At 50.6% G+C, this 57671-nt stretch carries 53 protein-coding genes and 1 riboswitch (2 of these 54 cut by a window edge); of the genes, 34 read left to right on the top strand and 19 right to left on the bottom strand.

The genetic code is table 11. The annotated features are described in order from the left end of the window. Positions 1–873: the 5' portion of an extracellular solute-binding protein gene (locus KD147_RS08235; RefSeq protein ID WP_105254590.1), read on the bottom strand. Its footprint begins 168 nt before the window's first position; the window shows 873 of its 1041 coding nt (coding positions 1–873); the start codon lies at positions 871–873; its stop codon lies beyond the left edge, outside the window. Further along, the gene (locus KD147_RS08230; RefSeq protein ID WP_105254591.1) at positions 874–1686 is read right to left on the bottom strand and encodes a hypothetical protein; all 813 of its coding nucleotides are present in this window, start codon (positions 1684–1686) and stop codon (positions 874–876) included. A gap of 214 nt (positions 1687–1900) precedes the next feature. On the opposite strand from KD147_RS08230, the gene ybaK reads away from it, so the two are divergent. From ybaK to KD147_RS08200, 6 genes are all read left to right on the top strand, one after another. Further along, the gene (gene ybaK, locus KD147_RS08225; protein ID WP_105189056.1) at positions 1901–2362 is read left to right on the top strand and encodes a Cys-tRNA(Pro) deacylase; all 462 of its coding nucleotides are present in this window, start codon (positions 1901–1903) and stop codon (positions 2360–2362) included. A gap of 311 nt (positions 2363–2673) precedes the next feature. Further along, positions 2674–4935, top strand: a complete 2262-nt coding sequence (locus tag KD147_RS08220; protein ID WP_105254593.1) for an acyl-CoA dehydrogenase — start codon at positions 2674–2676, stop codon at positions 4933–4935. 111 nt (positions 4936–5046) lie between these two features. Then, the gene (locus KD147_RS08215) at positions 5047–5439 is read left to right on the top strand and encodes a thiol-disulfide oxidoreductase DCC family protein (protein ID WP_105189054.1); all 393 of its coding nucleotides are present in this window, start codon (positions 5047–5049) and stop codon (positions 5437–5439) included. Further along, a complete protein-coding gene (locus tag KD147_RS08210; protein WP_105254595.1) occupies positions 5417–6130 on the top strand; it encodes an SDR family NAD(P)-dependent oxidoreductase in 714 nt (237 codons plus the stop codon). Before KD147_RS08215 ends, KD147_RS08210 begins: the two co-directional genes overlap by 23 nt. Before the next feature lie 21 nt (positions 6131–6151). Further along, positions 6152–6787 (top strand): flavin reductase family protein, encoded by a 636-nt coding sequence (locus tag KD147_RS08205; RefSeq protein ID WP_212547487.1) that lies wholly within the window; start codon positions 6152–6154, stop codon positions 6785–6787. Between the two features lie 81 nt (positions 6788–6868). Continuing rightward, positions 6869–7270, top strand: a complete 402-nt coding sequence (locus tag KD147_RS08200; protein ID WP_233998372.1) for a cytochrome b562 — start codon at positions 6869–6871, stop codon at positions 7268–7270. 26 nt (positions 7271–7296) lie between these two features. Here KD147_RS08200 and KD147_RS08195 read toward each other — a convergent pair whose 3' ends face one another. The 3 genes from KD147_RS08195 to KD147_RS08185 all read right to left on the bottom strand — a co-directional run bounded on the left by KD147_RS08195 (position 7297) and on the right by KD147_RS08185 (position 9874). After that, positions 7297–7968: a glycine-rich domain-containing protein gene (locus KD147_RS08195; RefSeq protein WP_199774866.1), complete on the bottom strand. Its 672-nt coding sequence runs from the start codon at positions 7966–7968 to the stop codon at positions 7297–7299. A 79-nt stretch (positions 7969–8047) separates the two neighbouring features. Further along, positions 8048–9133 carry an ABC transporter substrate-binding protein gene (locus KD147_RS08190; RefSeq protein ID WP_212547486.1) on the bottom strand — a complete coding sequence of 362 codons (1086 nt, stop codon included), beginning with the start codon at positions 9131–9133 and terminating at the stop codon, positions 8048–8050. Positions 9134–9220: 87 nt separating this feature from the next. Continuing rightward, entirely contained in the window at positions 9221–9874 is a 654-nt protein-coding gene (locus KD147_RS08185) for a DUF6058 family natural product biosynthesis protein (RefSeq protein WP_212547485.1), read from the bottom strand. Between the two features lie 167 nt (positions 9875–10041). Here KD147_RS08185 and dapA point away from each other — a divergent pair, with 167 nt between their 5' ends. The 23 genes from dapA to KD147_RS08070 all read left to right on the top strand — a co-directional run bounded on the left by dapA (position 10042) and on the right by KD147_RS08070 (position 30865). Then, on the top strand, positions 10042–10959 hold the full coding sequence (gene dapA, locus KD147_RS08180) for a 4-hydroxy-tetrahydrodipicolinate synthase (RefSeq protein ID WP_212547484.1): 918 nt from the start codon (positions 10042–10044) through the stop codon (positions 10957–10959). A 115-nt stretch (positions 10960–11074) separates the two neighbouring features. After that, complete coding sequence (locus tag KD147_RS08175) at positions 11075–11785, top strand: beta-ketoacyl synthase chain length factor (protein ID WP_212547483.1); 711 nt, start codon at positions 11075–11077, stop codon at positions 11783–11785. Then, positions 11778–12563, top strand: a complete 786-nt coding sequence (locus KD147_RS08170) for a lysophospholipid acyltransferase family protein (RefSeq protein ID WP_105189046.1) — start codon at positions 11778–11780, stop codon at positions 12561–12563. Before KD147_RS08175 ends, KD147_RS08170 begins: the two co-directional genes overlap by 8 nt. After that, entirely contained in the window at positions 12560–12823 is a 264-nt protein-coding gene (locus KD147_RS08165) for a phosphopantetheine-binding protein (RefSeq protein WP_105189045.1), read from the top strand. The genes KD147_RS08170 and KD147_RS08165 overlap by 4 nt, the downstream gene beginning before the upstream one ends. Before the next feature lie 14 nt (positions 12824–12837). Further along, positions 12838–13083: an acyl carrier protein gene (locus KD147_RS08160; protein WP_105189044.1), complete on the top strand. Its 246-nt coding sequence runs from the start codon at positions 12838–12840 to the stop codon at positions 13081–13083. Next, a complete protein-coding gene (locus KD147_RS08155) occupies positions 13083–13655 on the top strand; it encodes a COG4648 family protein (protein ID WP_105189043.1) in 573 nt (190 codons plus the stop codon). Before KD147_RS08160 ends, KD147_RS08155 begins: the two co-directional genes overlap by 1 nt. Beyond that, complete coding sequence (locus KD147_RS08150) at positions 13648–14985, top strand: AMP-binding protein (protein WP_212547482.1); 1338 nt, start codon at positions 13648–13650, stop codon at positions 14983–14985. Before KD147_RS08155 ends, KD147_RS08150 begins: the two co-directional genes overlap by 8 nt. Further along, positions 14978–15331 (top strand): ApeI family dehydratase, encoded by a 354-nt coding sequence (locus KD147_RS08145; RefSeq protein ID WP_105189041.1) that lies wholly within the window; start codon positions 14978–14980, stop codon positions 15329–15331. The genes KD147_RS08150 and KD147_RS08145 overlap by 8 nt, the downstream gene beginning before the upstream one ends. Before the next feature lie 2 nt (positions 15332–15333). Beyond that, positions 15334–16074: a glycosyltransferase family 2 protein gene (locus KD147_RS08140; protein ID WP_212547481.1), complete on the top strand. Its 741-nt coding sequence runs from the start codon at positions 15334–15336 to the stop codon at positions 16072–16074. Between the two features lie 10 nt (positions 16075–16084). Further along, the gene (locus KD147_RS08135; protein WP_105254722.1) at positions 16085–17032 is read left to right on the top strand and encodes a lysophospholipid acyltransferase family protein; all 948 of its coding nucleotides are present in this window, start codon (positions 16085–16087) and stop codon (positions 17030–17032) included. A 3-nt stretch (positions 17033–17035) separates the two neighbouring features. Then, positions 17036–18580 carry an HAL/PAL/TAL family ammonia-lyase gene (locus tag KD147_RS08130; protein WP_212547480.1) on the top strand — a complete coding sequence of 515 codons (1545 nt, stop codon included), beginning with the start codon at positions 17036–17038 and terminating at the stop codon, positions 18578–18580. After that, positions 18573–18998, top strand: coding sequence for an acyl-CoA thioesterase (locus KD147_RS08125; protein ID WP_212547479.1), 426 nt, complete (start codon positions 18573–18575; stop codon positions 18996–18998). The genes KD147_RS08130 and KD147_RS08125 overlap by 8 nt, the downstream gene beginning before the upstream one ends. After that, entirely contained in the window at positions 18998–19555 is a 558-nt protein-coding gene (locus KD147_RS08120; protein ID WP_212547478.1) for a LolA family protein, read from the top strand. Before KD147_RS08125 ends, KD147_RS08120 begins: the two co-directional genes overlap by 1 nt. A 2-nt stretch (positions 19556–19557) precedes the next feature. Continuing rightward, complete coding sequence (locus KD147_RS08115; protein WP_212547477.1) at positions 19558–21831, top strand: MMPL family transporter; 2274 nt, start codon at positions 19558–19560, stop codon at positions 21829–21831. Continuing rightward, complete coding sequence (locus tag KD147_RS08110) at positions 21818–23068, top strand: NAD(P)/FAD-dependent oxidoreductase (protein WP_212547476.1); 1251 nt, start codon at positions 21818–21820, stop codon at positions 23066–23068. The genes KD147_RS08115 and KD147_RS08110 overlap by 14 nt, the downstream gene beginning before the upstream one ends. After that, positions 23068–23637: a DUF3261 domain-containing protein gene (locus KD147_RS08105; protein WP_212547475.1), complete on the top strand. Its 570-nt coding sequence runs from the start codon at positions 23068–23070 to the stop codon at positions 23635–23637. The genes KD147_RS08110 and KD147_RS08105 overlap by 1 nt, the downstream gene beginning before the upstream one ends. Then, positions 23634–24875 carry a beta-ketoacyl-ACP synthase gene (locus KD147_RS08100; RefSeq protein ID WP_212547474.1) on the top strand — a complete coding sequence of 414 codons (1242 nt, stop codon included), beginning with the start codon at positions 23634–23636 and terminating at the stop codon, positions 24873–24875. The genes KD147_RS08105 and KD147_RS08100 overlap by 4 nt, the downstream gene beginning before the upstream one ends. After that, entirely contained in the window at positions 24868–25323 is a 456-nt protein-coding gene (locus KD147_RS08095; RefSeq protein WP_212547473.1) for a hotdog family protein, read from the top strand. Before KD147_RS08100 ends, KD147_RS08095 begins: the two co-directional genes overlap by 8 nt. After that, the gene (fabG, locus tag KD147_RS08090) at positions 25320–26045 is read left to right on the top strand and encodes a 3-oxoacyl-ACP reductase FabG (protein WP_105189031.1); all 726 of its coding nucleotides are present in this window, start codon (positions 25320–25322) and stop codon (positions 26043–26045) included. Before KD147_RS08095 ends, fabG begins: the two co-directional genes overlap by 4 nt. Next, positions 26045–27262, top strand: coding sequence for a beta-ketoacyl-ACP synthase (locus KD147_RS08085; protein WP_105189030.1), 1218 nt, complete (start codon positions 26045–26047; stop codon positions 27260–27262). The genes fabG and KD147_RS08085 overlap by 1 nt, the downstream gene beginning before the upstream one ends. Before the next feature lie 3 nt (positions 27263–27265). Beyond that, on the top strand, positions 27266–28075 hold the full coding sequence (locus KD147_RS08080; RefSeq protein WP_212547472.1) for a MipA/OmpV family protein: 810 nt from the start codon (positions 27266–27268) through the stop codon (positions 28073–28075). A 2-nt stretch (positions 28076–28077) separates the two neighbouring features. Beyond that, on the top strand, positions 28078–28506 hold the full coding sequence (locus tag KD147_RS08075; protein WP_212547471.1) for an excinuclease ABC subunit A: 429 nt from the start codon (positions 28078–28080) through the stop codon (positions 28504–28506). Positions 28507–28630: 124 nt separating this feature from the next. Next, a complete protein-coding gene (locus KD147_RS08070) occupies positions 28631–30865 on the top strand; it encodes a carbohydrate binding family 9 domain-containing protein (protein ID WP_212547470.1) in 2235 nt (744 codons plus the stop codon). Here the strand turns inward: KD147_RS08070 and KD147_RS08065 are convergent. The 4 genes from KD147_RS08065 to KD147_RS08050 all read right to left on the bottom strand — a co-directional run bounded on the left by KD147_RS08065 (position 30843) and on the right by KD147_RS08050 (position 35267). Then, a complete protein-coding gene (locus KD147_RS08065) occupies positions 30843–32222 on the bottom strand; it encodes a DUF2254 domain-containing protein (RefSeq protein ID WP_212547469.1) in 1380 nt (459 codons plus the stop codon). The genes KD147_RS08070 and KD147_RS08065 overlap by 23 nt on opposite strands. A gap of 34 nt (positions 32223–32256) precedes the next feature. Further along, positions 32257–33216 (bottom strand): Solitary outer membrane autotransporter beta-barrel domain, encoded by a 960-nt coding sequence (locus tag KD147_RS08060; protein ID WP_212547468.1) that lies wholly within the window; start codon positions 33214–33216, stop codon positions 32257–32259. Positions 33217–33285: 69 nt separating this feature from the next. Further along, entirely contained in the window at positions 33286–34884 is a 1599-nt protein-coding gene (locus tag KD147_RS08055) for an AbgT family transporter (RefSeq protein WP_105254618.1), read from the bottom strand. Positions 34885–35009: 125 nt separating this feature from the next. Then, a complete protein-coding gene (locus KD147_RS08050) occupies positions 35010–35267 on the bottom strand; it encodes a DUF3081 family protein (protein ID WP_105189024.1) in 258 nt (85 codons plus the stop codon). A gap of 97 nt (positions 35268–35364) precedes the next feature. Between KD147_RS08050 and KD147_RS08045 the strand changes: the two genes are divergently transcribed. Both KD147_RS08045 and KD147_RS08040 read left to right on the top strand, forming a co-directional pair. After that, the gene (locus KD147_RS08045; RefSeq protein WP_212547467.1) at positions 35365–36330 is read left to right on the top strand and encodes a ribonuclease Z; all 966 of its coding nucleotides are present in this window, start codon (positions 35365–35367) and stop codon (positions 36328–36330) included. 546 nt (positions 36331–36876) lie between these two features. After that, a riboswitch (cyclic di-GMP riboswitch) is annotated at positions 36877–36963 on the top strand. Between the two features lie 88 nt (positions 36964–37051). Further along, a complete protein-coding gene (locus tag KD147_RS08040) occupies positions 37052–40123 on the top strand; it encodes an NEW3 domain-containing protein (protein WP_349304680.1) in 3072 nt (1023 codons plus the stop codon). 87 nt (positions 40124–40210) lie between these two features. On the opposite strand, the gene KD147_RS08035 is transcribed toward KD147_RS08040, so the two are convergent. The 7 genes from KD147_RS08035 to KD147_RS08005 form a co-directional block, all read right to left on the bottom strand. Then, complete coding sequence (locus KD147_RS08035; RefSeq protein ID WP_212547466.1) at positions 40211–42583, bottom strand: hypothetical protein; 2373 nt, start codon at positions 42581–42583, stop codon at positions 40211–40213. 794 nt (positions 42584–43377) lie between these two features. After that, entirely contained in the window at positions 43378–44187 is an 810-nt protein-coding gene (locus tag KD147_RS08030; protein ID WP_212547465.1) for a thioredoxin domain-containing protein, read from the bottom strand. A gap of 33 nt (positions 44188–44220) precedes the next feature. Continuing rightward, entirely contained in the window at positions 44221–45591 is a 1371-nt protein-coding gene (locus KD147_RS08025) for a sigma-54 dependent transcriptional regulator (RefSeq protein ID WP_349304679.1), read from the bottom strand. Positions 45592–45894: 303 nt separating this feature from the next. Then, a complete protein-coding gene (locus tag KD147_RS08020; RefSeq protein WP_212547464.1) occupies positions 45895–46698 on the bottom strand; it encodes a DUF1338 domain-containing protein in 804 nt (267 codons plus the stop codon). A gap of 39 nt (positions 46699–46737) precedes the next feature. Continuing rightward, entirely contained in the window at positions 46738–48198 is a 1461-nt protein-coding gene (astD, locus tag KD147_RS08015) for a succinylglutamate-semialdehyde dehydrogenase (protein ID WP_212547463.1), read from the bottom strand. A gap of 9 nt (positions 48199–48207) precedes the next feature. Continuing rightward, complete coding sequence (gene astA / locus KD147_RS08010) at positions 48208–49242, bottom strand: arginine N-succinyltransferase (RefSeq protein WP_105254625.1); 1035 nt, start codon at positions 49240–49242, stop codon at positions 48208–48210. 24 nt (positions 49243–49266) lie between these two features. Beyond that, positions 49267–50475 (bottom strand): aspartate aminotransferase family protein, encoded by a 1209-nt coding sequence (locus KD147_RS08005; RefSeq protein ID WP_212547462.1) that lies wholly within the window; start codon positions 50473–50475, stop codon positions 49267–49269. A 159-nt stretch (positions 50476–50634) separates the two neighbouring features. On the opposite strand from KD147_RS08005, the gene KD147_RS08000 reads away from it, so the two are divergent. The 3 genes from KD147_RS08000 (at position 50635) to KD147_RS07990 (ending at position 54116) form a co-directional block, all read left to right on the top strand. Further along, positions 50635–51063, top strand: a complete 429-nt coding sequence (locus KD147_RS08000) for an Lrp/AsnC family transcriptional regulator (protein WP_105254627.1) — start codon at positions 50635–50637, stop codon at positions 51061–51063. A 156-nt stretch (positions 51064–51219) separates the two neighbouring features. Beyond that, a complete protein-coding gene (locus tag KD147_RS07995) occupies positions 51220–53535 on the top strand; it encodes a S8 family serine peptidase (protein WP_212547461.1) in 2316 nt (771 codons plus the stop codon). A gap of 8 nt (positions 53536–53543) precedes the next feature. Beyond that, the gene (locus tag KD147_RS07990; RefSeq protein ID WP_158678908.1) at positions 53544–54116 is read left to right on the top strand and encodes a serine protease external chaperone; all 573 of its coding nucleotides are present in this window, start codon (positions 53544–53546) and stop codon (positions 54114–54116) included. A 24-nt stretch (positions 54117–54140) separates the two neighbouring features. On the opposite strand, the gene KD147_RS07985 is transcribed toward KD147_RS07990, so the two are convergent. The 3 genes from KD147_RS07985 to KD147_RS07975 all read right to left on the bottom strand — a co-directional run. Next, on the bottom strand, positions 54141–55025 hold the full coding sequence (locus KD147_RS07985; protein ID WP_105254629.1) for a mechanosensitive ion channel family protein: 885 nt from the start codon (positions 55023–55025) through the stop codon (positions 54141–54143). Positions 55026–55076: 51 nt separating this feature from the next. Further along, positions 55077–55988 carry a hypothetical protein gene (locus KD147_RS07980; RefSeq protein ID WP_105254630.1) on the bottom strand — a complete coding sequence of 304 codons (912 nt, stop codon included), beginning with the start codon at positions 55986–55988 and terminating at the stop codon, positions 55077–55079. A gap of 124 nt (positions 55989–56112) precedes the next feature. After that, positions 56113–57671, bottom strand: the 3' portion of a protein-coding gene (locus tag KD147_RS07975) for a M3 family metallopeptidase (protein ID WP_212547460.1). It continues 595 nt past the right edge of the window; 1559 of the gene's 2154 nt are visible here — the last part of the coding sequence; its start codon lies off the right edge, out of view — the gene reads right to left on this strand; the stop codon is at positions 56113–56115.

Genomic DNA, 57671 nt, shown 5'->3' with positions numbered 1-57671 from the left:
TACTTCGGCGCTTAATAGATAACGCATAAAGTTGGTCGCCAGCGGGTCTTTATTCAGCGCGAGAATGCCTGAGGCATTAACCAAACAGCCTGCATCATTTTGGGTAAAGGCCAGATCTAATTTGGCATCGGGCTTGCCCGCTTTAAGGCGTAAGCTGTAGTAATGATTGGCAAAGCCGATGTCTACTTCGCCGCGCTCGACGGCCATCACCACTCCCAACTCACCGGCATAGGACTTGGCTTTCTTTTTGACTTTTTTCAGCCAGTTGGCCGTTTTATCATCGCCTTCGAGCAAACGCATGGCGGTGACAAAAGACTGGAACGAGGCATAGGCCGGAGCCCAGCCTATACTCAGGTCGCTGTCGGCAATGGCCATGATGCTTTGCGGGATCTGTTCCTTGGTCAAACGCTCGGTGTTATAGGGCAAAGTGCGTACCCTACCTGTGACCGGCGCCCAGCCCTCGTAGCGAAACTGAGGTTGCAGTTGTGCCGATAAGTCAGCAGGCAGTGGCTGCGCCAGACCGGCGTCGGTCACCAAGCCAATGGCGCCGGAGTCCACCGCCCAAAATAAATCGGCGCGGCGCACGCCCATTTTCGCTTCTGCGACTATGGTGTTGGCCAGGGCAGCCGTAGGGCCGCGGCGAATACCCAGTTCTAAATTCGGGTTCTTATCTTGAATCGCTTGCAGGACATTTTCATACAGACCGCCTTCGCCACGACCAAGATACAAGGTCAACTTACCTTCGAGGGCGGGCAGGGAGTCCACCGACACCGGGTTGGCAGCGGTTGCTGCAAATGCCCGTGATAGAGACAGCGGCAAGGTACTGGCCACTCCAAAGGCAGCCAATCCTTGAATAAAGGTTCTACGTTTCACTTAAAACACGTCCTTGCGGGCTTTTTCGGCCTTTTCAATGAGCTTTTTAGCGCGATCTAGTTTGCCCTGCATGGCAACGACCACAGCACGCACGTCATCGACGCTCTTGTTATCGGCGATCGCCTTTGGCAGAGTTACATTGAAGTCTTTTTCTAGCTCTTCAACCAGGTTGGCATCTTGCTCAATTAAGGTGCCTTCAACGCCTTCAAACAGGTGCAAGTAGGTGTCATGAACGATCTGCGTGGCTTCATCGCCAAGGCGTTCAGCATACTTAGCAACGACGCGGTCGAGCTTGTGCTTGATCTCGTCCATGGTGGCGCTTTGCGTCATGGTTTCTGTGGCCGTGGCCTTAACGCTCTGGAGCAGGCCTTTTTGCTGGAATTGCGCCGCCAGTTTAACTGCCCCCAAGCCTTGCCATAAGGCCGCATTGAGCGCTTCTTGCTGTTTGCGTGCTTCGGCCGCTGGCGCTTTATTGTCTATGGCCATCTTGATGCCGTAAAGCCCTTGCCAGATAGAGGCATAAACGGGCACATAGTTAGTTTCAATGGCGCTGTGAAATTTAACCGATTCCCAGTATTCGACCAGATCATCGCTGTTTACCGCCTTGTTGCCCTTGGCCTCGTAATCACTGACCATGGTATCAACCTTGCCAATCATCCATTGTACTTCTTCGGAGTAATCTTTTAGGTTTTCTTGTAAGTGATTCACGTGTTCGCCGATAGGACCGTTGGCAAAGGCCGGCTGAAAGCTAAATGCAGAGGCGAATAACAGGCTCACGCCCAAGGTTTGGACTGATTTAAACAATGAATTCATAGCGAGGGGATCCAAGGCTAATTGTAAATGATAGTTATTATCATATCCGTACAACTTGCTTAAATCAATACATTAAAGTGTCGCATTAGGTTACTTTCGTGCCGATGAGCTTAAGGCGAAGTGCATCGCTTAATAACCCGGCTGGAGCATGGACAAACGCCTAGGGCTAACAGTATGCTGACTAATGTCAAATACTCACAACAAGGGAATGGTCATGACGCCAGCAGTAACCTTTCTAACCAAGCACAAGGTGGCATTTGAACTTATCAGTTTTGAGCATGATAGCGGTGTCGAGAATTATGGTCAGGAAGTCATAGATAAATTGGCACTGGACGCTGCCCGGGTATTTAAAACCTTGGTGCTGGAAACCGCAGAGCAGGGGTTCGTGGTCGCCATTACCCCTGTGCATCAACAGGTGAATACCAAATCCCTGGCCAAACTGGCGGGCAGTAAAAAAGCGGCCATGGCCGCGGGGGCCGATGTGGAGCGGGTAACCGGCTATGTGCTCGGTGGCGTGAGTCCGTTTGCACAGAAAAAAAGACTCCCCGTGTATGTGCATCAAAGCGCTTTGGCGCAGGATACCATCTATGTCAGTGCCGGCAAGCGCGGCGTTGAACTGGCCCTGGCGCCGCAAGATTTAATTACTCTTCTTCAGGCTCGCTGCGGTGAATTTTAGCCCTGCCAGCAATTTCTCACCTCCTGTACCTTTTTAGGCGCTACTCTCGTAATTCTCCCAAGCACTCTTTTCTATACGCACTTGTACCACTTTTATGAAGAGCAAACTCGCCGTTGCTCGATTGTTTGTTTGCGAGTAAAAATTTATTTTTGCGTACACCTGTACGCTCAATAGCAGGGAATTCAACCGTCTTAGCGCCATTACGCAAATAAGTTATAAATTTTGTGTTAAAAAAACTGGTTGGACCAATTGATCTATTCAGATATTTATGCCGTAATAAGGGGTATGTTAACTGGTCAGATGAGTTGGTTATGAGCTTACGTACAAAATTAAAAAAAATCCTTCCTAGTATTTCGATTACAGAGCAGGAGGCGCTGGACGCCGGTGATGTGTGGTTAGAAGGTTCTATCTACCGTGGCAAGCCTGATTTCGCGGCGCTGCGCGATGTGCCCGCGGCAACCTTGAGCCAAGAAGAGCAAGCTTTCCTTGATGGCCCTGTGGCCGAGCTGTTGGAAATGATCGATGAGTCCGAAATTCAATCGGGCACGCATCTGCCAGCGCATATTCTAGAGTTTCTGAAAAAAGAGCGCTTCTTCTCGCTGATTATTCCGAAGAAGTTCGGCGGTCTTGAGTTTAGCCCCTATGCTAACTCGACCATAGTGGCCACCATCTCTACCAAGTCATCGGCGGTTGCCGTGACCGTGATGGTGCCAAACTCCTTGGGCCCGGGTGAGCTTTTGCTGCACTATGGTACCGAAGAGCAACAGAATCATTACCTACCACGTTTAGCTAATGGCCGCGATATTCCTTGTTTCGCCTTGACCAGCCCGGAAGCGGGTTCGGACGCCGGCGGTATTCCGGATATCGGCGTGGTCAAAGAAGGCGAATACCAGGGCGAGAAGGTACTTGGCCTGGAGGTTACCTGGGACAAGCGTTATATCACCCTGGCGCCTATTGCCACCGTATTGGGTCTGGCCTTTAAGGTGCAGGACCCGGATCACCTGCTGGGTGATAAAGAAGACCTGGGCATTACCTGTGCGCTTATTCCTAATACCCACCCGGGTGTGGAGCTGGGTAATCGCCACGACCCCATGGGCGTGCGTTTTTACAATGGGACGACGCGCGGTGAAAAAGTCTTCATTCCTATGGACTTTATCATCGGTGGACAAAAGAACATCGGCCGCGGTTGGCAGATGTTGGTGAGCTGTTTAGGTGCCGGCCGTGGTATTTCATTGCCTGCGTTAGGCGTGTCGGTATCTCAGGTGGCATTTAAAGGCTCTGCTGAATACGCCGCGGTGCGTGAACAGTTTGGTCTGGCCATCGGTCAGTTCGAAGGTATTCAGGAAAAGCTGGCCGATATCGCCGGTAAAACCTACTTACAAGAAGCCATGCGCGTACTCACCACAGAAGGTCTGGGCATGGGTCTAAAACCTTCTGTAGTAACCGCCATCGCCAAGTACCATATGACCGAAATCGGCCGTGACGTGCTGAACTCGGCCATGGATATTCAAGCCGGTAAAGCCATTCAGCGCGGCCCGCAAAACACCCTGGCCAGCGGCTTTGTTGCCCAGCCCATCGCCATTACGGTAGAAGGGGCGAATATCCTGACGCGTAACCTGATGATCTTTGGGCAAGGCGTGATGCGCTGTCACCCTTACTTGCAGAGCATGGTGGAGTCCATCCACTCGCAAGAAAAAGATGCCGATGCCACCTTTAATCGTATTTTGCGTAAAACTGTGGGTTACAGCACCGCCAATGCGCTGCGTGCTTTCAAACATGGTTTACTGCCGTTTACCGCGCCGAGCGCATCGTCTTTGCCTGAAGTACGCCAGTATGAAAAGGCGGTTCACAAGTTGTCGTCACGGCTAGCCGTGTATGCGGATTTCTCCTTGTTGGTTCTGGGTGGAAAGTTAAAGCAGGCGGAAATGCTGTCGGCGCGCCTGGGCGATGTAATGAGCTATATGTATGCGGCCATGGCCTCGATTAAATATTATGAGCAAAAGGTCAGCAGCGCAGATCGCGCGCAAGCGGCGCCATACTTCCACTATGCGACGCGCTGGGCATTGCACCAGGCAGAGCAGGCACTGCATGCCTTCTTGGATAACTTCCCGGCATCGGGCACCCGTAAGTTTATGCGCTTCTTAACCTGGCAGTACGGCTACAAAATGCCAACCATTGGCGACGATCTGGTTCGCGAACTGGCCCATCAGGCGCAACTGGATACGGCCATTAAAGCCCAGCTGACACATCTGGTGAAGCCGACGCCGGGCGATGGTCACGATATCAATGAGCAGGCCTATAAAGCCAAGCTGGCAAACCTTGAGAGCCTGGCCAAGGTACGCAAGGCCATTAAGTCGAAGCAGATTCGCTCTGGCGTGCGCTTTGCCGAGACGCTGGATAATGCCCTGGCGGCCAGTGTGATCGATGCCAACGAGTATGCGTCTTTGGTTGATTATAACCGCAAGCGTGAGCTGGCTATTCGCGTCGATGAATTCGATTTCGATATGAACCTGCTGCGCCCGGACGGCACCCGTGCCGACGGCCAGGACGTGAGCCTGCGCAGCGCCAGCTAATTATTCCTTGTCACATTTGCATTACCACCAAGCCCTTACCTTTGCGTAAGGGCTTTTTTATTGGGTGATCTTAAGGCGACCTCTGCTCGTAATGCCAGACGGAGGGAATGTATGCTTACTTTGTTTTATGACGGCAATTGTCCTTTGTGCACCGCCGAGATAAGAAAACTTAAAGGGTATGATCAGTGTGGAGCCCTAGCCTTGGTCGATATCAATAGTGACGAAGACTTGTCTCGCTACCCCATGATCGACTATCACGCCGCCAACGCGACCTTGCACGCCATTGATGAAAATGGACGGGTGTTACTTGGTTTGGATGCCAATGTCGCCGTGTGGCGGGCAGTTGGCAAGTACCCATGGTTAAGGGTGTTGCGCTGGCCGCTGATCCGTATTGTCGCAGACTGCTGTTATCGCATTTTTGCTAATAATCGCCACAGAATAGCGGGTTGGCTATCGGCTCGATCATGTAAAGAGCAATGCCATGTGGGTGAACGCCATGACTAAGGCCTTGATCATTGGCGCTTCGAGTGCGATTGCCCGAGCCCTAATCGATGAGTTGGAGTCACAGGGCACCCAGGTACACAGCGTGAGCAGATCCAGGCTTGAGCGCGAGCGCCATAGCTGTTTGGCTTACAGTGAGCAGGCGATTGCTAACTGGTGTCTTGATGCCCAGCAACAGGGATTGGCCTTTGAGTACATTTACATTTGCAACGGCGTGTTGCATAGCGAGGAGGTGCAGCCGGAAAAATCCCTAAGTGCATTTTCGCAGTCGGCTTTTTTCGAGGTGATGCAATGCAACACAGTGGTGCCTATGTGGTGGCTGTCGAACCTAACCAAACTCTTGACGCCTAACGCGCAAAGCGTGGTCACCATTTTGAGTGCGCGCGTGGGCAGCATCACAGATAACCGCTTGGGTGGCTGGTACAGCTACCGCGCTTCAAAGGCGGCCTTAAATATGCTTACCAAAACCACCGCTATTGAAATGAGGCGTACACACAAGCACAGCAAATTTTTGTTGTTTCATCCCGGCACCACGGACAGTGACCTGTCTAAGCCGTTTCAAAAAAATGTGCCTGCGGGCAAGTTGTTTACCCCTCACTTTGTCGCCCGGCGTTTGCGGGAACTGAGTACAGATTACGCCTTTCTCCCGTCCTGTGGCTTTTATGATTGGAATCGGCAAGCTATTGAGTTTTAAAGTTTATAGAGAATCTAATGTATGCAATTTAGTAAAGACGATCTCGACGCCATGCCCTCACGCTATAGAGCGCACTTCGTAAATAGCCTGTCGGGGTACAAAAGTGCAAATCTGGTGGGCACCACAGATGGCCAGGGTAATCATAACCTAGCCATTGTCAGCTCGGTGGTGCACCTAGGAGCGCATCCCCCCTTGGTCGCCATGATCATGCGCCCGGATGTGGTGGAGCGACATACCCTGAGTAATATAAGGTCTACGGGTTGGTATACCCTTAACCAGGTGAATAGTCACTTTTGGCAGGCGGCCCATCAAACATCGGCCAAGTACGGGGTTGATGAAAGTGAGTTTGATGCGGTGGGTTTGGAGCCACAATTTATCGGTGAATGTCCCGCTCCTTTTGTCAACCAAAGTCTGTTGAAATACTCGGTGAAATTGGTTGCCGAGCAGGTCATCGAACAAAACGGTACCTTGTTACTGATAGGTGCTATTGAGCAGGGGGAGGTGAGTGATGAAGCCCTGTGTGGTGATGGTCATATCGATCTTAACAGCATAGATACCGTGGCCGTAACTGGGTTAGACGGGTACCATGTTGGCAGCCGTCTTGGGCGCCTCAGTTATGCACAACCTCATGTATGGCCAAGCCCTATTGATGACTAGTGTAAAGGGGATTGACAGTGCTCTTGTGTCGGCAGTGTGCTCAGGTACAATGTCGGCAGTTTGAATTAAGAGGTTTCTCCCATGCGTTTAGTATTCACCCTATTTCTTAGCGCTTTTATCGGTATGGTGTCCGTGCAGGCATCTGCTCAGCAGAGCATAGATCTTGAAGCTGTGATGAAAAAAATGGGTCACAGTTACAAGCAGGCGGTTAAAGCCGAAGACCAAGGACAAATGCTTATGGCCTTGGATGAGCTTCAGACCTTGGTAGAGCAGGCTAAGCAGGCTCGCTTTAACAAAGAGCCGGAACAGTCGCTGCAGGGCTTAGACAAGGTACTGGAGCAAATTTCACTGGCGCGCACCCTGGCGAAAAACAATGAGTTGGCCGAAGCCAGTGTGGCCCTCAAAAGCATTGACTCACTGCGTAAAGAGTACCACGAACTGCATGAGCCTCCGGGTTTGTGGCAATTATTGTTTGGTCAATAATATCTAGTTTCCCATTGGTTGCGGTGTTAGTCGCCGCCGCCACAGCCTCCACCGCAGCTTGAGTCACCCCCGAGACTATCGCTCGAGCTCGACGTCGAACCACTGTCACCTGCACATCCCGATGAACAACCTATATGGGCGGCACAATAGCCATCACCATACAGGGGCGACTTTTTATTCTTGCAATCTAAGGCGTAGACAAAGCCATCTTTAATTTTAAGCTGGCTATCAATAGCGAACAGTAGGGGCAACTGCGTGGGTGCCGCTGCGGGCAGGTTGCTTTTGGCGCAGGCCAGACGCCAAGCGCGCCTGATACCATCCTGGGCCACCACCTTGGTTCTCATGGCCTCGCTTGGGGTATGGTGCAAAAAGCGCCCGAGTGCCTTTTTACAAAACTGCTGGTAGTTGCGGGTAAAGAGGATAAATTCATGCCAGGCCACGTCGACCACTTGCGAGGGCATGGCTACCATTTTATTGCGGGCCTGATTACAGATATAAAAGTAATCTCGTAAACCCTGAAGCACTAAGTCTAGATCCTGCTCAGTTAGGTGAGGGTAGGTGTTTTTCACCTTGGCCGCAATCGCGGGTGCAAACTGGTATTGCTCTATATAGACACGCTGTGCTTGCTTTTTGCGGCGATGGTATAAATAGACGCTCAGACCTAAAACGATCAGTGCCGTGATGGATGTCATTATCATTTGCTGTCCCTGCCCATAGGTAATTCTTTTTATTATTCAGCTAACTACGGGTTGCCCTTGGAAGCAAGTTGTTTTTTGGCTAACAACCTTTTTGTAAACACAGGGCAAGGTTTTGCAAGGTAAAGGGCCAGGTGTCTTCATGCTCTTTGCTAAAGCGTTTAAAGTTGATATCGTCCAGGGTGCGCTCTTGTATGGCCTTAATCAGGATGTGATATTGCTCAACATCGGGTTCGAAAATAGCAAGGTTACTATCGGAGATAAAATTACTGCCTTGTCTATGACTGTCGTGCAGCATGATCAGGGCCGCAGCACCTAATAACACATGGCCGCCAACGGACACATCTAAGTGTTCATCGGTGCCCATCTTATCCCAATTTATACCGCCAACCACAGGGAGCACGGGGGCGTTGACGTTTTTTGCAGCTCTGAGGGCGCCACCGGCAATGGGGTCGTTGGCTGCCCAGATTATATTAATGTTTTTGATATGACTGAGTACGCGAATGCTTTTACGATAGCCTTCTTTTTCGGACCAATTGGCTACCTCGTGATACACCAGGTTTACCTCAGGGTGCTGGCGTAAGAAGAGTTCCAAACCCCGTTGGCGACTGAGCGCCGAGTCGGTACGGCGATCGCCATACAAGGCCAGCATGTTCAGTTGCGTATCTTCGCCAAAGCGTGCGGTGGCGCGATCAAATAAGCCGCGCGCCAACTTATAACCCGCCTCGAAATGATTGGGAATGATGTAACCGAGCAGCCAATCTGGCTTGGTAGTGAGTATGTGCTCTTCCGGGGCGTTATAGATAAATAAAATCGGCTTGTCTAATTTGGCATCCGCTTTAATAAGCTTGGTGATGGCTTTTTTTTCATCGACCACTATTACATAGTCGGCGTCGCTTCTGAGCGCGTCATTAAGTTGCGACTTCATTAAAATATGATTGCGATTGGCATAGGTGACCGACAATTGTATATCCAGATCTTCCGCCACCGCTTCCATCGCCAACGTCACGTTACGCCAAAACAGCCCGGTTGCATTATCGAACTGGTGACCGGGATTCACAAAGCGCACCTTGAGTGGTTGCGCTTCGGACTCGGCATGCACCGTCTTGCCGATTAGCAGCGAGCTGAGGGTAAAAAAAACGAGAAAAAGGCGGAAAATCGTCATCATTTCAACATATAACTGATACAGACCCTAGTGTATGTGGCGCGCGCGCATCAGTAAAGGAAGGGCTGATAAATTCCGCTTTGTTTTAGCTTAGCGCTTTAACGATAAATCATATTTTTGCACTAGGGCATCTAGGTATTTGGCGCGCAGCGAATGTTGGTATTCATGGCTGGGCGGCTCAATAACAGCCTTGGAAAATTGCTTCATTAACGGATGCAATTGTTGCCTTTGTTCGGCACTGAGGGCGGTGATCGTCATTCCCTCGGTGAGCGTGTCTATACTGTAGCGCAGCGCATCCATATGAATAATTTCCTCAATTTGCCCTTGCCGCGTTTGGGTACCGAATTGGCCGCTTAAAAATTTCTGCCACAGGTGGGTGAGGCGTTCGTCAATATCTTCCAGGTAGTCGTCAACCAGGTAAAGTCCTTCGCTTTGCAAATAATTCAGGGCCTGCATCGCGCGCTGGGCAAAAAGATTAAAGGCAACACTGGCCGAGTCAATATTTGCCTTACTTATTTGTCGTCCCCAATCCTGCATGGCGATAGGATAGTATTGCCAAAATACCTGACAGTCATAGATCCCCTGCACCGAGTGACACTGAATACTGTTTTCCAGGCTATAACTGGCATGTGGAAAAATGCACAGGTGTTGCCAGTGCTCCAATTGTTCACGGTCGATGCCCAGGTGTTGGCAAAGCTGATCTTCCCGGTAGAAAAACTGTTCCAAATAATCCAAAAGATGCATAGATAAATTAGTAACTGTATATTTATACAGTTATCTTGATTCAAAGCTGATTAAGTTGCAAGCCCTAAAATGGAGAAAATTTATCAGGCAATTGGGTCGACCCCCTCGGCATAGGCGTTTGAATATGATTAAATTAGTAAAAATAGCTAGTAAGAGAAGCCAATAGTATGGGAACTATGGAGCAATTAAGACAAGCACGGGTGATCACGGCGATAAAAACCCCGTACAACGACGATGGCGAAATTTGCCTAAAGACCTTTGATGCTTTGGTGGAGCGCCAGATTGCCGCAGGTGTTGATGGTATAGTCGTCGGTGGTACCACGGGTGAAGGGCAACTGATGAATTGGGAAGAGCATTTAATGCTGATTGCCCATAGCGTCGCCGCCTTTGCCGAGCGCATCTTGATCATCGGCAACACCGGCAGTAACAATACTCGAGAAGCCATCAAAGCCACCAAGTACGGCTTTGCTACCGGCATGCACGCATCGTTGCAGATCAATCCCTACTATGGCCGCACCTCCGAGCAGGGGCTAGAGGCGCATTTTAAAGGCGTACTGGATATTGGACCGGCGTTTATCTATAACGTCCCAGGACGTACAGGCCAGGACTTAACTCCTGAATTTATCGGCTCATTGGCCCAGCACGACAACTTTATCGGTATGAAGGAGTGTCAGGGTAACGAGCGTATTGCCGCTTATGAGCGCCAAGGCATCGCCTGTTGGTCCGGTAATGACGATGAAGCCCATGACGCGGTGCATCAGCACGGCGCCCATGGTGTGATCTCGGTGGCCACTAACCTGATCCCCGAGCTGTTTTGTGAGCTGCTTAAATCACCCCAGCCGGAACTCAATGCCGAGCTAACGCCGCTGATGAATTGGCTGTTCTGCGAACCTAACCCTATTGCCATTAACACCGCCCTGGCGATGACCGGTGCGGTGAAACCGGTACTGCGTTTGCCTTATGTGCCATTAACACAAAAACAACAAGAGCAGGGTGTTGAACTCATGTCCAAGTTGGACAAAAAACACCTAGTTGGCGAGCAAACAGCGGCTATCATCGCTGAAAATGCGTTTAAATTGTACTAATTGTAGGCTCGTTAACATTTAGTGACTTAACAGCCGGTTAATTGTACCGGCTTTTTTGCTATTTTTTTTACAATCCATTACTATTTGCGCCTTATAGATAAACGGACTTTTGGTGATGAAGTGTGCTGTCGAAAAGTTGGCCGTGTATGTGGCACAGCCAGCCTCAACAGAAAATATTGAGCTTAACGAAATCTTAGATGCGTTAGCGTCAGAGTTTATTGCGCTTGATGTCAGTTGGGTCAAGCCGATTCAGCGCCGCCGTTTAAGTCATTTTGCCAAGATGATCCTCAGTTGTGCCCACCAGGTAAATCCCGAGGCGCAGCCGATGCCGATCATTTTCTCCTCCCGCCATGGCGATTTGCATAAAACGTCGGACTTGTTGGCCCAATTACAAGCGCGAGAACCCTTATCACCCACTCAGTTTGGCTTATCCGTTCACAATGCCGTAGCCGGACTGCTATCAATTCTGACCAATAACAAGGCACCCATTGTCGCCCTGGCCGGCGGTAGTGACAGCATTAACAGCGCCCTGTGCGAGGCCTATATGCAGTTGCAAGACCCGGAGGTAGAGCGGGTGATGGTGATCCATGCCGACCGCGCTTTGCCCGAGCTGTATCAGGAGTTTGCCTATGAGCCACAATTGGACCACTGCGTAGCACTGGTAATGAGCAAGGTCCCCGAGGCCATCAAGGGAGGCACTAGCTTTCGCCTTGAGCAAAGTAATGATGCAGCGAAATTGACTCAGCTGCCGGCACTGTATTTGGCCCAGGCTTTGCTTCAGCAACACAGCACTGAGCTTTGTGGATGGCGATTGCACTATGATTAGCAAGCTGAACTACTGTTGGCGGGTACTTGGCACTGGTTTTTGTTTTGCCCTCTTTGGTCTCGGTGGTATGATCTTAAGCCTGACTATCTTGCCTTTGCAGCGGCTGATATACCGTCAAACCGAGGTGCGTCAGCGTAAGGCTCGAAAACTGGTGCACTACACCTTTCGCTTTTTTGTTGCCGTGATGGATACCTTAGGAGTGATAGGTTTTCATGTACATAACCGCGACGCCTTTAAAAATCTGCGTGGGCAACTGATCCTTGCCAATCATCCAAGCTTAATTGATGTGGTGGTGCTGATTGCCGCTGTGCCCAGAGCAGATTGTGTGGTTAAGGCGCATCTGTTTAAAAACCCTTTTATGCGCGGCGTGATCCAAAGTACCGGTTATATCAGCAATGATGATCCCGAAGGCTTGCTGGTGGATTGTTGTCGCTCTTTGGCTGCGGGCAATAATTTGATTATTTTCCCCGAGGGAACCCGCTCGGATCGGGGCTCACTGCAAAAGTTTAAACGCGGGGCTGCCAATATCGCCTTGCGCTGTGGTTTGCCAGCGGCCTCGGTGATCACCTCGGTGCTGATCACCATGAAGCCGTCCACCCTAACCAAGGGCACGCCCTGGTATAAGGTGGCGCCGAAAAAAGCGCATTTTTCAATGCATATTGCCGCCGAGCAACCGCAGCCCTGGCAGGGCCATGACCATGAACCCATGAGCATGCAATCGCGGGGCTTGACCAAACACTTAGAAACTTATTTTCATAATCAAGTAGCGAATTTATGAGTGATTTAAAACTAGAACTAAAACAACTGATTATTACCAGCTTGGATCTGGAAGACATCGAAGTCGCAGACATAGACGACAGTGAGCCCTTGTTCATTGACGGCCTTGGCCTAGATAGTATCGATGCGCTGGAATTGGGTCTGGCCATTAAAAAGGCATTCGATGTGAAAATCGATGCCAACTCAGAACAAACGAAAGCCCATTTTGCATCTATCAATGCATTGGCTGAGTTTATTGAACAATCGCGCAACAACGCTTAATAGTGGAATAGAAGATGAAAACTGCTGCTGAAATTTATGACGTATTACGTGGCATTTTAGAGAACGACTTTGAAATTGACGCCGACGACATCAGTATGGATGCCAACCTATACGAAGAGCTGGATTTAGACAGTATCGACGCCGTTGATTTGGTTGTGAAACTAAGAGAAATCACCGGTAAGAAAATCGAGCCTGAGGCCTTTAAACAGGTGCGTACCGTATCCGACGTAGTAAAAGAAGTCGAACAACTCGTTAATTAATGATGCTTAAAGGCATAGTGAATGCGCTGATCTCCCTGTGCCTCTTGGCCTATCCGGTATTGGTATACCTGGGGTTAAGCCAGGGGTATGAGCAACAGGTGGCCTGGCTATTGGCCCTGTTGTTAGGAGGGCGAGCGCTGCTGGCGCTGCGTCACAAGGCGATCGGCAACTGGTTATTACCTATCTCTGCCGTCGGCTTACTGCTGGTGTTGATGGCGCTGATGCGTGGCTCATCCCTGTGGTTGCAACTCTACCCGGTGATGGTAAACCTGATCATGGCCATCACCTTTACCCTGAGTTTGCTGCAAAAGCAGAGCATGGTGGAGCGTTTTGCCCGTTTGCAAGAGCCGCAACTCAGTGCGCAAGGCGTCCGTTATACCCGCAAGGTCACCATGATCTGGAGCGCCTTTTTTGTGCTCAACGGGCTCGCCGCGTCTTACACGGTCTGGCTTGGTGATGTGGCTTTGTGGACCTGGTATAACGGCTTTATCGCCTATGTGCTTATCGGTATCTTGGCCGCCAGCGAGTGGACATATCGCCTGTGGTTAAAAAGGCAGGGCAAGCTTGTATAAATTAAAACATCTCCTTGGCGAACACATGGCCAGTCGCAGTGGCTGTGCGTTTGGTCGCGAGCAATTTCTTGCTTTAGTCGAGGACTTATATCGCCGTTATGCGTCCCTTGAAGCCGGCTCCTCGGTGTTGCTGCATCACAGCGATAGCATAGAATTTGCTGCACGCCTGCTGGCCTTAGCGCAATTGCCGGTGGATATCGTCTTGCCTCCTAACGGGCAACCTCAGACCCTTTTTGACCTGCAACAGATCACCACCTTGTATGCCGGCGAGTTAGGCGCTAATTGCCCGCCGGGATTCACCCTGGTGGATAGGTTAAGTCCCAAGACGTCATCGGCCAGCGATTTACATTGGCCCAGCAGTGCACAGGGCGCAGGCAGATTAGTGTTCTTTACCTCAGGTTCCAGCGGTCCCGCCAAGGCAATTTATAAACGCTGGGATGCCATTAACTGCGAACTAGAGACTCTAGAGCAGACTTTTAACGGTACTGAGCAGCAGTCGCTGTCATTTATTGCCATGGTCTCGCACCAGCATATTTATGGGCTCTTATTTAAACTGCTGTGGCCGCTGCGTTATGGGCATTTTTTTGAAGCCAGCAGTTACCAATACCCGGAGCACTTAGTTAAACGACTTGGTGCTCATCAGCGTTGGCTGGTGGTGGCCTCGCCAGCACAGTTATCCCGGCTTGTGGATGACAATGTCTTGGTGGCAAAGCGCACCCAGATAGAGCGAATTTTTTCCTCCGGCGGACCCTTGGCGGACTCCGATGCCATTACCTTGGCCGAGCAGCTCCACCAGGGGATCGTGCAAGTTTACGGCAGCACCGAAACCGGCGGCATAGGCTATCGCAGTGTGCTTTCAACGGCAGCAACGCCCTGGCAGCCTTTTACTGGGGTAAGCCTAAGCGAAGAGCTGGGCCGATTAGTACTACAGTCTCCCTTGATTGATGAAGCAACCCGGCTTTTGGATGACAAGGGCCAGGTATTGAGTGACGGGCAGTTTTTATTACTTGGGCGCGCCGACAGAACCGTGAAGGTAGCGGAAAAGCGAGTCGATCTGGTTGGTATGGAAGCGCGCTTGCGCCAGCACCCCATGGTGCGCGCCTGTGCGCTGCTGCAACTGCCATCGGGACGTTTGGGGGCCTTGGTGGCGCTCAGCAAGGCAAGTGAGTTGCAGACTCCCAGCAGGGAAGTCACGGTGCAGTTAAAGGCCTGGCTGGGGCAGGAGTTTGAAGCCGTGTGTGTGCCTCGTAAATGGCGTTATTTTGAGCAGCTGCCGTACAACAGCCAGGGCAAGCTGATTTATTCGCAATTGGAGCAATATTTTGTCTGATCTAGTGATAACCGAACCGCAGATCCGTGCCATTGAGCAAACGGACGATCAGGTTTCGCTGACCTTGTATTTACAGCCGGAGCTGGATTATTTTCGTGGCCATTTCCCCGGTGCACCTATTCTGGCTGGCGTCGTGCAGCTTGATTGGGCAGTGCAGTATGCCCGTCAACACTTCGGTATGGAAGGCGACATAGCCGATATCGAAGTGCTGAAATTTCAGGTGGTGATGACTCCCGAGCTGGAAGTGACCCTGCAGTTGGTAAAGAAAAATAACGACAAGGTGCTCTTTAGCTATCACTCTGAAAAAGGCCAGCATGCCAGTGGCCGCCTGGTGTTTGCGAGTTAACCATGAACCTCTGTATCGTCATCCCCAACTACAACCATACCCATGCCATCGACCAGGTGTTGGCCCAATTGTGTGGCGCCGGTTACAACATAGTCATGGTCGATGATGGCAGTCACGGCGAAGCGCAAAGCTATTTCGATGAGCTGGCACCCCGTTACCCGCAGCTGACGCTGCTGCGTCATCAGGTTAACCAAGGCAAGGGCGGGGCGGTGCAAACCGGTCTGCGCTGGGCATATGAAAACGGTTACAGCCATGCCTTGCAGGTTGATGCCGATGGCCAACACTGCATCGCGGACATCGACCGTCTGGTGGAATGCGCTCGCAACAACCCCGAGGCCATTATCAGTGGTCGCCCCGTGTATGACGACTCGGTGCCCAAGCACAGATATTTGAGTCGCTATATCACCCATGTATGGGTGTGGATAGAAACCCTGAGCCTGTCGATTAAAGACTCCATGTGCGGCTTTCGCGTTTACCCCTTGGCGCCTTGTATGGCGCTCTTTGAACGTTGTGAGCTGGGTAAACGCATGGACTTTGATATCGAAATCATGGTGCGCATGTATTGGCGCGGCACCCCCTCACGCTTTGTCGACACCCAAGTGATTTACCCCGAAGACGGGGTGTCGCATTTTCAGCCCCTGGCCGATAACGTCAAAATAAGCTGGCTGCACACCCGGTTGTTTTTCGGCATGTTAGTGCGCCTGCCTAAATTACTGTGGCATAAGTTCAGTGGCCAAAGGTAAGCGGCGCGATATGAGCGAGCAACATTGGTCAAAAACCAAAGAGCGCGGCAGCTATCTTGGCATGCAGTTTTTACTCGGCGTGTATAAGCTCTTTGGTCGCCGGGTGCTTTGGCTGTTTATGTTTGTGGTGGTGTTTTATTTTTATGTCAGCGGCAGAAAAGCACGCCGTGCGTCCCTTGAGTACTGGCACCGTCTCCACAAGTTTGACTCCAGTCAACCTAAGCCTAGTTTTGGCACCGGGTTAAAACATTTTTGTACCTTTGCCGACAGCGCCTTTGATAAGATTGATGCCTGGCTTGGACGCATTACCCCGGCGCAATTGCGTTATCAAAATCAACATCTTTTTGATGATCTGGTGGCCCGTCGCCAGGGCGCCATTTTTATCGGCTCGCACTTGGGTAACCTGGAAGTATGCCGGGCCTTGGGCATGCGTCATCAAAACTGTGTGATCAATGTGCTGGTGTTTACCGAGCACGCGGTGGAGTTTAATCGCACCTTACAGCGCATTAATCCCAATGTCAGCGTCAACCTTATCCAGGTCAGTGATATGGGCCCGGATCTGGCGATTTTACTTAAAAGCAAGGTCGAGCAGGGTGAGTTCGTGGTGATTGTTGGCGATCGCACCAGCACTAGTGCGGTAGGCCGGGTGCACTATGCGTCCTTCCTTGGGGAGCAGGCGCCTTTCGCTCAGGGGCCTTTTATTCTTGCGGCGCTGCTGGAGTGCCCAATATACTGGCTGTTCTGTACCCGAAGTGGTGATGGGTTTGACGTCCATTTCAGTCATTATAGCGAGGCCTTATCCTTGCCGCGTAAAACCCGGCAGCAGGCCCTGGCTCAGGTAATAGATGATTACGCCCAGCAGTTGCAGCGCGTGGCGCTGCAATACCCTTATCAATGGTTTAATTTTTACGATTTTTGGCAACGCGACGAAGACAGCGTGCGCCACAAGGAGAAGTAGTTCGTGTCTAGTATTCAATCCATCGAGTTTGGCGCTGCGCCGCTGCGCATTGAAGATATCGTTGCCTTTGCCCGCCTAGATGCGGTAGCGCACATTAGTAATGACGAGGCCTTGGCGCGCAAAATTGACTCGGCGGTGGCCTTTTTAGATGAACTGCTTGAAAAAGAAGGGGTGATTTACGGTGTTACCACAGGCTACGGCGACTCGGTGACCGTGGGCATTCCCCTTGAGTTAGTGCAAGAGCTGCCTTTGCATCTCACCCGTTTTCACGGCTGTGGTATGGGCGCTCATTTCTCTCATGCCGAGTCGCGTGCCATTTTGGCAACCCGATTGACCTCGCTGACTCAGGGCTATTCTGGCGTAAGCTGGGAATTGCTGTACCTGTTGCGCGATATGCTGAATCAGAAAATCCTGCCCTTGATCCCGCAAGAGGGGTCGGTGGGCGCCAGTGGCGACCTCACGCCGCTTTCTTATGTGGCCGGTGCATTAGTAGGTGAGCGCGATGTGTATTTTCAGGGGGAGGTGATGGCCGCCAAAGACGCCTTTGTCAAGGTGGGCCTGAAACCCATCACATTGCGCCCAAAAGAAGGCCTGGCAATCATGAATGGCACCGCGGTGATGACCGCCATTGCCTGTTTGGCCTTTGACCGCGCCAATTACCTGCATAAGCTGGCGACCCGCATTACCGCCTTAAGTTCATTGGCGCTGAAGGGCAACAGCCATCACTTCGATGAAATCTTATTCTCGGTGAAACCGCATACTGGACAGCAGCAGGTGGCGGCCTGGATCCGTGATGACCTAAATCATCATAGTCACCCGCGCAATGCCGAGCGCTTGCAGGACCGTTATTCGATTCGTTGTGCGCCCCATGTCATTGGTGTGTTAGCGGACTCCTTGCCCTGGTTGCGTCAGTTTATCGAGAACGAGCTCAACTCCGCCAACGACAACCCCATTATTGATGGCGAGGGAGAGCATGTATTGCATGGTGGTCACTTCTATGGCGGCCATATCGCCATGGCCATGGACAGCATGAAAACCGCGGTGGCGAATTTGGCCGACCTGGCCGACAGGCAAATCGCCTCCTTGGTGGACACCAAGTACAACAATGGCCTGCCAAGTAACCTCAGCGGTGCCCATGACGACCGTAAGTACATCAACCATGGCTTTAAAGCGGTGCAGATCGGGGCTTCGTCCTTTACCGCCGAAGCCTTGAAACTGACCATGCCCGCCAGTGTGTTTTCGCGCTCTACCGAATGCCATAACCAGGACAAGGTAAGCATGGGTACTATCGCCGCCCGCGATTGCATGCGGGTGCTGCAACTGACCGAGCAGGTGTTGGCCTGTACTCTGTTGGCCGCAGTACAGGGGCTGCGTATTCGTATTGCTCGTGGTGAAGTCGACGAACAAGGTTTAAGCACAAATATTCGCACCATGTATAGCGATGTTTGCAGCTATTTTGATAACCTAACAGAGGACAGACCACTGGAGCAGACCCTGCGCACCACGGTGGATTACATAGTGCAGCAACGTTGGGACCTGTATGAATAATAAAAATGCCTTGCTGGTTAGCTCAGTTGAAATAGAGATCCCGTTTCACGATTGCGATCCTATGAATATTGTTTGGCATGGCAACTATGCCCGCTACCTTGAGGTGGCGCGCTGCGAGTTGCTGCGCCAATTCGATTATGACTATTTGCAAATGCGTGAGTCGGGCTATGCCTGGCCCATCGTCGATATGCGCATTAAATACATAGACTCGGCGCTGTTCACCCAGCGTATACGTGTCGAGGCCTATCTTAAGGAATACGAACAACGCTTAAAAATCGACTATGTGATCTTCGACGCTGCCACCAATAAGCGCTTGACTAAAGCCTATACGGTGCAGGTCGCTGTTGAGCAAGACAGTGGTGAAATGCAATATGTGTCGCCGCCGATTTTAATGCAAAAACTGGCCAAGGTACTGTAATGAAAAAGCTTTTAGTCAGTCTATGGTTTACGCTTATGTGTGCGGCAAGCGCAGCTGCAAATGAGCCTAAGGTCCAAAGTGAGCAGGGCAGTTTTAGCCAGGCGAAAACCTTTGCCGGTTTTAACCAGCCCTTTATCAGCAAGGGTGAATTTACCATAAGTAGCGAGCAGCTGTTATGGCATACCCTGACGCCAATCGATTCGCTGTTGAAAATCGATGGTGATGGCGTGTTTGAGCGCCAAGCGGATGGTCAATTTCGCCGGCAAGGCCAGGCCGGGCCCTATAGCCGCTTGTTGCAAGCCCTGTTGGCACAAGATCAACACCAGCTGACGCAATTCTTTACCAGCAGCGAGGCCGAGTTACCGGCATCCCTGTTAGAAAAGGACTATTCATGTCAGCAACTTACTCCTATCACACAAGAGCTGCAAAGCTTGTTTAGCCGCTTTATTAGCTGTGCTGATGGCGATACACGGGTGCGCTTTATCGGCTTGTATGAACACAGCGGCACGGCCACAGAAATCACCCTTAGCTTTGAGCCCGGTGTAAGCCAAGAGTAGCTATGAAACACTGGCTGACACGCGCCTTAATTCTGACGTTAATGCCCCTGTTATTGGTGGGCAGCCTCGCCGTGCTGTGGCAACTTAAACCCATCGCCATAAAAAGCGATATGCTGGCCTTGCTTACACCCATTGCCGATGCGCAAAGCGGCGATAAGGACGCGCTAGATAAGGCCCAGAACTTTTATCTTGCCCAACAACAGTTGCTCGGTGAGCAGCAAAAGCGCCTGGTGTTTTCGCTGCAAGGCGCCAACAGTGAGCAGGCCTATCGGGATCTAGCCCAGGGTTTGGCGCATGCAGGCCTTAAGGTACAAGGGCAACAGCCGCAGCTAACGCAAATCATCGACTTCTACGCGCCGTATCGCGGCGCCCTGATGAGCCAGGAATATGCCCAGGCCATTGGCGAACAGGCCAAGTTTAATCAGTATTTTCAGCGCCAGTTGGCGCAAACTGCCTCGCCCTGGTTAAGTCAGAGTCTAAGCCAAGACATGTCCTTGGCGACCTATAGCTTTGTGAGTACGCTTAGTAACGAGCAAGCCCTCACCCTGGTGGATGGAAAGTTACAAGGTCGCGATGAGCAAGGTGAGCCGGTGTGGTTCCTGCTGGCGCAAACGCATGAAAGCGTAAGTAGCATCGCTGCCACCGAGCGCACCGTCTCGGCCATTGATGCGCTACTGAATCAGTTGCGACAGGATCACCCTCAGGTGCAAATCAGCCATTCCGGTTTACTGTTCCACAACGCTGAAAATGCCACTCAGGCCAAATGGGAGATGAACCGCTTTGGCCTTGCCAGCATAGTCTTGTTATCCATGTTTGTTTTTCTGTCTTTACGTGGCGTCTGGCCCTTGTGGGTAAGTATGCTGACGGTCAGTACTGCCATACTCAGTGGTCTCTTGGCTTTGTTATTGCTGCGTCCTGAAATACATCTCCTGACTCTGGTTTTTGCCACCACCTTGATTGGGGTCGCCATAGACTACGCGTTTCATGCCCTGGTTGATAAAGCGGCGCACAAGGGGCGATATTCTCGCGCTCTTAAACGTGGCTTGCTGTTGGCACTGTGTTCAACCGCCATTGGCTATTTGTGTTTTCTCAGCGCGCCCTTGGTGTTGTTGCAAGATGTAGCCATCTTTGTCGTTGCGGGCTTGATAGGTGCCTGGGTGTTTACCCGTTTCTGCCTGGCTCCGGTGGCCATGACCCTAAGTTTTCGGGCCCCGGTGGTATCGAGTGCCGAGCGCGCTCTGCAATGGCAAGATCAAGCGCGTCGCCACAGTGGCAAGGTCTACCTGGGCCTGGCGGTGCTTTGTGTGCTGCTAAGTGGGTGGCGTATGCCTGCGACTAATGATTCCATTGCCAGTTTTAATGCCAGCAGCGCCGAGCTGATGGCTGCCCAAGCTCAGAATCAGATATACTTGCAAGGCTCCGAGCCAGTACAGCGTTTGCTGCTAAAGGGCAAGGATGTGCAGCAACTGCTCCGGCGTGAAGAGCAGATAAGCGCTTGGCTGCAAGAGCAAGGCGCCCACGCCCAAGGCCTCAGTAGCGCTTTACCAAGTTTGGCGCGTCAGCAAGAAAATGCTCAGGCCTATAACCGAGCTGTGGCAGCCGGGGTATTTGCACCGCTGCAAGCCTTTAGCGGTAAGGTCATAGCACCGGCGACGATTGATTTGCTGGATTATGATGCCTTCTCTATGAGCCCTTTGAGTGCTGCTTTTGCCGAGCTTGTGCACCTTGATGGCGAGGTCTATTCCCTGCTCAACGTCAGCGGCGTCAGCGCGGCGCAACTGCAAGCTATAGGCGCCGAACACGATTATGTGGCGATTGTCGATGTGCCGGGGCAGCTCAGTGCTATGCTGGCGCATTTTCATCGTGGAATTCACCTTGCCTTATTCTTGGCGGCAGTGGCCATTGTGCTGATTTTCGTATTTAGCTTCGGCTGGCGTCAGGGCCTTAAAATGGCGGCCTGGTTGGCCTTATCCACGGCGCTGATTGTCAGTCTCATAGCTCAGTTCAGTGCCATATCGGTGTTTCATACCTTAGGGCTGATTTTGGTGCTGGCACTGGCGGTGGATTACTTTATATTCTATCGCCAGGGTGGCCATAGCGCTCATACCCTGGTAGCCATCAGTTTGTCGTCGCTGTCGTCGCTGGCGGTTTTTGCCATGCTGATTTTTTCCAAAACGCCTGCAATAAGCCAATTTGGTGGTGCCGTCTTACTGGGGCTGCTGGTGGTTTACTTTTTGGCACCTTTAAGTATCGAGAATAATAATGACAAACAATGATTATACAGTGGATGTAGTGGTGATCGGTGCGGGCCCATCGGGCGCCTTGGCCAGCGCCTTGTTGCAGCAATTGGGTTGGCAGGTCAGGGTTTTGGAAGGACAGCATTTCCCGCGCTTTTCCATTGGTGAGAGCCTGTTACCCCAGTGTATGCAGTTCCTTAGTGAGGCCGGCATGGATAAGCTAGTGGACGAGCACGCCGAGAAGCTGGCATTTCAATATAAAAATGGCGCCGCCTTTCATTATCGTGGTACCGACACCGAAATCGACTTTACCGATAAATTCAGCCCTGGTCGCGGCACCACCTATCAGGTAAAGCGCGCTAATTTCGATAAGCTGCTTGCCGATGCCGCCGCCGCCAAGGGCGTGGATATCTGTTACGGCCATAGAGTGCAGACGATCACAGAGCAAGATGATGGCATGCTACTGACGGTAACTCAGGGCGAGGAGCAATACCAGCTGCATAGTCGCTTTGTCCTCGATGCCAGTGGTTTTGGCCGGGTATTGCCACGCTTATTGGATTTAGATAAGCCCTCAAGTTTACCGCCGCGCAGTGCCTACTTTTGTCATGTTAAAGACGGCATTAAGGCATCGCGTTTTGACCGTAATAAAATCCTTATTAGCGTGCACCCCGAGCACAGGGATATCTGGTATTGGTTGATCCCTTTTGCCGATGGCACCGCAAGTTTGGGGGTGGTGGGTGAGCCTCATCATTTTGATACCTCTATCAGCAATGAGGAGAACCTCTGGGCTAAGGTCAAGGCAGAGCCGAATCTGGCCGACCTGCTGGCTGATGCCGAAGCCGTTAACCCGGTGCAAACCCTAGGCGGCTATTCCGCCGATGTATCCAGCCTATACGGTAAACACTATGCCTTGCTGGGCAATGCCGGAGAGTTTTTAGACCCGGTATTTTCATCCGGGGTGACCATAGCCCTGAAATCCGCCTCCCTCGTGGCCCCCGTGGTTGATGCACACCTGCGTGGTGAGCGGGCAGACTTTGAGGGCCAGTTTGCAACACCCTTAAAGCAGGGGGTGGAATGTTTTAAAACCTTCGTTAATGCCTGGTATGACACCCGTTTTCAGGACGTGATTTTTTATCCCGAGCAAAGCGATGAAGTGCGCCGCATGATCAGTGCCATCCTCGCGGGATATGCCTGGGATGCGAACAACCCCTACGTAGTGCAAAGCGAGCGTCGATTAAATGTGTTGGCGCAATTGTGCCAAATGGAGCCTTGTTAATGCGTTGGTTGTGTTTGCTTTTGATCTTTGTGCTTAGTGGTTGTGCTAACCACACAAAAATCGAGCAGGATGCAGGGTACGGTGCGGTAATGTTAACTGCCGACGTGGGCTTGGCACTGAGCGCACCGCCCGCTGAGTTGCTTAATAGCCAATGGCAAAAACGTATGTATGTGACCAAGGCGCAAACCCAGCAGGCACTGCTGAGTCAATTGGCCATTGATAACGACGGCGAGCTGCGCCTAGCGTTAATGAGTGCCGCCGGTTTACCCGTATTTACCCTGAGCTACACCGCCGAGCAAGGTGTGGTGGCCCAGCGTTTTATCGCCGTCGAAGATCTGGATCCAAGTTATATTCTGGCCGATATTCAATTGGTACATTGGCCTCTGGCTCAATTAAATAAGCATTTAAAAGGGGCGCACCTGATTGAATATCGCCAAGGCGGCGAGCTGATCCGCGAGCTGCGCCAAAATGATTCGACCTTGCTGGATATACGTTATGGCGGTGAGGTCATCATCTTGAACAATAAAATTCATCACTACGAGATCCGCTTTGAAGAGGTGAAGCCATGAGGGCATGGTTAAATGATTTAGGCATAGTCAGCGCCTTGGGCGTAGATAAGGCGGAGCACTTACAGGCCCTTTGTGGCCTTGAACAAACGCCGTTAACTCAGGGCAGTGGTCTACATTATGGTGTGCAAGAGAGCGACCAGCATGGTGAGCCTGCTATCCAGCAAGACCCTTATGTGGGCCTGGTGCAGGCAATTCCTTTAACTGCCAAGCAGCGCAACAATCGCCTTATAGACCTTGCCTTGCAGCAATTGGCACCGACTTTGACGCGCATGCGCGCTCGTTATAGCCCGGCGCGTATCGCCGTGGTGGTGGGTACCAGCACGGCGGATATTTACGACGGCGAGCGGGCCCGCAAACATAAAGCGCACACAGGCAGCTGGCCCGAGGGTTATCATTATAACCAGCAGGCCCTTGATGCTCCGGCCGTTTATATCAAGGAAAAACTGGGCTTAGAAGGGATTGCCTACAGTATCTCCACCGCGTGTAGCTCCAGCGCGAAGGCCCTGAGCAGTGCCAAAGGACTGTTGGCTGCCGGTTTAGCCGATGCGGTGATTTGCGGGGGGGCCGACAGTCTATGTCAGTTGACCATCAATGGCTTTAGTGCCTTGGCCTCGACCAGTCATGGATTGTGCCAGCCCTTTGGAGCCGAGCGCGATGGCATCAATATAGGCGAGGGGGCTGCGCTCTTTGTGATGAGTCGCGAGCGCGACCTGGGTGAGAGTCACTGTGCTCTGTTGGGGAGCGGTGCCAGCTCGGATGCACACCATATGTCGGCGCCCGAGCCCAATGGTCATGGCGCCATTGAAGCTATGCGCCAGGCTTTAGCGAACGCTAAGCTGAGTCCAAATCAGATAGACTATCTTAACGCCCATGGCACGGCGACGCCGAAAAATGATGAAATGGAAGCCAAGGCCATCGCCGAGCTGTTTGCCGACCCCGTGCCGGTAAGCTCGACTAAGCATTTAACCGGACACACCCTGGGCGCCGCCGGCGCCATCGAGGCGGGCCTTTGCTGGTTGCTTATTGAACAGCAGCGTTTAGGTGCAGAAGTATTGCCGTCGGCAACGCAGGCGGGACTGCCTTTACCCTGGCACCAGGGCTATGAGCTTGACGCCAACTTGGCACCCATCCAAGTATTACAACAACCCATAACGAAAACCCCAAAAATCTGTATGAGTAATTCCTTTGCCTTTGGTGGCAATAATGCCAGTTTAATTATCGGAGAAGTCGATGCCTGATATTGCCATGACCGAGCTTATCGCTCACCGTCCACCCATGGTGCTGATCGACTCCCTGGTATCGTTTGACGATGACAGTGCCCACTGTCAGGTACGCATTCGCGAAAATAGCCCCTTCTATGACGCCGAGCAGGGCGCGGTGCCAAGTTATATTGGCAGTGAGTACATGGCGCAGGCCATCGCCGCCTACGCCGGGGCTCATGACCTAGATCAGAGTCGAGATATTAAAATCGGCTTTCTCCTGGGCAGTCGCAAAATTCGCTGTCATAAACCGCGCTTTGACCATGGTATGCTGTTGGATATTTTGGTCGAAAAGGTGATTCAAGACGAGTCCGGATTAAGCGTGTTCGCTTGCCGCATTGAGCACCAGGGCGACTGCTTGATCGAAGCCAAAATTAATGTGTTTCAACCCGCCGACCCAATGAAATTTATAAAGGAAAATCAATGAATAGACGTATTTTAGTCACAGGCTCAAGCCGTGGGATCGGCAAGGCCGTTGCGTTGCAACTAGCAGAGCAAGGGTTTGATATTACTTTGCATTGCCGCTCGCAGGTGGCTCTGGCCGAGCAGGTGGCCGAGCAAATTAAGGCCTTGGGCAGAACGGTCAATATTCTGGTTTTCGATGTGACCGACAGAGCCGAGGCCAAGCAAGCGATTGAAGAGGATATCGCCGCCAACGGCGCCTATTACGGCGTAGTGTGTAATGCCGGCGTGACGAGAGATACCGCATTCCCGGCGATGACGGACGAGGAATGGGACACAGTGATCAGCACGGGTCTTGATGGTTTCTATAACGTGGTACGCCCTCTGGTTATGCCCATGGTTAGTGCGCGCAAGGGAGGGCGTATCATTACTCTGGCCTCTGTGTCTGGCATCGCCGGAAATCGTGGTCAGGTCAATTACAGTGCCGCCAAGGCAGGTATTATAGGTGCCACCAAGGCGTTATCGCTGGAATTGGCGAAGCGTAAAATCACGGTGAACTGCGTGGCTCCCGGGTTAATCGAAACCGAGATGACCGCCGAGCTCGATACCAAGATGTTGCTTGAGCACGTGCCGATGCGACGCATGGGCAGTGTTGATGAAGTTGCCGCGACGGTGGCCTTTTTAGCTTCTGATCAGGCGGGTTACATTACCCGTCAGGTTATTTCCGTTAATGGTGGATTAGTATAATGAAACGCGTGGTGATTACGGGCATGTCGTGTATTACGGCATTGGGCGATGATTGGCAAAGCTTTCGTGGTGCGCTGGAGCGTGGCGAAAATGCCGTGCAGACGATGGAGCAATGGGGTGATATCAGCGACCTCAATACCAAGCTGGCGGCGCCGGTCACCCATTTTGAGCGCCCCAGCCATTATAAGCGGAAAATGGTGCGCTCCATGGGCCGCGTGGCCCTAATGGCAACCGTAGCCACCGAGCGCGCCTTGCAGCAGGCTCAGTTACTGGAACACCCGGCGCTTACCAATGGCGATACCGGCATAGCCTATGGTTCATCCACTGGCTCGACGCCGCCGCTCATTGCCTTTGCCGATATGATGAAGTCGGGGCAAATGAATGGTGTAACCGCTACCAGCTATATTCAGATGATGGCACACACGGCGCCGGTGAATATCGGCGTGTTTTTTGGTCTTAAGGGTCGGGTGATCACCACCAGCTCCGCCTGCACCTCCGGCTCTCAGGGTATAGGTTATGCTTATGAAGCGATCAAATACGGTCGTCAGAAGGTGATGGTGGCCGGCGGTGCCGAAGAACTGTGTGTCACCGAGGCGGCGGTATTCGACACCCTGTATGCCACCAGTTGCAATAATGACAATCCCAAAGCAACGCCGCGCCCTTTCGACAGCAAACGCGACGGTTTGGTCATAGGTGAGGGAGCCGGAACCTTAATCCTCGAGGAATACGAGCACGCCAAAGCGCGCGGGGCCACCATCTTGGCGGAAATCGTGGGTTTCGGTTGTAACTCTGACGGTCAGCATGTTACTCAGCCCACCAGCGACACCATGCAGGTTGCCATTGAAATGGCACTGCAAGACGCCGAACTCAGTGCCGATGACATTGGCTATGTAAACGCCCATGGTACTTCCACGGATCGCGGCGATATCGCCGAGTCTCACGCCACCTTTAATGCCTTGGGTGCCAAGCCGATCAGCTCATTAAAAAGCTACCTTGGCCATACCCTCGGCGCCTGTGGGGCGATAGAGGCCTGGGCCTGCATAGAAATGATGCGTGATGGCTGGTTTGCGCCCACCATTAATCTCGACACGGTAGATGAACAGTGTGCGCCACTGCATTACCTGACAGAAGGCAAAGAAATACATTGTGATTATGTGATGAGCAATAACTTTGCTTTCGGTGGTATTAACACCTCTTTAATTTTTAAACGGGCCTAAGCAATGAACAAGGCAATGGTGTTATGCGTGTTACTCTTACTGTGTCCGGCGGTGAAGGCCGCCAGCGAGCTTGAGTTGGGGGCGGGCATTTTTACTACCTCCTTACCCCATTATCTTGGCTCCAGTGAGCATAACAACTACACCTTGCCTTTGCCCTATGTGCGCTATCGCAGCGAGCGCATGAGTGTCGACCGCAACAGTGCGGTGGGCTACCTTTGGCAAAATGACAATTGGCACCTGGATGTGTCGGCCACGGCCAGCTTGGCGGTGGACAGCAAGGACAACCAGGCTCGCTCAGGCATGGACGACCTGGACTGGGTATTTGAATTGGGTCCAGCCTTAGATTATTATTTCGCCGGGCAGCCGCGTAGTAGTAACTCCCTCAAAAGTGGTCTGTTTGTGCGTAAGGCACTGGCCACCGACTTCTCTTCCATTGATGATATCGGCTTTCGTATGGGCCCTTATATGCAATGGCAGCAGTTAGTTTGGCAAAAGGCAGAGCAGACGGTGAGTGTTACCGCCCGTGGTGCCGTTAACTTTGCCACCAGTCAGTATGTCGATTATTTTTACGGCGTAGGCGCGCAGCAGGCAACGGCTGGACGCGGTGAATACGACCCGCAATCCGGTTACAGTGGCAGCGAGCTGTCCCTTGGGGTTAACTACAATAGCAAGCGTTGGTGGGTCGGTGGCTTTGTAAAATATTACCGCATCAAGGACGCGGTCTGGCGCGACAGCCCCCTGGTTGAGCGACACCATAATCTTGCCTTTGGCATCGGCCTGGCATGGAAGTTTTATAACGTAGAGGGAAATTAAGGATGAAAAAATCACTGTTTTTAGCGCTGGGATTGGCGCTGACGGCGAATACGGCCCTGGCTCGTGACGATATCGGTTACTACAATATTGCCGAGCTACTGGGAACCACTAAGGCCAAAAATGCGCTTCTGGATGTGCCGCTGTATTTTGGCAATCAGGCATACGGCGAGGTGCAGGAAACCTATGGTGAGGTGACCACCAACCAAAAAACCAATGCCTTTAACAAGTCTGACAAGGAAGCCTGTCAATGGGTGATGCTGAGTGCCCTTAAGGCATTGCAGGAGCGTGCCAAGCGCGAGGGCATGAATGCGGTGGTGAATATTCAGTCGTACTACAAAAAGCGCGAATTTGTCAGTGAAACCGAATTTGAATGTGGTGCCGGCTTTCTTATCGCCGGTGTTGCCCTAAAAGGCACCCTAGTTAAACGCTAAGCGCTTGTAATACGTATCCTTGTTGCACTATTGCCCCTGAAAAAGGTAGCTTTTTCGTTTGCCTTTGTTAACATTAGGTAAATTTTTGCTAAGGCAAATGAAAGTAGTACCAATAAGGACGTTTATGGCGCGTTATGCTCGTTTTTCATTTTTTGCATGTGCGGCCGCAACTCTCAGCAGTGCAGCGGCGCATGCGTATCCCCCAGCACAACACTATGCCTTGGTTCAGGCTCAGGATGAAATCCAGCTTGATGGCCAGTTAAACGAAGAGGTGTGGCAGCGCGCCACGCAAATTGACGTTAATACCCAAAACGAACCACTCGAGCGGGCGCCTTCTCCGGTGCAAACCACCGCTTACCTGTTTGAAGACGGTCGTTTTCTCTATCTCGGCATCGATGCCAAAGACCCAAACCCAAGGGCCATTCGTGGCGCCCTGCGCGACAGGGATGAATTATGGCAGGATGACAATGTTGGGATTGTCATCGACAGCCTGAATGATGAGCGCAATGCCTTTGAGTTTTTTGTAAATGCCTATGGCGCTCAGGGAGACATACTCTCTACCGATTTCGATACCTGGATAACAGATCCTAGCTGGGATGCCACCTGGTATAGCGGCGCACACATCTATGAAGGCGGTTACAGTGTGGAGATGAAGATCCCGCTGACCGTATTAAACCTTCCAGAAACGGACGAAGAGATCACCTGGGGCATTTCCATCGCCCGCAACTACCCTCGCGATGTGATGTACCGTATCTCCAACGTGGGCTTTGACTTGGATATCAAGTGTAGTTTTTGCCAGTTTGATAAGCTGACCGGTCTGTCCGAGCGCCATGAGCAGCGAGATCTATCCGTTGCCCCTTATGTCAGTGCTAAACGCAGCGATAGCAAGGATCCGGTGCCGGGTCCTTGGCAACAGGGTGATACCGAGGTCGAAGTCGGTGCCGATTTACGCTGGCGCGTCAATGATGAGACCTTGCTTAACGCCACCATCAACCCAGACTTCTCACAAGTGGAAGCCGATGCGGTACAACTGGACGTTAACACCAATTATTCCTTGTACTATGCGGAAAAACGACCGTTTTTCCTCGATGGCTCCTCGTTTTTTCGCACCAATCAGCTGGAGCTTTTGTATAGCCGCACCATAGCCGAACCGGACTACGGCATTAAGTTAAGTGGTAAAAATGGCGCCCATACCTATGCTGGACTGGTGACCGATGACAATAATGCCTCGGTGCTTTTGCCGGGTAATCAGGGCTCTTCGTTGGCGCAGTTAGAGGACGATGTGACCAATACCGTCGCCCGTTATCGTTATGATTTGGGTCAGCGCAGTGGCCTCGGGGTGATGTTGACTCACCGCCAGGGTGGTGACTATCACAATACCGTGGGGGCGCTCGACGGCACCTACGGACTCAATGCCAGCGACTCCATTAATTACGCCATTGCGTATGCGGACACCGAAAACAGTGCCCAGTTCGCCAATGACTGGCAACTGGATGAGCAGCAATCCGGCACCGCCGTCAGTCTGGCCGTGCAACGGCTCAAGCGAGACTATCAGTTGCGAGCCCAGTACGAGCAAATTAGCGAAGATTTCCGCGCCGATATGGGCTATCAGCCTAAGGCCGACTATCGCGAGGTGGAACTCGGTGGCGGCCAAATTTGGTATGGCCAGGAACAGGACTGGCTGAGTAAGTGGAGTTATGACCTTGAGTGGCAGAAGGCCTACGATCTCGATGGTGAATTACTGGAGCAGCAATACCAGGGTTATGTCTATGGCGAAGGGCCCTGGATGTCGAGTTTTGAGCTGGGCATGTGGCACAGTGACGAGTTGTATTACGGCGAGTACTTTATACAAAACAACGGATATGTGGTGCTTTCCGTGCGCCCCTTGCAGGACTTAACCTATCAGTTCTATGGCGACTATGGCTCGCGCATCGACTACAGTAACGCGCGTCTAGGCGAGGGCAGCGACATTGAAAACACCCTTACCTGGGACGCCAATCAGCATTTACAACTGCAGTTAAGTTATAACTACAGCACTTTAGAGGTGGACAACGAGCGGGTGTTCACTGCCGATCAGTGGGATGTGCGTCTTTATTATAAGTTTAATATTCGCAGCATGCTGAAACTGATCTGGCAACACGAAGACGTTGATCGTAATCAGCAAGCCTATTTATACCGTCAGGTGCATCAACGTAACCGTAATTTTGGTTCGCAACTGGTGTACTCCTATACCATCAACCCGCAGTCGGTGTTTTACCTTGGCTATTCCGACAGCGGTTATCAAAATGATGATCTCGACAGCCTTACTCGCAATGAGCGTACCTTCTTTACCAAGATCAGTTATGCATGGCAATTGTAGGCCCAGCCTCTTTATCGTCTAGACTAAAATGAATGTCGTCGCCGCGCTTATTGGCGACCTCATTCATGCGCGTTAGCATGCGATTAATGCGGGCCCGCTCGTAGGGGTTGTCAATACAGTGCTCGGCGTCATAAACGGTGGCTTGCACATAGCGGTATAACGCCTGGGTATATTCCTTGTTGTAATCACAGACAAAAAGAATATTCTTCAACGCCTCAATCAGGTTAACCAGTACCGTGGTGTCATTGCAGCCATAGTGGCGGATAGGGTCGAAGTTTTCTTCCAACAATGACGCCAGACTGGGCTCATAAAACCATAACAGCGGTGATTGTTGCTGTTCGGTGTTGAGCAGCGTGTAGTTGTGATCCGCGACATGTAGGCGAGCGATAGTAAGGATACTGAGCATATCTATGGCCTTGACCGCAGTGCCGGGGTCGTTAATGCCCGGGCTCAGTGCCTTAATCGCAATTTCGGCGATTTGCCGCAGACCATAGCTGTAATGATCGCCAATATACTCCTCAATATAAAACACGCTGCATTTATGAATTTGTTCGCAGAGCTCTTCATCTGCGCTAATGTCTCTGTCCAGCGCCAAGTAGGGAAAATCTTCGACACAGAAAAAGCCGGGCTCCACTTCCGCTACCATACGCAGTTCGTGTTGGGCCAACAGCTTGCACAGTTGATGAGTATGCACGCCCTTAAAATAGCCAGCCCGCGGACTTTTGAGGCGATACCAATCGCTGTAATCTGGCACCGCCGCAGCAATTCGTGGGTCTTGATAGGCGATCAGGTTTTGCAACTGCTTGTTGGTTTGCGCAAACAAGGTATTCAACACGCTGTCGACCTGGATGGAGCGAGAGATGGAATGGATAAAGAATACAAAGAGCACCAGATTGTATATGCCAATGGCCAAAGCGAAAAAGGTGCCCAGAGCCGGAGTTTGTAAGGTCTCCCCCTTGGTGTGGATATTCATCAGGGTAAGCAGGGTAAAGACGATGCTGCCTAGATACATACCGAGCACATATTGGTGCGCCTTATTACTGATTAGCCCTGGTAACACCCGCGGCGACAAGGTGGCGGCGGCATTGTTTAACACCACCATGACCATGGAAAAGCTAAACACGGTGAGCGAGATCAAGCCGCCGGCGAGTATGCTGAGCAGGGTTTTGGCGGTATCGACATCGGTGACAAAGAGCACCGGCCAGGCCTGCTTTATGCGCATTACCCAGCTTTGGTATTCTATATTGGCCAGTACCATGGCGAACAACATAAAGAGGGTAATAATAATCGCTGGGTAGAAGCCAATGCTGCTGACAATAGCGCGGTATTGATCTGCTATTTTACGGGGTGTGCGCATGAATACCTCATTATTCTATGTTGTTGTCAGCGAGCTACTCGTTAAAATAGAGCACTATACTGCCCCCTTCGAGGGCGCTGCCATGATGATAGTTTAGGCCAATACCAATGTTTTCCAGCCACGAAGACCAGGTACTGGTATCGAGCAAGACACCCACGCCATATTCATAAAAATGATTCGTAGCAAACGAGCTGGCGCTGTCACCACCTAGATCGACGCGATGAGCCTTAATATAGATGGCCTGAGTAAACTCGCCTATATGCGCGGTGTCGAAGCGCGCCTTAATGCCACTTTGGTAACGCCAGCCCTCAGGCCTGATTTTACCCAAGGCCGAAGGCTCCACCAGTGTGGTGCCGTAGTAATAACTATAACTGGTTTTATATTCATAGTAGCCCCAATGGCGAGGTAGGCGGTACATCATCTCTACATGCGGGCTGGCAACAAGGGCGTTGGCGCTGATGTTAACCACGCTGCCATCGAGGGCGGGCGCCAATACCTGCCTGCTGAGCTGAGAGTTATAGTCGTAGTCGTTGTAATAACGAAAACCCTGCAGGCGAGCGCCAAAACCGAACCACCATTTGGAGCTGATTGGCCGTTCAAATATCCAGTTGGCGCCAAACCCATAGATGCTTTCTTCGAAGCTATCGGCGCGCTCTTGGTTAAAAAGATTTAGGCTGTTTTTTTGATCTATGTAGCTGCCTTGCAGATGCAACTGACTGTTATATTCTTTGAATATTTCCGGGCTGGTGGTCTTGATGCCAAACGGGACGTTAAACACATTGAGGTCCTGGCGTAATTCATTGCCGCTTTGCGAGTCATCATCAAACAGTGCCGCAGGACTGCTGAAATGACCATAACCCAGGCTCACCGACTCGCCATTGGTGAGCACCATGGCCGTGGCAAAGTTTTGCTCCAGTAGCTTTGCTGCGCCAGCGATGCTGTAACAAGGCAGGCAAACCAGGGTGATAAGGAAGAAAATACGCACAAGAGTCATTAATAACTAATTGAATAATAAACACTATAGCAGCTAACAAAAAGCCGGCAACATGGCCGGCTCTTATCATTAAGGTTGGTAATAGATTGGTGAGCCCGGGCCCACCGGCATACCGAGTACGAATACCCAAAGGTAGAACAAACACACCCAACCAACGAAGAAGATCATGCTGTACGGCAGCATGGTTGCGACCAGCGTGCCTATGCCCATGTCCTTCTTGTATTTACAGGCCACCGCGAGTATCAGGCCGAAGTAACTCATCATGGGGGTGATCAGGTTGGTTACCGAGTCACCGATACGATAGGCCGCCTGAATGGTTTCTGGCGCGTAACCAATCAGCATCAGCATGGGCACGAAAATAGGCGCGGTAACCGCCCATTGTGCCGATGAAGAGCCCAGGCTAAGGTTAACCAGCGCGCACATCAGGATAAAGAACACGAACACCTCGGGGCCGGTCAGATTCAGCGCCTGCAATAACGCGGCGCCGTTAACGGCTAATATGGTACCCAGGTTGGTCCATTTAAAGAAGGCAACAAACTGGGCGGCGAAAAACACCAGCACAATATACATGCCCATGGAGCCCATGCTCTTACTCATGGCATCAATGACATCGCGGTCATTCTTCATGGTGCCAACAACACGGCCGTAAACAAAACCCGGGATTGCGAAGGTAATAAAGATAATCACCACTATGCCCTTTAAGAAGGGTGAGCCCTTAATTTCGCCGGTGGCTTGGTGACGCAAAATGCCGTCATCCGGAATAACGGTAAAGGCCAAGAGTACACCCAGGGCCAGGAAGGTAAGACCGGCCCATTTTAGACCGCTTTTTTCGCGTTGGCTGAGGTGCTCAATTTTGTTTTCGCCTAAATCGATACTGGCTTCACTTGGGTCGTATTTGCCCAGGCGCGGCTCAACAATCTTCTCGGTCACCCAGGTACCCAGGATGGCGATAAGGAATACCGAGACAAACATAAAGTAGTAGTTAGCTTCGGCGCCGACCTGATATTCCGGGTCGATCATTTGCGCCGCCGGGGTAGTAATACCGGCCAACAAGGGGTCTATGGTACCCAGTAACAGGTTGGCGCTGTAACCGCCAGATACACCAGCGAAGGCGGCTGCCAGACCGGCCAGTGGATGGCGCCCTAGACTATGGAAAATCATCGCCGCCAGCGGAATAAGTACTACGTAGCCAAGCTCGGAGGCGGTATTAGAGAGAATGGCCGCAAACACCACCATAAAGGTCACCAGGCGTTTAGAGGCGCCCATGACCATGCCACGCATGGCTGCAGAAAGCATACCCGAGTGCTCGGCCACGCTAACGCCTAACAGCGCAACCAGCACGGTACCTAAAGGCGCAAAGCCGGTAAAGTTAGTAACCAGGCCTTCGAAAATGCGTCTTAGGCCCTCGGCACTCATCAGGCTCACAACCTCGATAACGCCATCGGGATCGCGGCCTTTGGCACCCTCGGGGCGCGGGTCGATGGCACTCAGCCCTGCCCAGTCGGCGATGCCGCTGATAACCACGATGGCAACACAGAAAAGTGCAAATAATGTAATGGGGTGAGGGAGCAGGTTGCCGAGAAACTCGACGGTCGCGAGAAAGCGATTAAACCAGCCCTTTTGTTGTTCTTGTTGTTCCGGTACGGCGGAGGATACTGCCTTGGTCATACCTTATTTATCCCTTGGAGTCACAAATGGGAGCAAAGATACCATTAATGGCCATTGGGATCATGGTGTTTCGGCAAATCCGCGCCTATAAGCGGTGAAATACGGGGAAAATGAGCATGGCGAAGTTAGGGCTCTTTGCCAATACTCAACAGCTTTTTCATAAAATCCGATTTGTTCTTGTCGCTTTGATAGTCGAGGTGATAGGTGTTATGAAAGCCAAAACGCAAGAGCACACCACTGCCTTGCAGATACAGGGTGTAACCATCGACATCGGAATAAGCGTATAGTCCCTGATAAAACTTGCCTTGCTCGGTTTGTTCACCATATTGTTGAATATGCTCGTAAGCGCGTAGCAGGATTTTACTGTCTATTTCATTTTTCATAACGGATATCCGGCTTCTTTGTGGCCTAGGGTTAGTTATAATCTTTGGGCAAGTGACGTAAAAGTAAAGAGTTTAATTGAAAAATAGGAGTCAGCGTGTGCAGGTACAGGTATTGGGCAGCAGCTCGGGAACACCAACAAGAAGCCGAAATGTTTCCGCTTATGCCGTATTTCGTGACGATCAAAAGCCCTGGTATCTGGTCGATTGTGGCGAGGCGACTCAACACCAGATATTAAGAAGTAAGCTATCGCTTTATCATCTTGAGGCCGTGTTTATTACCCATAAGCACGGCGACCACTGCTACGGCCTACCCGGGCTGATTGCTTCGGCGGGGCTATCGGGACGCACCCACTCCATGAGGATAGTGGCGCCTGTAGAAGTGCTTGAATTTGTCCGTGCCGCCATGGCAATGAGTGAGTGGAGTTTGCCCTTTAATCTGGAGTTATGTGCTCTTGAACGCCTGAATGAACAGGCCTTTAGTTGGGTTGAGGTACAAAGCTGCCCATTGCAGCACAGGGTGCCAAGTTACGGCTTTAAATTTACGGAAATTCAGATCCCGCGCAAGTTGGCTATTGACCGACTTCAAGCGCAGCACATAGCCAGTGGACCCCATTATAACCTGCTGCAGCGAGGTGAGGACGTTAGCTACCAAGGCAGGCTTTTATCTGCCGGTGACTACACCTATTTAGCCTGGCAGCCCAGGGTGATCATTGTCTGTGGTGATAATGAAGCGCCCACTTGTTTAGACCCTGTGATTTCCGGTGTGCACCTGCTGGTTCATGAAGCCACCTTTTTGGCTACGGACTTACGAAAGGTTGGCGTTCACACAGGCCACAGCGATGTACAGCGTGTCAGCGCCTATGGACAAGAACACAAACTGCCAGCCTTACTGCTTACCCACTTTAGTGCGCGTTATGCTCCGGGAGAGGGCATGAAGCCACTGTTCGTTGAGGCCAAGGCCGAATATTCAGGTCGGCTTTTTTTGGCCACCGATGGCATGATAGTCGAGGTGGCGAAAAACGCCGAGGTGGTAGTGGTGCAAGCAGGGTTCAGTAAAGAATAATAGGCTGAATTCTTAAGGGGTAAGGTATGGTCAAACTATCTGCATTTTTAATGCATGGATGCGGATGGTCATTTACGCTTCTATTGATTCAAAAAAGCCTTGCCTCATTAGGCAGTTAGCAGAGTTTTTGGGGCTCTTATAATAGTTACACTGCAATTGTTTAAAAATCACACAATAAAAACAATAATCCAAGTAAATACAGTTGGTTATAGCGTATTGATTTTCACTTTTATGTCGGCTCTGTGGTGTGCTTAAAGAATGATGTATGGTTAGGCATGCACCCGTATTAAGAACAAAATCCAGCTAAATCCCCTGTTCAGTTGATGTTAATCGAGATTTTTATCTAAAAAAGGTCTTTTTTACGCATTTTTATCCTGAACGGCTTGTTCAGTTACAATTTTGTTCGTTTCTTGTCCATTGATTTATAAAAAGTTTCAAAAATCGTCTAAAAAAAGATCAATTTCACCATTGAGAATCTTTAAATCACCTTGTTAGAATGCGCCTTCGTTTGGACCCCAATGGTCCATGAAGTAAGATTCGAAAGCACTCTCGAAACGGCAAACATTACGAAATTAATGTACGCAAAATCACAGGCCCTAACTGGTTTAGGCGGTGGGCAGCTGGGTTACCGAAAGAGGCGCGTTGATAGAGCTCGGTCATTGACTTGGTCATGGTACTGGGAGCTTTCGAAGTGATATACAAACTTTGAGAGGTTCTAGTAGTGACTATAACGAAAGGCGTCGTAACGCCTAATAAACTTTCTTCTTCTGTTTTAAAAGCCTGTGGCCTAGGACTTTTGGCAACTACTTTGGGCTTTACCTCAAATAATCTTTTCGCTGCAAACGCCCAGACGATGCAACACGGCCAGGTTTTCAAACAAGCGCAGGTCGACAATCAGGCCAGCACTCAAGCAAACAAAACACAATTAGAGCAACAAACCCTGGACCTTGCCGCTACCATGGGTGAGCTTCGCCGTGCCAACAAGGGTGCCACTAAGGGTGTTAAAGGCTCCGATGCCGCCTTTGAACAACAGCTTCAAGAACTCGTTTTAGAACGCCAGGCAAGCCAATACGCTTTGTTGCAACTTGATGCTAATGCTGCATTGCGCACCGTGATGCCAAAAGCCAAGCGTACCGGCATGCCCGCTCATATCGAAGCAAAGTTAGCACAGCAAGCGGAGCTGGTTGGTGAGCTGGAATTGGTGTATGAAGATTCAGAGCAACCGGGCCAAACTCGCCTAAGCTACTACTTAAGTACGGCAAATAAAAAGGTACAGCTATTTGTACCGGATAATATCGATACCCATTTATTGCAGTCGGGTGCCAAGGTGCGCGTTAAGGGCTGGCAATTTAATAATGGCGAGCAAGACAATACGCAAACGTCATTGGTACTGGGCGAAGAACAAAATAACCTAGAAGTGCTTGCCGCCGGTGGTGACATTGAGAGCACCAGCGTTTCTACTCAAGCCGCACTCACGGGTACCACGGGGGAGCAAAAAGTACTGGTATTAATGCTGAACTTCCAGGACAACGCTAGCGCTCGCCCTTGGACGGCGCAGGAAGTCGAAGACATGGTGTTTGGTCGTGTAAACGACTATTACATGGAAGCTTCCTATGGCCAAACCTGGCTCACGGGTGATGTGCGTGGTTATTACACCATGCCTATCGACACCACCTGTGAATATTTCCACATGGACAGCTATGCGCAGCAGGTGGCCAGAGACAATGGTATCGACCTGAGTCAGTATGATCGCCTGGTCTATATGCTGCCACAAAACAATAATTGTGGATGGCAGGGCCAGGGGACAGTGGGTGGCTCTCCATCACGAGCCTGGATCAATGGCGAACTTAACCTTAAGATTATCGGCCATGAATTGGGTCACAATCTGGGCCTTAAGCACGCTAAGGGTAGAAGTTGTAATTCCGATGGCTCCTGCTTTGTTTCTACTTATGGCGACAAGCTTGATATTATGGGTCGTTCAGAAGGTCACTATAATGTGTTCAATAAGGAGCGTTTGGGCTGGCTAACGGCGCAGCGCGGTGAAATCATTACCGCCGATGCGGATGGTAGCTATCAACTGGAGCCCTATGAGCAAGCCTCACAAGGTCAGGCCAAGGGCTTAAAAGTTCGCCGTGGTACCGATGCCAGCACGGGTGAGCCGCTTTACTACTACCTGGAATATCGCCAAGGCACTGGTTTCGATAGTTTTCTAGCCGGTAAACCGCTCACCGAAGGCGTCTTGCTGCACTACAACGAATCCAAATCAGATATTGAAAGTAGCATCCTGATAGACGTGACTCCTAGAAGCGGGAGTGATGACTTGGCAGACGCGGCCATAGTAACTGGGCAAAGCTATAATGATGCCGAGGCCGGTGTCACCATCACCACCGAGTGGGCCAATAGCTCAGGCGTGGGTGTAAATATCAGCTACTCAGGCCAGCAAACCTGTGTTGCAGCGCAGCCAAGTATTGCGCTGGCGTCGAACAGCAGTGTTTGGGCCAATGCCGGTGAAACCGTAACTTATAGCGCGACCTTAACGAATAACGACAGCGTCGAGTGTGGCAACAGCAATTACAGTGTTTCTGCACAAGTACCATCGGGCTGGAATGCAACGCAGCAATCGGTGAGCCTGGCGCCGGGTCAAAGCACCACGGTAAGCTTAAACGTTACTTCAAGCACGACCGCTACAGACGGCTTCTACGATGTCACCATTAAGGGTGTGAATATCAGCGATACTCGCTATCAAGCCAGTACTACTGCGTCTTATGTGGTTGAAACGCAAGTGGCGGCCTGTGTATCGGCAAATCCACAATGGACCTTGCTCAACAGTAATGCTACCGAGGTAGTGGCGGGCACTGCGGTTACCTATCAGGGCACATTAACCAACAAGGACGATGCGAACTGCGCAGCTTCAACCTTTGATGTAAAGGCGAGCCTGCCTGCGGGTTGGCAAGCCACTAGCCCAAGTGTGAGCTTGGCTCCTGGCCAATCACAAACTTTGAACGTCAGCGTGACGTCGGCGGCGGATGCCAATGCCGGTGTGTATGACTTTAGTCTGGTTGCACTAAACCGTGATAATGGCGGCTATCAGAGCTCGGCCAGTGCTACTTATCAGGTAGCGGCGCCGGTGGCCAGTTGTCGTTTGGCGGCACCAAAACTAGTTGTGGCCGATGCGCTTGGCAGCGAAGTTGATGCCGGCACAGTACAACGCTATAACGTCGAGATCACTAACCAGAATCAGGATTGTGCCGATGCGACCTATAACTTGAGCATAGCTACGCCAAGCGGTTGGAGTGCCAGTAATAATACTGTGACCCTGGCCAGCGGTGCGACCACAACCGTCAGTGTGAGCGTAATGTCACCGACCAGCGCCAGTGCCGGCAGCTATAATTTGACCTTGACGGCTAAGGACGTAGCAAATACCGCCTACAGCAGCACCAGCACCTTGGTTTACCGTGTGGCACAGCAACAGAACAATGCCCCAGTAGCCAACAGTGACTCAGCAACGCTGACGTCAAAAACGGCCATTTACATCAATGTGCTTGGCAATGACAAGGATATCGACGGCGATACCCTAGTAGTTAAGAGTGCGACTCAAGGTGCCAAGGGCAGCGTACAGGTACTGAGCGATGGTCGCATTAAGTACACGCCGGCAAAAAGCTTTAAAAGCAGTGACAGCTTTAGCTATACCATTAGTGATGGCCAATTGCAGTCTACGGCAACGGTAAATGTCACTCTAGCCAGCGACGGTGGCAGCACTGGCGGTGGTAATAAGGCCAAGGGTAAGCGTTAGTTTTTAATTATAACTTATAAAGCTTAACAAATAAAAATAGCCAAGGCATCTTCCTTGGCTATTTTATGAACCATAATAGGCGCGCTATTATGGATTCTTGTCGGTTGTTACAGTGATTTCAACAAAGTCACCTGAGGTGTTGCCCGCTGTATCGGTAAGCTCAACAAAGATATTAAAGTCCGTTGCGTTTACATCGAGTAGTGGGAAGCCTAAACCTGGGTCCCATTCAACGGTGAAGGCGCAGCTGTATTTGTTCGCTGCTGGGTCGCCAACGACGATATGACTAATTACATCAGTATCGTCAGTCGGATCATGGCGTGTGCAAGCAAGGTAGGTCTCGCCATCATAGGTACCGCCTGTATTCAACATACTAAAGTTACCACCATTTTGTCCATCAAGAACAGATGCCCCATCTATCGTTAAGGTTGAGAGTCTAGCATCGCGAACTGGGCTGGTATTAGCTATCTCAACAACGATTAGAGAGCTGGTTGCCATATCCATTTTCGCAGAGGGCAAAGATGGGGTGAATTCAATATGAGCTACGGCCATAGCTTCAAGGTCATCCTCGCCTTTGACGTGGTCATCATCATAACCATAAATGACCGCCTCATTCCGGTATAGGTCCCCATAGTAACCCTGAATATCGGTGATTGCTACAACACAGGATGCTGATTCGCCCGGCATGAGTGTAATTTCCTCGCTTAAAGCAACTCCATCAACAATACAATCATCCGAAATATCTGCTAGGCTGCCGATATACACTTTTGTCAATCCATCCAATTCATACTCAATGTCTGTAAGTTGGAAGAAGGTGACATCGTCCGCGGGCGAGGTATTGGTAAATTCGAACGTATAGTTAACGGTGCGATATGCATCCGCATTATCAGCCGTTTCCAGCACGCTTGATACGTCAGGCGTTTTAGTCAGTGAAATCATGGCATCAACATCACTAAACAGTAGTGTTGCTGGGTCATCATCAGTGGCTGTTTGATCCTCAGTGGTATCCCTTGCAACGGCAGTTACTTCGTTGTCGTGTTGATCTCCAAAGTTACCGGTTAATAGCTCAGTAAAGCTACAACTGACACTGCTGTTAAAGGCAATACTTGTGGACATGATGTCACAGTCACCTTCGAGCCGAGATAAGAGATCACCGTACACGTCATCTTCCAATGACTCCAAAGTCAGGGGTGAGTCATGGGCGCCCGATGTATTTTTGACCTCAATTCTGAACTCGACTGTACCACCTGGTTCAGGTATAGATGTTAACTCTACGGGATCTGCACCAAGACTCCAGATAGTTTTACTGACTTCTATGCTTGGGACATCATTCGTGATCTTAACAGCAACTACCTCAGAGCAGTTATCACCAGCTACAAGTGGGGCATCAAATGGATTACATGTATCATCACCTACGTCTGTACCACGGTTTTCACTGTCGGTGGCGCTAAAGCGGATAAAGTCAAAATAGTCTTCATCCCTAGGATCTGTGTCTCGTAAGTCGATATCATCTATTCTCACCCTAAAGGTACAAACCAGGGTAGGGCTTGAATTCGTCAGAGTTACAGGACTGCTACTTAGGTCCAATCTCCAGCAGGCATTAGCGGCATCGTAGCTGCCTGCGCCGAGCAAGGTCACATTGCCTAGAGTAGAATCGGTATCTGTATCATCTAAGTCAAAGGTATAAGGCCCTGGGTTGGCCGTGTCAGAAGATTTATATGTATCCGTAATATCGGTGATATTAACATTGGCGCCTGTTGGGTTACCGCTTGCATCCTGCGCTTTTTCGATTTTCACTGTGTACGTAAATAGACCGTAAGGTTCCTCCGCTGAAGATGGAGTAACAGTTTTGGTTACAGTTGCTGGGTCAGGCTCAACAAACACATCAATCGGGAAGTTGTCACACTTACACTTGGATTTGTTATTGGGCACCTGGCCATCATCAGCGCTACAGTTGTTACGTTCAATATTGTCCCACGCAGCACAATAATTGAAATCTGCCATACCATCTGGTGTTAGAGGCCCGTCACCATCTGGGTCTTCATCGGCACAAATCATGGTAAATTGAGCATTTTCCAAGATGTATTGATCATCAGTGAGGTCGGCTTTAGCGATATCGCCGCAGGCATCCCCATCGAGCTGCTGCGCTACATATGGGTTGCCGTTTGTGCCATCGGGAATAGGTAACAATCTGGAACAGGCTTGGTTATCCTGTGATATCACATCGGGATCTTGGCCTTCTTTTAAGGGCACATAAAAGGTTGTATCCCAGCGCTCGGCTGCATTAGCCCTTACCTTTACGTCAGCTACCAAGGTAAAGGTTTGGTTGAGGGTACAGGTCAAATCATTTGATATATATTTATGGCCCTCCTCGTCTACTAATACAATGCCTTTCGGAACTACTTCGGTGATTTCAACATCGTTGGCGGTACAATTCAAAGCTTCGCCAATGACGTCTTTCATGCCGGAACCTCCTCGTTGAACGTACTCATCCGCCATACAGTAGTTGGCTGTGGTGGCGGGGGTGAGCCAAATTGGGGAAGGAGGTATCTCATGTCCGGCGTGTGCGGGTGTGGTGCTAATGCCATATAGGCTAGCGGTGCTTATCAGGGCGACACCCAGGGCTCTGACAAGCTGCTTACAGTTAAATCGTTTCATAATCATGACCTCAGTCAATCGTTAATATTGATAAAACGTATGTAAGTGCGGCACTTTTAACTGCGGAATAAGGCTGGATTTCTAAAAAGTGTCCACTTTGCTTTTTACTACTTGTTTCGGCGTTTTTGCCGTGTCTAGCTACTGTCTATGGCGGCCCATATTTAAGTCGTGTCCATAGCGCAGAACCTTATCTGGTAGCGATATGAGCAAGCATTGCGCCAATGTTTTAAATGTATGTTTTTAAACGATTTTGTTGTATTTTTCGCTTTTTTCTGGAGGTGGGTGTTTCACAGCTGTAACACTGTGCGCAAAAAAGCAGCAGTTAAAATCTTGGAGGTGACAGATTAATTTAAATAATATCAATGAGTTAATTATATTTTGGTGCTGTTCAACAGGAGGTGAACAGTTACGAACACTTTGAGACAAAGTAGACCGATTGTTCTCGGAGATCTAAGGGACAGTGTCAAGACGCTAAGGGACTAGTTTAAAAATAAAATTGTGGGAGTTGTGCGGAGACTGACTTCGTGCTTTTTGATGGCAAAGCAGAGATAGCGCGTCGATGGCTTAGGGCAGCCAGTTCGCGCTATCAAAAAATGAGGTTATTCACCGGCCTCCTGGGCTGGAGCTGCAGCCAGCTCATTCAGTACGGCGGCAAAAGTCTCGTAACTTTGGGCGCCGACCAGCAAGGTCGGGTTAATTAGGTGACCGTCTTCAACCTTACCGACCAAAAAGCTGGGTGTACCGCGAATACCTAATGACGAGCCATAATTCATGTCCTGCTCTACCTTGGCCAGAACCGCTTCATCCTCAAGGCATTTAGTAAACTGGTCCATGTCTAAATCCAACTGCTCGGCGCTGCTTTGATACAACTCATCGCCCAGTTGACGCATGTTGTTAAACAACTGTTCACGCATCGGCCAGTAGGCGCCTTGTTGTAAACTACAGTTGGCCGCAATCGCCGCGCCCTTGGCTTGTTTATGGAACCCAAGCGGAAAATCGCGAGCAATATATTTCAACTTGCCCTTGTCAATAAAGTTGGCTCTGAGCTTGGTAAAGGTGGTGTCGACATAACGTTTGCAGTAGGGGCATTGGTAGTCGGAAAACTCGACGATGGCTAGGCCGGCACTCGCCTCACCAAGTTTTGCTAGTGCATCGTTATTATCAAAGTTTTCCTGTGTGGTCAGGGTCTTGTGTTTTGGCTGTTGCGAAGCCAGGGCGATGTTGTGAATGTCTTTGACCTGGCTGCCTATGGTCGCGAGTTGTTTTTTTAACTCACTCACTTCTTGTTTTAATGCGCTTAGTTCTTGCTCTACCTTATTCTGCTCGGTATTTTTTGCCTCTGCTTCACAGCCATTGAGTAAGAATAAAGCGATTAATAAGACGATATACTTGGGTATAAATGTTGACATGGGGTGGTCCTCTAGATTGCAACTTAGGTTTAGTTACAGCTTTATCTTGCACTTCTTAATTAAGCGATAAAAAGTCGTTCGCGAAATATTCAGCTCTCTAGCCGCCGCCGATATGTTGTAGTTATTCCTTCTAATCGCTGCGAGTATTAATTCGGTATCAATTTCAGTTCGATGTTTTACTAAATCGATCACCTCGGAGTTTTGTTTTGAAGATTTCGGTAAGGCTATGCCCATGTCCGTCTCGGTGATAACGTCATTTTCGCTCATGATAATGGCGCGCTGTATGCGATTTTTTAACTCGCGAACATTACCGGGCCAAGAATACTGTTCCATTGCCTGTAAGGCCCGGTCGCTAAAGCTGAATTGGTGATTTGGAGGAGTCAGCTTCGTTAAGCAATCATTGGCGAGCAAGGGGATATCGCTAATGTGGTTTCTTAAGCTGGGAATTTCCAACTGTATAATATTGATGCGGTAGTATAGATCTTCTCTAAATAATCCTTCCTCGACCGCATTTTCTAAATTTACATGAGTCGCAAAAATAATGCGGCAATCCACCTCGGTCGATGTGTTACCACCTAAACGCTCAATATAGTTTTCTTCAAGAAAATGCAGCAAATTAATCTGCAACTCCAAGGATAAATCGCCAATTTCATCGAGAAATAAAGTGCCTTTGTGGGCACGCTCGATGCGGCCAATATATTGCTTATTCGCTCCGGTGAAGGCGCCTTTTTCATGGCCAAAAAGCTCAGAGTGAATCAAGGTAGGCGGCAAGGCGCCACAGTTTACCGTGATAAAGGGGCCGTTACGTCGTGGCGATAGCGAATGAATATACTGTGCGCACAGTCCCTTACCCGTGCCGGTTTCTCCGCCTATGAGTATGGTCTCGTCGGTACCGGCGACCTTATTAAGGGTATCCTTGAGTTGCTGCATTTCTTTCGACTCACCAAAACAAATGCTGTTGGCCTTGGTTGAGGAGGCTCCTTGTTTGGAGCGCAGTTTGAGCTGCGCCATGCCGTAGATATGCCCCAGGGTATGATCAAGGCGCGCCCAGTCTACGGGGAGGTGATGATAATCTAAAAAGTAATCGGTAAAACAGTAGCTGATGTTGTCCAGCAGGCTGTCGCCGTCGCGAAACAGGGCCAGCCATAACAATGATTCTTGTCGTGCCGAAAGCTGTTTTACTGCTTTGAGTACCGCTTGTTGTTGGCTTTGTCCAACTAAGGCAATGGCGACGTAACAGCTGTGTTTTTCGAGAATCTTATAGGCACAATCAAGGCTGTTGGCATGGACAAAATGCCAGTTGGGTAGGTTCGTCCGTGAATCATTTAAGCATGTTTCATCGGTAAAATTTAATACCAATACATCACGCTCCATGTGGGTCGTTGTTGTATTGCGCTTACTCACACTAAACCCTTAGCTATGAGGCAATGTTATTGCGAGGTTGTTAGCTTAAAGTCTAGAAGAGCTGGGACTATTCGCAAGCAAGTAATGACGGGAGTTAGCGCTTGACAGTGGCCCTATATTGGACATTGGAGTTGGTACTTTCGCCTTATGCTGCATTTATACTGACGTGCACACTAGTTAAGCAATATTTGATATTAAAAAAAATAACCGAAGAGCTGTAATAAGGTGTAACAAATATTGATGTAGATCATTAAAAAAGCCCCAGATGGGGCTTTTTTAGCATGCTAACTATAATCAGATTAATTAGCGAGCGTTGGTGCTCTCAAAAATTTTGTCCGCAGAAGCGGCCACAAAACCCGTGTAGATTTCACCGTTTGGCTGCAAATAGCGCAGTGCAAACTCATAGAAGCAGCTTGGCACCGCAAATTCACCATCGCTGAACTGCACCTTGGCATCATCGGCAAGGGTCGAAGATTGCTCAAGGAGCACTTCCGGTGAGCCTTTGATCTCGCCACCTGAGGTGTTAAGGGCAAAGCCGGCATCTTTAAGCTTCTGGTTTACCTGCTCTATGGTGTCGAACTGAGCCAGGTGGTTAATGCTGACGGTGAAGTGGTTAGCACGGTAGCCCCAGGCCGCCATCCAGGCCGCATACTCACTCTCGGCAAGCAGTGCCTTGTAGGTTTCATGGCTCACCTGCCAATGTGTACCCGAGTACAAGAAGTTATCAGCGGTCACGGCGGCTTCATCGATTTGGTCGACCATCTCATGAACGACTTTTTGTAGATCTTCAGAGCACTGTTCAACTAATAGCTCTGAGATAAACACCTTAGGTTGAGTTGGGTCTTCATGTTCGAAGTGCTTAGCGTACAGCTTTTTAGCTTCGAAGTGATACTCACCGCACTCTTTGTAACCCACGGCTAAAAAATGGGCGGCTAGTTTCTCTAAACCTACTTTGGGCAGGTTGAAGGTACGCAGGGCAATATGATCGTTGATCACATCGTCTTGCTGCGTTGAACCTAATAGCTCATGAACTTTTACCGCTGAAGGTGTTACTTCAAGGTAGTTGTCCCACAGCTTTTCAAATAATGTATTTACATCGTTATGCATGTTTTTTCCTTAACGCATGTGCGCGTGAATTATTCTCTATTAAAGCATTAAGCCCGGCGCTAATTTTTCTGGTAACGTGCTTTTCGGCGCTTCCACAGAAGCCACAGGATAAGCACAGTAATCTGCTGCATAGTAGGCACTCGCACGGTGGTTACCACTGGCGCCGATACCACCAAATGGAGCGGCACTTGAGGCTCCAGTGATTGGACGGTTCCAGTTAACAATACCGGCGCGAATGCGCTTTAAGAAATAATCATAATCGTCTTGTGAGTCGCCAAGCAGACCCGCAGACAGACCGAATGAGGTGTTGTTGGCCTCATTAATCGCACTGTCGAAATCGCTGTAGCGATATACCTTTAACAGTGGACCAAAGTGCTCTTCATCGGCCATGGTGATATTTGATACATCGACGATACCCGGGCTGACAAAGCCGGTGTTCTCATCAAGGTGCTTCATCTCCAGTAACGAGGTTGCGCCTTGGGCGATCAATTGCTCGTAGGCCGAGCGCATGCCCGCCGCCGCTTTTTTGCTGATCATGGCGCCCATAAATGGCTGCTCGTCGGCAAAGCTGTCACCGATTTGGATGTTTTTAGTGACGGCAATCAAGCGCTCGATAATGGCATCGCCTTGCGCACCTTGCTCGATAAACAAGCGACGCGCACAGGTACAACGCTGGCCTGAAGTAATAAAGGCCGATTGCACAATATCATGCACCGTAGCGTCGATATCGCTTACGCCTTTAATGATCAGCGGGTTATTGCCGCCCATCTCCAGTGCTAAAATCTTGCCCGGATGACCGCCAAACTGCTGATGCAGTAAATGACCGGTCTGCGAGCTGCCGGTGAAAAACAGGCCGTCGATATCCTGATGTGACGCCAACGCCTTACCTGTGTCTACTTCACCTTGTACCAGGTTAATCACACCCGCAGGCAAGCCGGCCTTCAGCCACAATTCAAGCGTGTGCTGCGCTACTTTGGGCGTTAGGTCAGAAGGTTTAAACACCACGGTATTACCGGCAAGAATAGCGGGTACAATATGACCGTTGGGCAGGTGGCCCGGGAAGTTATAGGGGCCGAATACCGCAACCACGCCATGAGGCTTGTGGCGAATAAAGGCCTGAGCGCCGGGCATGGGGTTTTCAACCGTGCCGGTACGCTCATTGTAGGCCTTGATTGAGATAGCAATCTTGCCGGTCATGGCGCCCACTTCGGTGCGGGTTTCCCACAGTGGCTTACCGGTTTCTTCGGCGATGGTGGTCGCTAAGGCTTCGCTGTTTTCTTTAAGCTGTTCAACAAAACGCTCCAATAGCGCGATACGCTCTTCGAGATCGGTTTGTGCCCAGGCGAATTGCGCCTTACGCGCGCTCTTTACCGCCGCGTTTACCTGCTCGGCACTGGCGCCTTGGCCGTGCCAGATTTCAGTGTTTTTACTTGGGTTGGTTGATGAAAACGCAGGGCCTTGGCCCGCAACCCATTCGTTATTAATTAATTGCACTTGCATAGCCATTCCTTAACGACTAGATAGCGCGAAAAAGCGCACTGAATCGCCCTGGGACACCCCAAGGGTCTGTGCGGTTTGCGCATTTAAATAAAGTTGATGCTTAATATCACAGTATTGTACGGCATCGCTAAATATAGCCCTGAAATCGCCAACCTTGTCATTACATATGGCCCAGGTGGTGCCCTGAGGACGCAAATCCTCTTTGATCAGCACAGGGCATACCTTGGATTGGCGTACCGTGTTGATATTACCCAGCTTGGCTTCCACCGTGGGACCCGCGTCGAACAGATCAACGTAACCGCGGTGCTCAAAGCCTTCGCGTTGCAATAAACGCAGGGCAGGGGCGGTGTTTTCATGTACTTCACCAATCACGGCTTGTGCTTGCGGGCTCAATAGGCTGACGTAAATCGGGTATTTTGGCATCAGCTCACTGATAAAGGTTTTATCCCCTAAGCCCACCAGGTGATCCGCCTGTGGGAATTCGATGGAGAAAAAGTGCTGCTGTAACCAGTGCCAAAACGGCGAATGCCCTTGTTCATCGCTCACCCCACGCATCTCGGCGATAATGGTGTCGCTAAAGCGGTCACTGTGCTCGGCCATAAATAAAAAGCGAATGCGTGATAAAAAGCGACCGGTTAATCCACGGCGGTAATTTTCACGTAAAAACAGCGTACATATTTCCGAGCAGCCGGTGTAATCGTTGCACATGGACAGGGTGTCAACGCTGTTGTAAACGCCCAGGCTGGGGCTGTGATGCACCGAGGTCGAAACGCGGTAGTGATACAAGGGCACCGACATGCCCACCGCCGCTTCAATGCCTGTGGTACCGACGATTTCGCCGTTGTCTGTGTCTTCTAACACAAACAAATAGCCTTCATCGCCAGGACCATTGACCTGCTTATTGAAGCTGGCCTCGGCACGGGCGATTTTGGCCTGCAACAGGTCATCATCGACGGGCAAAGAAGTAAAGCCGTGCCCTGACTCGGTGGCTATTTGTTTTAAAGCGGCGAAATCATCGCCGCGTATAGGTCGTAAAACTAGCATAAGATAATTTGTCGCTAGCGGCTGTCACTTAGCAGCAACAACCTGAGCAACCGCCTTTTCAAAGCGCGCCAAACCTTCTTTGATATCCGCTTCTGGGATCACAAGAGAAGGAGTAAAGCGTACTACATCCATGCCCGCAACTAGGCTCATTAGGCCGTTGTCCATTGAGGCATTAAGGAAATCACGGGCACGGCCCTTGTAGTCTTCGTTCAATACCGCACCCAGTAGTAGGCCCTGACCGCGAACTTCGCTGAACACCTTGTATTTGTCGTTGATGGCAGCCAGGCCGTCGCGGAACATCTGCTCACGTACCTTTACACCCTCAAGAACCTCAGGAGTATTAACCGTATCGAAGGCGGCTTCGGCAACGGCACAGGCCAGCGGGTTACCGCCGTAGGTTGAGCCGTGAGTACCTGGCTTTAGGTGCTCGGCGATCTCGGTAGTGGTTAGCATGGCACCGATAGGGAAGCCACCGCCTAGGGCCTTGGCCGTGCTCAGGATATCTGGTGTTACACCCAGACCTTGGTAAGCGTATAGGTGACCTAAGCGGCCAACGCCGGTTTGCACTTCATCAAAGATAAGCAGGGCATTGTGCTTATCACATAACTCGCGCACGCCTTTTACGAAATCCGCTTCTGGGGCGATGATGCCGCCTTCACCCTGCAGTGGCTCCATCATCACGGCGCAGGTGTTGTCGTCGATTAGCGACTTGAATGTTTCCAGGTCATTGTAATCACAGTGTACGATATCGCCCGGCTTAGGACCGAAACCATCAGAGTAAGCGGCTTGACCACCCACGGTCACGGTGAAGAAGGTACGACCGTGGAAGCCCTTGTTAAAGGCTATGATCTTAGATTTTTCTGCACCGAACTTATCCAGTGCCCAGCGACGTGCCAGCTTTAGCGCTGCTTCGTTGGCTTCGGCACCCGAGTTGGCGTAGTACACCTTATCGGCAAAGGTGGCATCGGTTAGCTTTTTAGCTAGACGCAGCGCCGGCTCGTTGGTCATCACATTAGCAAGGTGCCAGATTTTCTCGCCTTGCTCTTTCAAAGCGCCAACCAGAGCCGGGTGACAATGGCCTAAACAGTTAACGGCGATACCACCGGCAAAGTCGATAAACTCGTTACCTTGCTGATCCCATACGCGAGAGCCTTCGCCCTTAACCGGGATAACCTCTGACGGGTTGTAGTTAGGTACCATTACTTCATTAAATAGTTCGCGGTTTACTTGCATGACACACCTTCAAAATGAGAGAGCGGCTCGAATTTAGGGGCCGCTTATAAGAGTCGATTGTTATAGTCATTATATTGACCGCTTAAGCATTAAATTTGCAGTGTCATATTGATAAATTTGCGTATAATCTCTATCAAAATGACGAAAATGGTAATCATAATGATAAATTCACAAGACGAAAAGCTCCTGGCCATGCTCAGAACCAATGCCCGCGCCAGCATCTCGGATCTCGCCCGCGCGTTAGACTTGTCACGCTCTACGGTGCAAAGCCGCATGCAGAAGCTTGAGGAAAGCGGAGTAATTAAAGGGTACAGCGTTGAATATGGTGATGCGTATTTATCCGCCATGGTGTCCGCCCATGTGTCTATTAAGGTGAAGCAAAAACTCACCACCAAAACGAATGTCGAACTTAAGCATATTGATGCCATTACCGAACTCTATGCCATCAGTGGTGAATACGATCTAATCGCTGTGGTGCAGGCGCAAAGTTTGGAAAAGCTCAGCCATCTGCTTGATGATATAGGTAACCTAGATGGGGTAGAGCGCACCACCTCATCGGTGATTTTGGAGACCAAGTTTAAGCGCTAACAACGAAAGTGAATGATTTTTGTCCGTTTAGCGCCATATTTGGTCGTAATTCGTACCAAAGTAGTAAAATTTGTAAATAGGTGTAAATACCATATTGAGTCTTTGTGTACCTGTATTGTAGATTTCTGAACTTCATTTTCCAATGAAGGTACATAAATGAATAATAATATTAAAATCAGCGCACTAGCTAGCGCCATTTTGCTAGCTGTTAGCGGCTGTGGAAGTGACAGTAACAAGGACAAAAAAGCAGTAGATACGGCGCCTAAAGCGGGCCAGGTTAGCATCGAAGGTGCTAAGCAATGGCAGCCGATGGATGCGGTACTTATCGCTCACGATCAGGATGGTGATGCGATATCTTTAACTTTTTATGAAGACGGTGAAGCGGTCAGCGGCGACAACGGCGTTTATAATTTCTCTCATGGTATTTTAGAGCTGGGCGATGATAAAGCCATGGCTTACACATCTTTAAGCGGTGCCGACGCGGTGATTAACTATGATGTAACCGCCAATGGCAAAACCTCCTCCGGCAGCATCACCATAAGCGGTGTTCAGGGCGATCCCCTGGCCAGCGAGCAGTGGCACCTGCACAACCGAGCGCAAAAGGCCTTTTCACAAAGCGACGCCTTTAAAGAGCAATTAGCTTGGCTGAACGGTTACCAAGACGAAGAACAAAAAGCGGATTACTTCGCCCGCCTGGACGGTTACTTTGAAACCACTCGCACCGCCGGTGAAGACATGAATGTGCTTGAAGCCTATAAACTAGGTGTCACCGGTAAGGGCACCATTGCCGTTGTGGTCGACCAGGGTGTTGAAATTGGTCACGAAGACCTGCGCGATAACGTGCTGGCGTTTCGTTCTTTAAACCTGCGCGAAGGCGCATTGGATCCAACCAACCCAACCATTACCCACAGTAAAACAGCCAGTCATGGTACGGCGGTGGCCGGCCTGATTGCCGCCAAAGCGCATAATGGTATCGGTGGCCGTGGTGTGGCACCGGACGCGGGCCTTATCTCCATCAACTATCTGGACGTTCAAGATCAAGGTGCGGCTCACATCAGTAGCTTGATCAGCGGTTTGCCGGCCAGCGGTATTCAGGCTCATGAGAACGTGGTGTTTAACCGCAGTTACGGCTATAACCCGCCAGCCTTCTTACCGGAAGACCCGATTGACGAGGCCAACATGGCCTATGCCACTCAGGTACTGCGTGATGGTAAAGGAGCATTGAGCATCAATGCCGCCGGTAACGACTTTGAAGAAGGCCGTCACAATGGTAATTACTGCGCCGCTTCGGGTGTTAACGATCTTGGCTTAAGCTGTATCGACCTCAACGTGGCTCAGGCTAACCGTAGCCTGCACAATGTCTCGGTTGCGGCGTTGCAGGCCAATGGTCAACGTTCTAGCTACTCCATTGCCGGTAGTGCCATGTTTATTTCCGCCCCAGGCGGTGAAGGTGGTAACTGGGAGCCGGCCATGGTGACCACGGATGAGATGACCTGTTTAGAAGGCGGCTCAAGCCTGGCGAGCATGGACATGTATGAGCGTTATTGGGGTGTACCTGCGTCTTTCCTTAGCGGCTACTTTAACTTCGACTTCCCGGGTCACCCTATGAACCCGAACTGTCATTACACCAACTCAATGAACGGTACCTCATCGGCGGCGCCAAACACCTCGGGTGTGGTTGCCCTGATCATGGACGCAAACCCGGATCTTACGGCCCGTGATATTGAGCATATCCTGGCTACCACGGCGACCAAAAACGACCCAGAGAACGAAAAGGTCGTGCTAAGCACGGCTAATGGCGACTTTGTTGCCCACGATGGTTGGGTGGAAAATGCTGCCGGTTATCACTTCAATAACTTCTATGGTTTTGGTCGTGTCGACGCCGGTGCGGCGGTGAAAATGGCCTTAAACTATGACGTTAATTTAGGCGAGCGTGAGCAAACGCCTTGGATCGGTGCCGGGGTACAGGCAGAGCAGGACTCTTTGAATCTGACCATTGCGGATAACAATGCCGAGGGAGCCACCCACAGCATCGATGTGGCCGATGACATGACCATCGAAGCCATGCAATTTAGCTTTACCATTGCGAATGCGGAAATGCGCTCGGATTACTCTCACCCGGACATTCCAGGCTTTATCCAAAGCTCGGCCGGCAGCGATATGGCCATCGAGGTGACCTCACCCAGTGGTACACGCAGCGTAGTGCTTGCTTCACACCATGCCCAGCTTTACCCGGCATTGCAGTCTGATTACACCTTTGCGCAAGGCTATGTTCATTTGCCTTCGGTACACTTCCGTTCAAATGCTTTTTATGGTGAAAATGCCAAGGGTACCTGGACATTAAAAGTCGTAGATACCGCGGCACCGCAGCAGGTTGCCTTTAGTGCGGGAGGCGCATTAAGCGTGGTCTTCCCGAACACCGCCGAGTCTGTCCTAGAAGGATGGGGCTTGCGTGTAACTGGTCATAAATAAGGAGCACTATGATGATGAAACTAACTACTCTAGCTATGGCGTTAGGCGTCATGACCCTGGCTCCTGCCCAGGCCGCGGGCCCGCAGGCTGATTTTAAGAAGCCTGTAAAGCAAACGCCAACCATCACGGCCGATGTACCCAGCATTCGTGCTGCGGATTTGGGCACCAAAACCAGCATCGGTCTGTTCGAAAAAGTCGACAATATGCGCAGCGTGCCTGTGTATCTGGCCGATCCGGCTAATACCATCAGTGTGCAGGGCGATACCGCTTTTGTGCAGGCACCAAGAACGACCATCGAGCAATCTCAGCCGGGCCTGTGGGCCGGTGATGTGGTACGTCATGCCTTACAAGGTGACTATGCCAGTGTATCGGGTAATCTGATCATTATCGCTGGTGAGCACCTGGAGACGGTTTTGGCTCAGCACCAACTGAAGTTACTTAAAGAGTTTGCTAACGGCACCGCCTTGGTGGCGCCGTTGCAGGCGGTTGAGTTAACCGAGCTAAATAAGGCGCTTAAGTCTTCGCCTTTGGTGAAGGCCAGTAAGTTGGAGATCTTAGGCAAGCGCGTAGAAGCTTTCTAATCCTTTTTTGTGAGTCAAGCCCCGTTAATCGGGGCTTTTTTTATGGCTGATAATAAGCTCGCCATCCATATGCACATCCCGTTGTGGGAAGGCAATCACCACGTCCTGGGCGGCAAATTTTGCACAGATAGCAAAGCGAATATCACTCTTTACCTTGCGTACGCTGGCTTCGGCCTCGGCGTTAACCCAAAATACCGCATCAAATACCAGGGCATTATCACCAAAGTCCGCAAAGATAACCGTGGGCACTGGGGTTTTCAGTACCGCCTGGTTTTCGTTTAACACCTCATTGATCAATTTGGCGACCAGGTTAACATCGCTGCCATAGGCGACACCAACGCGCACATTGGTTCTGGCCATGGTGTCGATCAGTGTCCAGTTAGTAACCGTATTTTCAAGCAGTTGACTGTTGGGCACCAGCATATGTACACCGTCGCTGCGGCGAATACGGGTGGAGCGGGTATTGATGGTTTCCACCACGCCTTTGGCATCACCGACCTCTAAAAAGTCACCGATGCGTATGGGGCGCTCCCAAATTAGGATCCAGCCGCTGATAAAGTTATTAATAATATTCTGCGCGCCAAAGCCTACGCCTATGGCCACCGCACCCGAGACAAAGGCAAAGGCGGTGAGAGGAATATTGAGTACTTCTAAGGTGGTGAAGACGATGATAACAACGCACAGCACCAGGTAGATGCGCTTAAACAGCAGTGCGGCGTCCGGGCCTATGCGTTTACTGATGATTTTGTTGTGGATCAGCTTGCCAACATAGCGCACCAAAACCCACACCACTAATATAATCAATGGAATTTGGATCAGCTTGGCAACGGTGAATTCCGAGCCGCCGTAACTGAACACCACGGTCTGTAGCGCTTGCGTGAGTTTTTCTAGAAAAGGGCTATTTAACAAAGTCGTATCCTTTTTATTTTCTTATTATAGGTCAACAAGAACCGAATCGATTTATTCTTTCTTATCCATTACTTCCAGTTGCTGCTCATCCAGTTTAAAGACATAGATATTGCGGCCTATGCCCTTAAACTCTTCGTCGGCGATAACCACCGTGTTGTTGTCATAAAAGGTCACCGCTTCTTTTTGTGTGACTATGCCGAGGTTGACTTTTTGCACCTCGCCGGAGAAAAAGTTATCCCCCTGCCAGTTTTTAAACAACCAGAGATCGGTGGAGTCGAGCAGGGCCAGGGTGCTGCGGTCCGGGCTCATGGCCGCCGAGGTGACCCAGCAAAGTTTCTCCGCCGTGGTACAGGTTTTAAAGGAGCCGATAAACTCTGCCTCGTAGTTGTCGGCATGGTTGCCGATGCGGTAGAGATTGGTTTTACCATCGAAAGGCTGGGTACGGTTTTTGGTAAATAAGTACAGCTTATGCTTGTATTCGACAAAGGCCTCTAAATCGAAGTTTTTCCGCTCCGGCGTCAGCGGCTCCTCCCACAATTCTTTATAGGTGAACTTAATGATCTCGGCAAAGGCCTTGCCGGATTTAATATCGATGGGGTTTTCTATCTTATAAATGGTCAGCCAGCGGCGTTCGTGTTTATTGTTGCCAAAATCACCTAAAAAGAAATGGCCAAACTCGTTTTGGGTCATGTCTTCCCAGTCGATATTTTTAGCATTGGTGACTTCGATGCGTTGCTGTATTTTACCCTGTTCGTCGACCTGATATAGATAGGGGCCGTCGCCACCGTCATTAATGGCCCATAAACGCCCACGTTTATCGAACTCAATACCGGAGACTTCTTTTAATTGCGGATCCAGGGTGACAAATTTGTGCTGATAAAGATGATAGATCAGGTAAGAGGCGATGGCCCCCAGTACTAAAATGGAGACAGCGCTGATAAAAACGAACGACTTTTTAAGCATAACAACACCAGAAGAATCAACGCCCTATAGTATAACAACAGGGGGGTGGATATGCTTGTATGTAAATGTAAAAAAACGCGGCCAGATGACCGCGTTTTGTAAATTTAGCTTGGCTGACTAACGCTTACTCGGCGTTACCATCTACCAGACCACGGCGCTTAAGCAGCGCGTCTGTGGTTGGTTGTTGGCCACGGAACTCGATGTAGCTTTGCATCAAGTCGCGGCTGTTACCGCGAGATAGTACCTCTTTACGGTAGTGATCACCGTTTTTACGGCTTAGGCCACCTTCGTTTTGCATATGGGCGAACGAGTCGGCCGCAAACACTTCGGTCCACAGGTAAGCGTAGTAACCCGCGCTGTAGCCACCGGCAAAGATATGGCTGAAGTAACAGCTCTTGTAACGTGCCGGTGCCGGGTAGTAGTCGATGCCGTGACGAGCCAGGGCATTTTTCTCAAACGCGGCCACATCATCGATTTGCGTGCCAGGGGCAATAGAATGCCATTCCATATCAAGTAGTGCTGCAGCAAGGTATTCTGTGGTATCGAAACCTTGGTTAAAGGTGTGTGATTCCAATAGCTTATTTAACAGCTCTTGAGGAATTGGCTCACCTGTTTGGTAGTGCTTGGCATAGTTGGCCAACACGCTCGGCTCGATATTCCAGTCTTCGTTCGCCTGTGATGGGAACTCTACGAAGTCGCGCGCGGTCGCTGTACCGGCCAATGACGGGTATTTCACGTCAGAGAACAGGCCGTGAATGGCATGACCAAACTCATGGAACATGGTGGTCACTTCCGAGAAGGTCATCAGCGTAGGCTGGCCTTCTGCCGGTTTAGGAATATTCTGCGCATTGTAAATAACCGGCTTGGTGCCTTGCAGGTGGTTTTGACCTACGTAAGCACTCATCCAGGCACCGCCACGCTTACCTTCACGGGCGTATGGGTCGAGGTAGAATAGGCCGATAGAGCTGCCATCTTCGTTGAATACTTCCCATACGAATACGTCTTCATGATAGGTAGGTAAGTCGTTACGCTCTTTCATGGTGATGCCATATAGCTTGTTCATGGCGAAGAACAAACCATCGTTGATCACTGTGTTCATTTCAAAATACGGCTTAACCAGGCTGGCGTCGATGTTGTAAAGCTCTGCACGTACCTTGGCACCATAGTAAGCCCAGTCCCACGGTTGTAGTTCGAAGTCTTTACCATCTTTTTCAATTGCAGCTTGAATAAGCTCGGCTTCTTGCTTGGCTTTAGCCACGGCTTTTGGTGCCAAGTCGTCAAGCATGGTGAACACGGCTTCAGGTGTTTTCGCCATGCGGTCGTCAAGCTGATAGTGAGCCCATGATTCAAAGCCTAAAAGCTGCGCTTTTTCGGCGCGTAGCTGCGCTTCTTCAATGGCGATAGGGCCATTGGTCTTTTGCGCACGCTCAGACGATGTACGCCATACTTTTTCACGTAGCTCACGGTTTTCAAGGCTGGTAAGGATTGGCTGGCGCGTGGTGTTTACCAGGGTGATCATGTAGCCATCTTTACCGGCTTTTTCCGCCGCTGCTTTTAGGCTGGCGATGTCATCGTCGCTCAGACCCGCAAGTTCGGCCTTGTCGCTCACTAAGATGGTGTCTTCTTTAAACGACTTCATGATGTTTTGTGAGAACTGTGTGCTTAGCTTAGACAGATCACCGT

It is taken from the genome of Pseudoalteromonas sp. BDTF-M6, from assembly GCF_018334135.1.
GTDB lineage: Bacteria > Pseudomonadota > Gammaproteobacteria > Enterobacterales > Alteromonadaceae > Pseudoalteromonas.
The sequence above is the reverse complement of the archived record's forward strand: the minus strand, read 5'-3'. Positions and strand labels throughout refer to the sequence as shown.

Coding starts and splice junctions, on each gene's coding strand:
- KD147_RS08185 (WP_212547485.1), bottom strand. CDS start 9,874: ATGCATCTTTTGGATTATTTGGAACAGTTTTTCTACCGGGAAGATCAG.
- dapA (WP_212547484.1), top strand. CDS start 10,042: ATGGGAACTATGGAGCAATTAAGACAAGCACGGGTGATCACGGCGATA.
- KD147_RS08160 (WP_105189044.1), top strand. CDS start 12,838: ATGAAAACTGCTGCTGAAATTTATGACGTATTACGTGGCATTTTAGAG.
- ybaK (WP_105189056.1), top strand. CDS start 1,901: ATGACGCCAGCAGTAACCTTTCTAACCAAGCACAAGGTGGCATTTGAA.
- KD147_RS08095 (WP_212547473.1), top strand. CDS start 24,868: ATGCCTGATATTGCCATGACCGAGCTTATCGCTCACCGTCCACCCATG.
- KD147_RS08100 (WP_212547474.1), top strand. CDS start 23,634: ATGAGGGCATGGTTAAATGATTTAGGCATAGTCAGCGCCTTGGGCGTA.
- KD147_RS08230 (WP_105254591.1), bottom strand. CDS start 1,686: ATGAATTCATTGTTTAAATCAGTCCAAACCTTGGGCGTGAGCCTGTTA.
- KD147_RS08135 (WP_105254722.1), top strand. CDS start 16,085: ATGAGCGAGCAACATTGGTCAAAAACCAAAGAGCGCGGCAGCTATCTT.
- fabG (WP_105189031.1), top strand. CDS start 25,320: ATGAATAGACGTATTTTAGTCACAGGCTCAAGCCGTGGGATCGGCAAG.
- KD147_RS08030 (WP_212547465.1), bottom strand. CDS start 44,187: ATGTCAACATTTATACCCAAGTATATCGTCTTATTAATCGCTTTATTC.
- KD147_RS08140 (WP_212547481.1), top strand. CDS start 15,334: ATGAACCTCTGTATCGTCATCCCCAACTACAACCATACCCATGCCATC.
- KD147_RS08085 (WP_105189030.1), top strand. CDS start 26,045: ATGAAACGCGTGGTGATTACGGGCATGTCGTGTATTACGGCATTGGGC.
- KD147_RS08165 (WP_105189045.1), top strand. CDS start 12,560: ATGAGTGATTTAAAACTAGAACTAAAACAACTGATTATTACCAGCTTG.
- KD147_RS08170 (WP_105189046.1), top strand. CDS start 11,778: ATGATTAGCAAGCTGAACTACTGTTGGCGGGTACTTGGCACTGGTTTT.
- KD147_RS08055 (WP_105254618.1), bottom strand. CDS start 34,884: ATGACCAAGGCAGTATCCTCCGCCGTACCGGAACAACAAGAACAACAA.
- KD147_RS08035 (WP_212547466.1), bottom strand. CDS start 42,583: ATGAAAGACGTCATTGGCGAAGCTTTGAATTGTACCGCCAACGATGTT.
- astD (WP_212547463.1), bottom strand. CDS start 48,198: ATGCAAGTGCAATTAATTAATAACGAATGGGTTGCGGGCCAAGGCCCT.
- KD147_RS08220 (WP_105254593.1), top strand. CDS start 2,674: ATGAGCTTACGTACAAAATTAAAAAAAATCCTTCCTAGTATTTCGATT.
- KD147_RS07980 (WP_105254630.1), bottom strand. CDS start 55,988: ATGCTTAAAAAGTCGTTCGTTTTTATCAGCGCTGTCTCCATTTTAGTA.
- KD147_RS08070 (WP_212547470.1), top strand. CDS start 28,631: ATGGCGCGTTATGCTCGTTTTTCATTTTTTGCATGTGCGGCCGCAACT.
- KD147_RS08115 (WP_212547477.1), top strand. CDS start 19,558: ATGAAACACTGGCTGACACGCGCCTTAATTCTGACGTTAATGCCCCTG.
- KD147_RS08020 (WP_212547464.1), bottom strand. CDS start 46,698: ATGCATAACGATGTAAATACATTATTTGAAAAGCTGTGGGACAACTAC.
- KD147_RS08050 (WP_105189024.1), bottom strand. CDS start 35,267: ATGAAAAATGAAATAGACAGTAAAATCCTGCTACGCGCTTACGAGCAT.
- KD147_RS08110 (WP_212547476.1), top strand. CDS start 21,818: ATGACAAACAATGATTATACAGTGGATGTAGTGGTGATCGGTGCGGGC.
- KD147_RS08210 (WP_105254595.1), top strand. CDS start 5,417: ATGTGGGTGAACGCCATGACTAAGGCCTTGATCATTGGCGCTTCGAGT.
- KD147_RS08175 (WP_212547483.1), top strand. CDS start 11,075: ATGAAGTGTGCTGTCGAAAAGTTGGCCGTGTATGTGGCACAGCCAGCC.
- KD147_RS08080 (WP_212547472.1), top strand. CDS start 27,266: ATGAACAAGGCAATGGTGTTATGCGTGTTACTCTTACTGTGTCCGGCG.
- KD147_RS08065 (WP_212547469.1), bottom strand. CDS start 32,222: ATGCGCACACCCCGTAAAATAGCAGATCAATACCGCGCTATTGTCAGC.
- KD147_RS08060 (WP_212547468.1), bottom strand. CDS start 33,216: ATGACTCTTGTGCGTATTTTCTTCCTTATCACCCTGGTTTGCCTGCCT.
- KD147_RS08125 (WP_212547479.1), top strand. CDS start 18,573: ATGAATAATAAAAATGCCTTGCTGGTTAGCTCAGTTGAAATAGAGATC.
- KD147_RS08195 (WP_199774866.1), bottom strand. CDS start 7,968: ATGATAATGACATCCATCACGGCACTGATCGTTTTAGGTCTGAGCGTC.
- KD147_RS08120 (WP_212547478.1), top strand. CDS start 18,998: ATGAAAAAGCTTTTAGTCAGTCTATGGTTTACGCTTATGTGTGCGGCA.
- KD147_RS08205 (WP_212547487.1), top strand. CDS start 6,152: ATGCAATTTAGTAAAGACGATCTCGACGCCATGCCCTCACGCTATAGA.
- KD147_RS08200 (WP_233998372.1), top strand. CDS start 6,869: ATGCGTTTAGTATTCACCCTATTTCTTAGCGCTTTTATCGGTATGGTG.
- KD147_RS08190 (WP_212547486.1), bottom strand. CDS start 9,133: ATGATGACGATTTTCCGCCTTTTTCTCGTTTTTTTTACCCTCAGCTCG.
- KD147_RS07990 (WP_158678908.1), top strand. CDS start 53,544: ATGATGATGAAACTAACTACTCTAGCTATGGCGTTAGGCGTCATGACC.
- astA (WP_105254625.1), bottom strand. CDS start 49,242: ATGCTAGTTTTACGACCTATACGCGGCGATGATTTCGCCGCTTTAAAA.
- KD147_RS08000 (WP_105254627.1), top strand. CDS start 50,635: ATGATAAATTCACAAGACGAAAAGCTCCTGGCCATGCTCAGAACCAAT.
- KD147_RS08215 (WP_105189054.1), top strand. CDS start 5,047: ATGCTTACTTTGTTTTATGACGGCAATTGTCCTTTGTGCACCGCCGAG.
- KD147_RS08075 (WP_212547471.1), top strand. CDS start 28,078: ATGAAAAAATCACTGTTTTTAGCGCTGGGATTGGCGCTGACGGCGAAT.
- KD147_RS07995 (WP_212547461.1), top strand. CDS start 51,220: ATGAATAATAATATTAAAATCAGCGCACTAGCTAGCGCCATTTTGCTA.
- KD147_RS08155 (WP_105189043.1), top strand. CDS start 13,083: ATGATGCTTAAAGGCATAGTGAATGCGCTGATCTCCCTGTGCCTCTTG.
- KD147_RS08005 (WP_212547462.1), bottom strand. CDS start 50,475: ATGCAAGTAAACCGCGAACTATTTAATGAAGTAATGGTACCTAACTAC.
- KD147_RS08105 (WP_212547475.1), top strand. CDS start 23,068: ATGCGTTGGTTGTGTTTGCTTTTGATCTTTGTGCTTAGTGGTTGTGCT.